Genomic DNA, 55,164 nt, shown 5'->3' with positions numbered 1-55,164 from the left:
CTTCGGCCTCGCATGCTGTGCCGTGGAAATGATGCACGCCGGCGCCGCGCGCTACGACATCGACCGCTTCGGCATGCTGTTCCGCCCGAGTCCGCGCCAGTCCGATCTGATGATCGTGGCGGGCACGCTGTGCAACAAGATGGCGCCCGCGCTGCGCAAGGTCTACGACCAGATGCCCGAGCCGCGCTGGGTGCTGTCGATGGGCTCGTGCGCCAACGGCGGCGGCTACTACCACTACAGCTATTCGGTCGTGCGCGGCTGCGACCGCATCGTGCCGGTCGACGTCTACGTGCCGGGCTGCCCGCCGACCGCCGAGGCGCTGCTGTACGGAATCATCCAGCTGCAGCAGAAGATCCGACGCACCAACACGATCGCGCGTGCCTGAACCAAGCGAGAGACGATGACCGACTTTGCCATTGCTCCCGAGGCACTGAAGACCCAGATCACCGAAACGCTCGGCGCCAAAGCCAGGAGCGTCACCCTGCGCCTCGGCGAGGTGACGGTGGTGGTCGGCGCGGCCGACTACATCGAGGCCGCGACTCTGCTGCGCGATGCGCCGGGCTGCCGCTTCGAGCAGCTGATCGATCTCTGCGGCCTCGACTATTCCGACTACCGCGAAGGCACCTGGGAAGGCGAGCGCTTCTGCGTCGTCACGCACCTGCTGTCGGTCAGCCTCAACCAGCGCGTGCGCCTCAAGGTGTTCGTGCCCAACGAAGATCTGCCGGTGATCGATTCGCTGACCGGCATCTGGAACGCCGCAGGCTGGTTCGAGCGCGAAGCCTTCGACCTCTACGGCATCGTGTTCGAGGGTCATGACGACCTGCGCCGCATCCTCACGGATTACGGCTTCATCGGCCATCCGTTCCGCAAGGACTTCCCCGTTTCCGGGCATGTCGAGATGCGCTACGACGCGGACCAGAAGCGCGTGATCTATCAGCCGGTGTCGATCGAGCCGCGCGAGATCACGCCGCGCGTGATCCGCGAAGACAACTACGGCGGATTGCACTGACATGGCGGAAATCAAGAACTACACGCTGAACTTCGGTCCCCAGCATCCGGCAGCGCACGGCGTGCTGCGCCTGGTGCTCGAACTGGACGGCGAAGTGATCCAGCGCGCCGACCCGCACATCGGCCTCTTGCATCGCGCGACCGAAAAGCTCGCCGAAACGCGCACGTACATTCAGTCGCTGCCCTACATGGACCGGCTCGACTACGTCTCGATGATGAGCAACGAGCACGCGTACTGCCTCGCCATCGAGCGCCTGATGGGCCTCGAGGTGCCGGAGCGTGCGCAGTACATCCGCGTCATGTTCGCCGAGATCACGCGCTTGCTGAACCACCTGCTGTGGCTCGGTGCGCACGGCCTGGACTGCGGTGCGATGAACATGCTCATCTACTGCTTCCGCGAGCGCGAGGACCTGTTCGACATGTACGAGGCCGTGTCCGGCGCGCGCATGCATGCGGCCTATTTCCGTCCGGGCGGCGTCTACCGCGACCTGCCGGACGCGATGCCGCAGTACAAGGTCAGCAAGATCAAGAACGCGAAGGCGATCGAGCGCCTCAACCAGAACCGCCAGGGCTCGCTGCTCGATTTCATCGACGACTTCTGCCGGCGATTTCCGAAGATGGTCGACGAGTACGAGACGCTGCTCACCGACAACCGCATCTGGAAGCAGCGCACGGTCGGCATCGGCGTCGTCACGCCGGAGCGCGCGCTCAACCTCGGCTTCACCGGCCCGATGCTGCGCGGCTCGGGCGTCGAATGGGACTTGCGCAAGAAGCAGCCCTACGACGTCTACGACCGCATGGACTTCGACATCGCCGTCGGCAAGACCGGCGACTGCTACGACCGCTACCTCGTGCGCGTCGAAGAGATGCGCCAGGCCAACCGGATCATCCAGCAGTGCTCGGCCTGGCTGCGCAAGAATGCGGGCCCGGTGATCACTGACAACCACAAGGTCGCGGCACCGGCGCGCGAATCGATGAAGGCCAACATGGAGGAGCTGATCCACCATTTCAAGCTCTTCACCGAAGGCTTCCACGTGCCCGAAGGCGAGGCCTACGCCGCGGTCGAGCATCCCAAGGGCGAGTTCGGCATCTACCTCGTGAGCGACGGCGCCAACAAGCCCTACCGGCTGAAGATCCGTGCGCCGGGCTTTCCGCACCTCGCCGCGCTCGACGAGATGTCGCGCGGCCACATGATCGCCGACGCCGTCGCCGTGATCGGCACCATGGACATCGTGTTCGGCGAAATCGACAGGTGAACGCGCCAATGACCTCTGCCACTTCCCACGACACACCCACCGGCGCCTCGGCGCCGCTGTCGGCGGCGACGCTCGATCTCTTCGCGCGCGAAGTCGCCAAGTACCCGCCGGCAGGCAAGCAGTCGGCCGTGATGGCCTGCCTGACCATCGTCCAGAAGGACGAAGGCTTCGTGAGCATGCAGCGCGAGCGCGAGATCGCCGCCTACCTCGGCATCGCGCCGATCGCCGTGCACGAGGTCACGACCTTCTACAACATGTACAACCAGCGGCCGGTGGGCAAGTACAAGCTCAACGTCTGCACCAACCTGCCATGCCAGTTGCGCGACGGCGCGGTGGCGCTCGTGCATTGCGAGAAGAAGCTCGGCATCCGCATGGGCGAGACCACGCCCGACGGCATGTTCACACTGCAGCAGAGCGAATGCCTGGGCGCCTGCGCCGATTCGCCGGTGATGCTGGTCAACGACCGCACCATGTGCAGCTTCATGAGCAACGAGAAGATCGACCAGATGATCGACGGCCTGCGCAACGCGGCGACGGAGGGCGCGCCATGACGACCTCCGAGCAAGTGCTCTCGCAGTTCCAGGCCACCGGCGTCCAGACCTGCTTCCACGACCGCCACATCACGCCGCAGATCTATGCCGGCCTGAACGGCACCAACTGGCGCCTGGCCGACTACGAGGCGCGCGGCGGCTACCAGGCGCTGCGCAAGATCCTCGCCGAAGGGCTGACGCCCGACCAGGTGATCGCCGAAGTCAAGGCTTCGGGCCTGCGCGGCCGCGGCGGCGCGGGCTTCCCGACCGGCCTCAAGTGGAGCTTCATGCCGCGCCAGTTCCCGGGACAGAAGTACCTGGTCTGCAATTCGGACGAGGGCGAGCCCGGCACCTGCAAGGACCGCGACCTGCTGCAGTACAACCCGCACATCGTGATCGAGGGCATGGCCATCGCCGCCTATGCGATGGGCATCAGCGTCGGCTACAACTACATCCACGGCGAGATCTTCACGACCTACGAGCGTTTCGAGGAAGCGCTCGAAGAGGCCCGTGCCGCCGGCTATCTCGGCGACGGCATCCTGGGCAGCAGCTTCAACTTCCAGCTGCACGCGACGCACGGCTTCGGCGCCTACATCTGCGGCGAGGAGACCGCGCTGCTCGAATCGCTCGAAGGCAAGAAGGGCCAGCCGCGCTTCAAGCCGCCGTTCCCCGCCAGCTTCGGCCTCTACGGCAAGCCGACGACGATCAACAACACCGAGACCTTCGCGGCCGTGCCGTGGATCATCGTCAACGGCGGCCCGGCGTACCTCGAATGCGGCAAGCCGAACAACGGCGGCACCAAGATCTTCTCGGTCAGCGGCGACGTCGAGCTGCCCGGCAACTACGAGATCCCGATGGGCACGCCGTTCTCCAAGCTGCTCGAACTCGCGGGCGGCGTGCGCCGTGGCCGACAGCTCAAGGCCGTGATTCCCGGCGGCTCCTCGGCGCCGGTGCTGCCGGCGTCGATCATGATGGACTGCACGATGGACTACGACGCCATTGCCAAGGCCGGCTCGATGCTCGGCTCGGGCGCGGTGATCGTGATGGACGACAGCCGCTCGATGGTCGAATCGCTCAAGCGGCTTTCGTATTTCTACATGCATGAGTCCTGCGGCCAATGCACGCCCTGCCGCGAAGGCACGGGCTGGCTCTGGCGCGTGGTGGACCGCATCCACAACGGGCAGGGCAAGGCCTCCGACATGGACCTGCTCAACTCGGTGGCCGACAACATCCAGGGCCGCACGATCTGCGCGCTCGGCGATGCCGCCGCAATGCCGGTGCGGGCCATGATCAAGCACTTCCGCCACGAGTTCGAGGCGCTGATTCCAGGCTACGTCCCCAAGACGACGGCCAAGGCCTGAGCAAGACACACATATGGTTGAAATCGAACTCGACGGCAAGAAGGTCGACATCGTCGAAGGCAGCATGATCATGCATGCGGCCGACAAGGCGGGCACCTACATTCCGCACTTCTGCTATCACAAGAAGCTCAGCATCGCGGCCAATTGCCGCATGTGCCTGGTCGATGTCGAGAAGGCGCCCAAGCCGATGCCGGCCTGCGCCACGCCGGTCACGCAGGGCATGATCGTTCGCACCAAGAGCGACAAGGCCATCAAGGCCCAGCAGTCGGTCATGGAGTTCCTGCTGATCAACCATCCGCTCGATTGCCCGATCTGCGATCAGGGCGGCGAATGCCAGCTGCAGGATCTGGCGGTGGGCTACGGCGGTTCGTCCTCGCGCTACGAGGAAGAAAAGCGCGTCGTGTTCCACAAGGACGTCGGCCCGCTCATCAGCATGGAAGAGATGAGCCGCTGCATCCATTGCACGCGCTGCGTGCGCTTCGGCCAGGAAGTGGCCGGCGTGATGGAGCTCGGCATGTCGCACCGTGGCGAGCATTCCGAGATCGAGACCTTCCTCGGCGATTCGGTCGACTCCGAACTCTCCGGCAACATGATCGACATCTGTCCGGTCGGCGCGCTCACCAGCAAGCCCTTCCGCTACAGCGCCCGCACCTGGGAGCTGTCGCGCCGCAAGTCGATCAGCCCGCACGATTCGACCGGTGCCAACCTGATCGTCCAGGTCAAGAACAACAAGGTCATGCGCGTCGTTCCTCTCGAGAACGAGGACGTGAACGAATGCTGGATCGCCGACCGCGACCGCTTCTCGTACGAAGCGTTGAACAGCCCCGAGCGCCTGACGCAGCCGATGCTCAAGCAGGGTGGCCAGTGGCAGCAGGTCGACTGGCAGACCGCGCTCGAATACGTGGCCAACGGCCTGAAGCAGATCAAGGCCGACCACGGTGCGCAAAGCATCGGCACGCTGGCGAGCCCGCACAGCACGCTCGAAGAGCTGCACCTGGCCAAGCTGCTGATGCACGGCCTGGGCAGCGGCAACATCGACCACCGTCTGCGCAACGCCGATTTCTCCGCGTCCGAGGGCGTGCGCTGGCTTGGCACCTCGATCGCTTCGCTGTCGCAGCTGCAACGCGTGCTCGTGGTCGGCAGCAACCTGCGCAAGGACCATCCGCTGTTCGCGCAGCGCATCCGCCAGGCGGTGCGCAGGGGCGGCGTGCTGAGCGCAGTGACCTCGCCCGAACTGTTCGCCGATGCCGATGCCTGGGCGATGCCCGTGGCGAACGCCGTGCGCGTGCCGGCGCATGACTGGTTCGATGCGCTGGCCGAGATCGCCGGCGCGATCGCCGAAAGCATGGGCGCCGCGGCGCCGGTGAGCCGCACGGCCGCCGCCGGCGACGCCGCGAAGGCGCTGGCCGCTTCGCTGCTCGGCGGCGAACGCAAGGCGATCCTGCTCGGCAACGCGGCCGCGCACCATGCCGAGGCCGGCAGCCTGCTCGCGCTGGCCCAGTGGATCGGCGCGCAGACCGGCGCCAGCGTCGGCTATCTCACCGAGGCCGCGAACACGGTCGGCGCGCAGCTCGTCGGCGCCTTGCCGAAGGAGGGCGGCCTGCACGCAGGCGCCATGCTCGGCGGCGCGCTCAAGGCGGTGCTACTGCTCAACAACGAGCCGGTGTTCGATTCGGCCGCGGGCGTCTCCGCGGTCGATGCGCTCGCACACGCCCAGATGGTCGTGACGCTGAGCCCCTTCAAGGCCAACCTCGAATTCAGCGACGTGCTGCTGCCGATCGCGCCGTTCACCGAGACGCCCGGCACCTTCGTCAATGCCGAAGGCCGTGCGCAGAGCTTCCATGCGGTCGTCAAGCCGCTGGGCGAAGCGCGTCCGGCGTGGAAGGTGCTGCGCGTGCTGGCCAATCTGCTGGGTCTTTCCGGCTTCTCCTTCGAATCGACGGCCGATGTGCTGGCCGATGCCGGCTTCGCCGCGCCGGGGCCGGTGCCGGCCGATCGGCTGAACAATGCCACGACGGCCGCGATCGCCGGCGGCGGCGCTTCGCATGCGGCGCCTGCGGTCGCCGGCATCTACCAGCTCGATTCGATCGTCCGCCGCGCCACCTCGCTGCAGCTGACGGCCGATGCGCGCCACGCGCATGCCGCCAGGCAGGAGGTGTCGGCATGATCGACGCGATCTACGGCTTCGGCCTCGGGCTGGCCCATGCCGGCTGGTGGACCGGCTTCTGGTGGCCGATCATCTGGACGCTGATCAAGATCGTGGTCGTGGTGATCCCGCTGATGTTGGCCGTGGCCTACCTGACGCTGTGGGAACGCAAGGCGATCGGCTTCACGCAGATCCGCATCGGCCCCAACCGCATTGGGCCGCTGGGCCTGCTGCAGCCCATCGCCGATGCACTCAAGCTGCTGACCAAGGAAATCATCCTGCCGACGGTCGCCAACAAAGGGCTGTTCCTGCTCGGGCCGATCATGACCATCATGCCGGCGCTGGCCGCGTGGGTGGTCATTCCGTTCGGGCCCGACGTCGCACTGGCCAACATCAATGCCGGGCTGCTGTTCGTCATGGCCATCACCTCGCTCGAGGTCTACGGCGTAATCATCGCGGGCTGGGCCTCCAACTCCAAGTACGCCTTCCTCGGCGCGCTGCGCGCCTCGGCGCAGATGGTCAGCTACGAGATCGCGATGGGCTTCTGCTTCGTCGTCGTGCTGATGGTGTCGGCCAGCCTCAACATGAGCGACATCGTGGCGGGGCAGGGCAGGGGCCACTTCGCGGCCATGGGCGTCGGCTTCCTGTCGTGGAACTGGCTGTCGCTGCTGCCGATCTTCTTCGTCTACTTCATCTCCGGCCTGGCCGAGACCAACCGCCACCCCTTCGACGTGGTGGAAGGCGAATCGGAAATCGTCGCGGGCCACATGATCGAGTACTCGGGCATGAGCTTCGCCATGTTCTTCCTGGCCGAGTACGCCAACATGTGGCTGGTCTCGATCCTGACCGTCATCCTGTTCCTCGGCGGCTGGCTGCCGCCCTTCGAATTCCTCAGCTTCATTCCGGGCTGGATCTGGCTGGGCATCAAGACCTTCTGCGTGGTCACCATGTTCCTCTGGGTCCGCTCGACCTTCCCGCGCTTTCGCTATGACCAGATCATGCGGCTGGGCTGGAAGATCTTCATTCCGGTCACGCTCGTGTGGCTGGTGGTGGTCGGCGCCTGGATGCAGACCCCGTTCAACATCTGGAATTGACTGGAATCGCCATGTCTGCGCACACCGCCACGTCGAGCGCGCCCTCGTTCTCGCTCAAGGACTTTCTGTCCAGCTTCATGCTGTTCGAATTGTTCAAGGGCCTGGCCCTCACCGGCAAGTACGCGTTCAGCCGCAAGATCACCGTGCAGTTCCCTGAGGAAAAGACGCCGCTGTCGCCGCGCTTTCGCGGCCTGCACGCGCTGCGCCGCTACGAGAACGGCGAGGAGCGCTGCATCGCCTGCAAGCTGTGCGAAGCCGTGTGCCCGGCGCTGGCGATCACCATCGAATCCGACGTGCGCGACGACGGCTCGCGCCGCACCACGCGCTACGACATCGACCTGACCAAGTGCATCTTCTGCGGCTTCTGCGAGGAAAGTTGCCCGGTCGACTCGATCGTCGAGACCCACATCTTCGAATACCACGGCGAGAAGCGCGGCGACCTGTACTTCACCAAGGACATGCTGCTGGCCGTCGGTGACCGCTACGAAAAAGAGATCGCCGCCAACAAGGCAGCGGACGCCAAGTACCGCTAAGAAAACCAAGTCGATCCATGGACGTCAAGACCGGTCTGTTCTATCTGTTTGCCGCGGTGCTGTTGTTCGCGGCCTTCCGCGTCATCACCGCGCGCAACCCCGTGTATGCGGCGCTCTACCTGGTGCTCGCCTTCTTCCAGGCCGCGGCCATCTGGCTGCTGCTGCGCGCCGAGTTCCTCGCGATCGTGCTGGTGCTCGTCTACGTGGGCGCGGTGATGGTGCTGTTCCTGTTCGTCGTGATGATGCTCGACATCAACGTCGATGGGTTGCGACAGGGGTTCTGGAAGCACTTTCCGCTCGCGGCCGGGGTCGGTGCGCTGATCGCGCTCGAGATGGCCGGCGTGCTGATGGGCGGCTTCCGTCTGGCCGCGCCGAGGAGCGCGATGGTCGGCGGCCCCGACAGCTCGAACACGCTCGAGCTCGGCAAGCTGCTCTACACCGGCTATCTCTATCCGCTGGAGATCGCGGCCGTCATCCTGCTCGTGGCCATCGTTGCGGCCATCGCGCTCACGCTGCGCGCGCGCAAGGACAGCAAATACCAGAACCCGTCCGACCAGGTCCGCGTGAAGGCGCGCGACCGCGTGCGCATCGTGCAGATGCCGGTCACGCGTGCGGCGCAACCTGTCGCCGAGCAACCCCAGGCTTCCGCGGAGACCAAGGCATGACGCTCACGCTCGGACACTTTCTCTCGCTCGGCGCGATGCTTTTCGCGTTGTCGGTCATCGGGATCTTCCTCAACCGCAAGAACCTGATCGTGCTGCTGATGTGCATCGAGCTGATGCTGCTCGCGGTCAACATCAACTTCGTCGCCTTCTCGTACTACCTGGGCGACATGCACGGGCAGATCTTCGTGTTCTTCATCCTGACCGTGGCCGCCGCGGAGTCGGCGATCGGACTGGCCCTGCTGGTCTTGCTGTTCCGCAACAAGTCGAACATCAACATCGACGAGCTCAACGCATTAAAAGGATGACCCCCAGTCTTCGCGCACTTCGTGTCGCTTCGCCAACCCCCTTCAGGGGGCGCAGCCAGCGGCCCGGCCAAGCCGGTTCCGCGGCAGCTCCCGAATGGGTGAGAGCCGTGATGCCTTGCGATCATTGAAAAGAAGAATCCCATGAGCGCAACACTTTCCGCATCCACGCTGCTGGCCGTTCCGCTGGCGCCCCTGGTCGGCGCCATCGTGCCCGGGCTGTTCGCCACCAAGTTCGGCGGCGACCACATCGGCCGGCGTTTCACGCATTCGCTGACCATCCTCGGCGTGTTCATCGCCTTCGTGATCTCGGCGATGACGCTCAAGAGCGTGGTCTACGACGGCGCGCACTTCAACGCGACCATCTACGAATGGATGACGGTCGGCGGCATCAAGATGGAGATCGGCTTCCTGGTCGACGGCCTCACCGCGATGATGATGTGCGTGGTGACCTTCGTGTCGCTGATGGTGCACATCTACACCATCGGCTACATGGAGGAGGACGAGGGCTACAACCGCTTCTTCTCGTACATCTCGCTGTTCACCTTCTCGATGCTGATGCTCGTGATGAGCAACAACATGCTCCAGCTGTTCTTCGGCTGGGAGGCGGTGGGCCTGGTGTCCTATCTGCTGATCGGCTTCTGGTTCAACAAGCCGAGTGCGATCTTCGCGAACCTGAAAGCCTTCCTGGTCAACCGCGTGGGCGACTTCGGCTTCATCCTCGGCATCGGCCTGATCGCAGCCTATGCCGGCACGCTGAACTACGGCGAGGTCTTCGCCAAGGCCGACGGGCTGGCGCAGATCGGCTTCCCGGGCACCGGCTGGATGCTGATCACCGTGGTCTGCATCTGCCTCTTCATCGGTGCGATGGGCAAGAGCGCGCAGTTCCCGCTGCACGTGTGGCTGCCCGATTCGATGGAAGGCCCGACGCCGATCTCGGCGCTGATCCACGCCGCGACCATGGTCACGGCGGGCATCTTCATGGTGGCGCGCATGTCGCCGCTGTTCGAGCTGAGCGACACGGCCTTGAGCTTCGTGCTCGTGATCGGCGCCATCACCGCGCTGTTCATGGGTTTCCTCGGCATCATCCAGAACGACATCAAGCGCGTGGTCGCGTATTCGACGCTCTCGCAACTCGGCTACATGACGGTGGCGCTCGGCGCCTCGGCCTATTCGGTCGCGGTGTTCCACCTGATGACGCACGCCTTCTTCAAGGCACTGCTGTTCCTCGGCGCCGGCTCGGTGATCATCGGCGTGCACCACAACCAGGACATCCGCTGGATGGGCGGGCTGCGCAAGTACATGCCGATCACCTGGATCACCTCGCTGGTCGGTTCGCTGGCGCTGATCGGCACGCCTTTCTTCGCCGGCTTCTACTCCAAGGACAGCATCATCGAGGCGGTGCACGAGAGCCACCTGTGGGGCTCTGACTTCGCCTACTTCTCGGTGCTGGCCGGCGTGTTCGTCACCGCCTTCTACTCGTTTCGCATGTACTTCCTCGTGTTCCACGGCGAGGAGCGCTACGACCAGAATCCCGATGCGCACCATGCCCACCCTTCGGACGAGGAACCGGACCATGGCCACGGCCATCACGACGCTCATGCGAAGCCGCATGAATCGCCCTGGGTGATCTGGGTGCCGCTGGTGCTGCTCGCCATTCCGTCCGCCGTGATCGGCTTCATGACGATCGAGCCGATGCTCTTCGGCGACTTCTTCAAGGGCGCGATCGCCGTCAACGAGGGCGCGCATCCGGCGATGAAGGAACTGGCCGAGGCCTTCCACGGTCCGGTGGCGATGGCGCTGCACGGCCTGGCCGGCGCGCCGTTCTGGCTCGCGCTCGCGGGCGTGGTGCTGTCCTGGTACATGTACATCATCAATCCGGCGCTGCCGGCCGCGATCAAGCGCGGCTTCGGCCCGGTCTATCGCCTGCTCGACAACAAGTACTACATGGACTGGTTCAACGAGAACGTGATCGCCCGCGGCACCCGCGCGCTGGGCATGGGCCTGTGGAAGGGGGGCGACCAGGGCGTGATCGACGGCGCCATCGTCAACGGCTCGTGGAAGCTGGTCGGCCGCGTGGCCGGTGTCGTGCGCTGGATGCAGTCGGGCTACATCTACCACTACGCGTTCGCGATGCTGCTGGGCATCTTCGTCCTCATGACGTACTTCGTCTGGTTCAAACGGTAAGCGGCTCTCGCTGGAGAAAAACAAAAATGGGTTTGCTGAGCCTTGCCATCTGGATGCCGATCGCGTTCGGCGTCGTGCTGCTGGCCTTCGGGCGCGACGAGCATGCGAACGGCGTGCGCTGGATCGCGCTCGTCGGTTCGATCGCGAGCTTCCTGGTCACCGTGCCGCTCTTCCTGCGTTTCCAGAACGGGACGGCCGCGATGCAGTTCGTCGAGAAGACGGGCTGGATCGAGCGCTTCAACATCAACTACCACGTCGGCCTGGATGGCATCTCGCTGTGGCTGGTGCTGCTCACCGCCTTCATCACGGTCATCGTGGTGATCTCGGCATGGGAAGTCATCACCGAGCGCGTGAACCAGTACATGGGCGCGTTCCTGATCCTCTCGGGCCTGATGATCGGCACCTTCTCGGCGCTCGACGGCATCCTGTTCTACGTGTTCTTCGAAGCCACGCTGATTCCGATGTACCTGATCATCGGCATCTGGGGCGGCCCGAACAAGATCTACGCCGCCTTCAAGTTCTTCATCTACACGCTGCTCGGCTCGCTCCTGATGCTGGTCGCGCTGATCTACCTGTACAACAAGTCGGGCGGCAGCTTCGACATCCTGACCTGGCACAAGCTGCCGCTGGCCGCGAGTGCGCAGACCTTCCTGTTCTTCGCCTTCTTCGCGGCCTTCGCGGTCAAGGTGCCGATGTGGCCGGTCCACACGTGGCTGCCGGACGTGCACGTCGAGGCACCGACCGGCGGCTCCGCCGTGCTGGCCGCGATCATGCTGAAGCTGGGCGCCTACGGCTTCCTGCGCTTCTCGATGCCGATCGCGCCGGATGCCTCGCACGAGTGGGCCTGGCTCATGATCGCGCTGTCGCTGATCGCGGTGATCTACGTCGGCCTGGTCGCGCTGGTGCAGCAGGACATGAAGAAGCTGGTGGCCTATTCGTCGGTGGCCCACATGGGCTTCGTCACGCTCGGCTTCTTCATCTTCAGCGAACTCGGCGTGGCAGGCGGCATCGTGCAGATGATCGCGCACGGCTTCGTGTCGGGCGCGATGTTCCTGTGCATCGGCGTGCTGTACGACCGCGTGCATTCGCGCCAGATCGCCGACTACGGCGGTGTGGTCAACACCATGCCCAAGTTCGCGGCCTTCGTGCTGCTGTTCGCGATGGCCAATTGCGGCTTGCCGGGCACTGCCGGTTTCGTCGGCGAATGGATGGTGATCCTCGGCGCGGTCAAGGCCAATTTCTGGATCGGCCTGGCCGCCGCCTCGGCGCTGATCTGGGGCGCGGCCTACACGCTGTGGATGTACAAGCGCGTCTACCTCGGCCCGGTGGGCAACGACCACGTCAAGGAACTGAGCGACATCGATGCGCGCGAATTCCTCATGCTGGCGCTGCTCGCGATCGCCGTGCTGTGGATGGGGCTCTATCCGAAGCCTTTCACCGACGCGATGAACGCCTCGGTGACCGAGCTGCTGCACCATGTGGCGATCTCCAAGATCCCCAGTCCCTGAGTCCGCGCTGAACAAGAGAACGAGATGATTGACAAACTCAGCTGGATGACGATCTACCCCGAGACGCTGCTGCTGGCCATGGCCTGCATCATCGCACTGGTCGACCTGTCGACGACCAGCGCACGCCGCACCGGCACCTATGTGGTGACACTGCTCACGCTCGGGGTCATTGCGGTCCTGACCGGGCTCAGTGCGGCCGACGGCCAGACCCTCTACGGCTTCGGCGGCATGGTGGTGAGCGACCCGATGGGCAACTGGCTCAAGTGCTTCGCCAGCGTCGCGCTGATGGTCACGCTGGTCTACGGCCGCCCGTATGCGGGCGATCGCGGCATGCTCGCCGGCGGCGAGATCTTCACCCTCAGCATGTTCGCGCTGGTCGGCATGTTCGTGATGATCTCGGGCAGCAATTTCCTGGTGATCTACCTCGGGCTCGAACTGCTCACGCTGTCGAGCTACGCGCTGGTCGCGCTCAGGCGCGACAACGCGGTGGCCAGCGAGGCCGCCATGAAGTATTTCGTTCTTGGCGCGCTGGCCAGCGGCTTCCTGCTCTATGGTCTTTCCATGATGTACGGCGCGACCGGCTCGCTCGACATCAACGAGGTCTTCAAGGCCATCGCGAGCCGCAAGGTCAATCACCAGGTGCTGGTGTTCGGCCTGGTGTTCATCGTCGCGGGGCTCGCCTTCAAGGTGGGCGCGGCGCCGTTCCACATGTGGGTGCCCGACGTCTACCACGGCGCGCCAACCGCGGTCACGCTGCTGATCGGCGCGGCGCCCGAGCTGGCGGCCTTCGCGATCATCATCCGGCTGCTGGTGGAAGGGTTGCTGCCGCTGGCCTTCGACTGGCAGCAGATGCTTGCCCTGCTCGCGATCGCATCGCTCCTGGTCGGCAACCTCGCGGCCATCGCGCAGACCAACCTCAAACGCATGCTGGCCTATTCGACCATCGGGCAGATGGGCTTCATGCTGCTCGGCCTGGTGGCGGGCGTGGTCAACGGCAACACCTACAACGCGCAGTTCGCGTACAGCGCCTCGATGTTCTACATCGTGACCTACGTGCTGACCACGCTGGCGAGCTTCGGCATCATCCTGCTGTTGGCGCGCGAGGGTTTCGAGAGCGAGGAGATCACCGACCTCGCCGGCCTCAACCAGCGCAGCCCGCTCTATGCAGGCGTGATGGCGGTGGCGATGTTCTCGCTCGCGGGCGTGCCGCCGCTGGTCGGCTTCTACGCCAAGCTGGCGGTGCTGCAGGCGCTGATCGCTTCGGGCCAGGCGATCTACATCGGGCTGGCGGTATTCGCGGTCTTGATGTCGCTGATCGGCGCGTTCTACTACCTGCGCGTGGTCAAGGTCATGTACTTCGACGCGCCGGTCACGGCGAGCACCGTGTCGGCGCCGCGCGACGTGCGCACCGTGCTGACGCTCAACGGCGCGCTGATCCTGATCCTCGGCATCCTGCCGGGTGGCCTCATGACGCTGTGTGCCAAGGCGATCGTGGCCACGCTGGCCACCTGATCGCCCACGTGTCGCAGAACGCCTCGGTCTGGGTGGTGCTGCTGGTCGCGCTGGCAGCCGCCAACCTGCCGTTCCTCAACGAGCGGCTGTTCGGGCTGGTGCCGCTGCCGGGCGGCGTCAAGCTGCTGGCGGTGCGCGTGGGCGAGCTCGTCGTTCTCTATTTCGTGTCCGGCGGCATCGGCTTGCTGTTCGAAAGCCGCGCGGGCCAGATCGCGCCGCAGGGATGGGAGTTCTACGCCGTCACCGCCGCGCTGTTCGTGGTGCTCGCGTTCCCGGGCTTCACCTGGCGTTACCTGCTCAAACACCGGAGCCACGCAGCCCATGGATGATGCACACCTGAAGGAAGAGGGCACGGCCAGCGAGCTGCTGCTGCAGGGCAATTTCCTGCGCGCGATGCGCGACACCGTGCGCCTGCCCGATGGCCACACGGCGACGCGCGAGTACGTGGTCCATCCGGGTGCCGTGGTGATCGTGCCGCTGCTCGACGACGGCCGCCTGGTGCTGGAGCGGCAATACCGCTATCCGATCGGGCGCGTGATGACCGAATTCCCGGCCGGCAAGCTCGATGCCGGTGAAGATCCGCTCGTCTGCGGCCAGCGCGAGCTGCTCGAGGAAACCGGCTATACGGCGCGCGAGTGGGCGCATGCGGGCGCGATGCATCTCGCGGTCGCCTATTCGACCGAGATCATCCACATCTATTTCGCGCGCGGTCTGTCGCTCGGGGATCGCCAGCTCGATCACGGCGAATTCCTCGACGTGATCAGCGCCACGCCGCAAGAGCTGTTCGGCTGGTGCCGCGACGGCACGGTGACGGATGCCAAGACGCAGACCTGCACGCTCTGGCTGCAGAACGTCCTGTCGGGCGCATGGACGCTTCAGTGGGACGCGCACGTTCCGGGCGGCGCCGGCCGATAATCGGCGCATGAAGGTCCTCAACCTCCAATGCGCGCACGGCCACGGCTTCGAGGGCTGGTTCGCGTCCAATGAAGCGTTCGATACCCAGCTTGCGAGTGGGCTGGTGGAATGCCCGATCTGCGGCGACACCGTCATCACCAAGCTGCTGACCGCGCCGCGCCTGAATCTCGGCAATCCGAAGCCGCCCGCCGAGACCGCACCGGCCGCGCCTGCGAACGACACGTCCGAGGCGCGCCTGCTGCGTGCGGTGCGCGAGGTGCTGGCCCAGACCGAAGACGTGGGCGAGCGTTTCGCCGACGAGGCGCGCCGGATGCACTACGGCGAGATCGAGGAGCGCGGCATCCGCGGCCAGGCCTCGCGCGAGCAGGCGCAGTCCTTGCGCGACGAAGGCATCCCGGTGTTCTCCCTGCCGGTTCCCCCCGCACTCAAGGAAACGCTGCAGTAGGCGCCCCTCGCGGGCTCAGGACGTGAACTGCAGCGCGGCCAGCCGCGCGTAGACGCCGCCCTCCGCGACCAGTGTCGCGTGCGTTCCCTGTTCCACGATGCCGCCATGGTCGAGCACCACGATGCGGTCGGCTTTCTGCACGGTCGCGAGGCGGTGCGCGATGACCAGGGTCGTGCGTCCCACCATCGCCGATTCGAGCGCGGCCTGCACCATGCGCTCGCTCTCGGCATCGAGCGCGCTGGTGGCTTCGTCGAGCAGCAGCAGCGGCGGGTTCTTGAGCATGGCGCGCGCGATGGCGATGCGCTGGCGCTGGCCGCCTGAAAGCCGCACGCCGCGCTCGCCGAGGAAGGTGTCGTAGCCCTCGGGCAGGGCGCGCAGGAAGCCGTCGGCGAAGGCCGCCCTGGCGGCTTCGTGGACTTCCTCGACGCTGGCATCGGGCCGGCCGTAGCGGATGTTCTCGAGCGCGCTGGTCGAGAAGATCACGGCGTCCTGCGGCACCAGGCCGATGCGCGTGCGCAGTTCGTCGAGCGACATCGCCGCGAGCGGCGTGCCGTCGAGTTCGATGCGGCCCGACTGCGGGTCGTAGTAGCGCAGCAGCAGCTGGAACACGGTGCTCTTGCCGGCCCCGCTGGAGCCGACCAGCGCCACGGTTTCGCCGGGCGCCACCGACAGGCTGAAGTCGCGCAGGGCAGGCACGCCCGGTCGCGAAGGATAGTGGAAGCGCACGCCTTCGAGGCGCAGGTTGCTGCCGGCGGTGGGGACGGCCGCCCTGGCCGGTTGCGCCGGCGACACGATGGCGGGCTCGGCATGCAGCAGCTCCATCAGGCGTTCGGTCGCGCCGGCGGCGCGCAGCAGGTCGCCGTAGACCTCGCCCAGCACGGCCGCCGAGCTCGCCAGGATGATCACGTAGACCACGGTCTGTCCCAGATGGCCGGCCGTGATCTCGCCGTGCAGCACCGCCTGCGTGCCCTGGTACAGGCCCCAGAGCAGCGCCGCCGAGGTCGCGATGATGATGAAGGCCACCAGCACCGAGCGCGCCTTGGCGCGGCGCACGGCGGTGCGGAAGGCGTTGTCGGTGGAGGCGTCGAAGCGGGCCGATTCCCGCGCCTCGGCGGTGTAGCTCTGGACCACGGGAATCGCGTTCAGCACCTCGGCCGCGATCGCGCTCGAATCGGCCACGCGGTCCTGGCTGGCCCGCGAGAGCTTGCGCACGCGGCGGCCGAACCACATGCTCGGCAGCACCACCAGCACGAGGATGCCGAGCACCTGGACCATCACGTAGGGATTGGTCCACACCAGGATGCCGAGCGCGCCGATGCCCATCACGGCATTGCGCAGCCCCATGCTGAGCGAGGAGCCGACCACCGTCTGCACCAGGGTCGTGTCGGCCGTCAGGCGCGACAGCACTTCGCCGGTCTGCGTGGTCTCGAAGAAGGCCGGGCTCTGGTGCAGCACGTGGGCGTAGACGGCATTGCGCAGGTTCGCCGTCACCCGTTCGCCGAGCCAGCTCACGGTGTAGAAGCGCGCCGCGGAGAACAGCCCGAGCGCCACGGCCACCCCGAACAGGGCGACGAAGTGGTCGCGCAGCGCCATCGTCTGCGCCCCCTTGTCGCTCGATACCAGGCCGCCGTCGATCAGGCTGCGCAGCGCCAGCGGAAACACCAGCGTCGTCGCGGCGGCGAGCACCAGGAACAGGCCGGCGAGTGCGATCTGGGCGCGGTAGGGCCGCAGAAACGGCGCCAGTCCCGACAGCGACTTGGGTGAGCCTTTGGCAAGCGGGGAGGAAGCAGCGGAGGAGGCCATGTCCTGATTCTAGCCAACGCTTGCCAGCTCAAAGGTCGCCTTGACAGTAACTGTCATGGCAGCTATTATCAGGGTATGCCCGAAGCCAGGACTCCCAGTCGAAAAGCTGTCCCGTCGGCGTGCCCCGACCAGGTATCGGCCGTCCAGCCTTTCTACAAGGCCGAGACCTACCGGGCCGAGGAAAGCATCGGCTACCTCATGCGCCGCATCATGACGGCGGTCGGGCAATCGGTCGAGCACCAGATGTGCGAGCCCGGCAGTCCGACCTACCCGCAATGGGTGCCGCTGCACAAGCTGCACATGGGGCAGGCCACCACGGTGGCCGAACTGGCGCGCGAGTGCCAGCTCGACACCGGCGCGATGACCCGCCTGCTCGACCGCCTCGAAGCCAAGGGCCTGTGCCGCCGCGTGCGTTCCGTCGCCGATCGCCGGGTGGTCAATATCGAACTCACCGACGAAGGCCGCGCGGCCGCGGAGGAGGTGCCGCACGTGCTCAGCCGCGTGCAGAACGAGCACCTCGCCGGTTTTTCCCGCGAAGAGTGGGAACAGCTCAAGAGCTACCTGCGCCGCATTCTCGACAACGCCCAGGCCCTTTCGGCCCGTGGAGAAAAAGATGATTCAACTTCTTCCTGAGTCGGCCCTGCGCAAGGTCACGGCCGTCGCCGCGGCCGCCATGGTGCTCGCACTCGCCGGCTGCGCCGACATGGCCGGCATCGATTCGCATGCCAAGCTGCGCGACGCCGATTCGCTCGGTCTTTCACAGGCGCAGCCCGCCGCGGCGGCTGCGGTGCCCGCCATCCCCGCAGTCGAGAGCCAATGGTGGCTCGCGTTCGGCGATGCGCAACTCGATGCGCTGGTGAATCAGGCGATCGAGGGCAACCCCAATCTGCAGGTGGCGCGCGCCCGGCTCGCGCGCGCGCAGGCCTCGGCCATGATCGCCGAGTCCGCCCTGAAGCCGCAGCTCAACGGATCGCTCGATCTCACCCGCCAGAAGTTCAGCGATACCTACATCTATCCGGCGCCGCTCGGCGGGTCGGTCCAGGAGACCGGCACGCTGCAGCTCAATGGCAGCTGGGAACTCGATTTCTTCGGCAAGAACCGCTCCGCGCTGGACACCGCCATCGGTGCCGCCAACGCCGCTGCGGCGGACCAGGAGGCCGCCCGCGTGCTGCTGGCCAGCAACGTCGCGCGCAGCTACTTCCAGTGGGCGCGGCTGTCGGGCCAGCTCGCGGTGGCGCAGCGCACGCTGGCCCAGCGCCAGGAAACGCTCGCGCTGGTGCGCGACCGCGTCTCCGCCGGCCTCGACACCCGCCTCGAACTGCGCCAGAGCGAAGGCGGCCTGCCGCAGGCGCGCCAGCAGATCGAGGCACTGAACGAGCAGGTCGAGATCACGCGCCACGCACTCGAAGCATGGGTCGCGCACCCGAACGCGACGCAGTCGCTGACGGCGCCGGCGCTCGCCGACATCAAGCCCATCGCGCTGCAGCCCACCATCCCGGCCGACCTGCTCGGCCGCCGGGCCGACATCGCCGCGGCGCGCTGGCGCGTCGAAGCCGCGACGCGCGACGTCGCCAATGCGAGGACGCAGTTCTATCCCAACATCAACCTGGTGGCCTTCGCCGGCTTCCAGAGCATCGGCTTCAGCAACCTGATGAAGTCGGACAGCCAGCAGTGGGGCGTGGGCCCGGCCATCCGTCTGCCGATCTTCGAGGCCGGCAAGCTGCGGGCCAATCTGCGCGGCAAGGCCGCCGATCTCGATGCCGCGATCGAAAGCTACAACGCGACGGTGCTCGATGCCGTGCGCGACGTGGCCGACCAGGTCGCCAGCGCACAATCGATCGGCCGGCAGCAGGTCGAGCAGCGCGACGCCCAGGCGGCCGCCGAGTCTGCCTACGACATCGCCGTGCAGCGCTACCGCGCGGGTCTCGGCAACTACCTGAACGTGCTGACGGCGGAGACCACCGTTCTGGCGCAGCGCGCCCAGGCCGTCGATCTGGCCGCGCGCGCGCTCGACACGCAGGTCGCCCTGGCGCGCGCGCTCGGTGGCGGCTACCAGCCTTCCGTCGAGACCGCCGCGCTGTCCTCCGCCAGCACGCACCCCTGAACACCGAGCGAATCCCGAAAGACACTCATGGACAACACCAGCACCAACCCCGACGTCCCGGTCGAATCAGCCGCCGGCACGCCGGCCCCCAACAGCAAGCGCCGCCGCGCATTGACCGGCCTCGCCGTGGTCGTGGTCCTGGCCGGTGCCGGCTGGGGCCTGTACGAATGGCTGGTCGCGAGCCATTACGAATCGACCGACAACGCCTACGTGCAGGGCAACGTGATCCAGATCACGCCGCAGATCAGCGGCACGGTGACGGCCGTCATGGCCGACGACACCGACCTCGTGAAGGCCGGCCAGCCGCTGGTGCAGCTCGATCCGGCCGACGCCAGGGTCGCGCTCGACCAGGCCGAAGCCGCGCTCGCGCAGGCCGTGCGCCAGGTCCGCACCCTGTATGCCAACAACGGCTCGCTGGCCGCGCAGGTCACGCTGCGCCAGTCGGACATCGTCAAGGCGCAGAGCGACATCGCGCGTGCGCAGGACGACCTGAAGCGCCGTCAGGCGCTCTCCGGCAACGGCGCGGTGTCCAAGGAAGAACTCGACCATTCCGAGACCGCGCTGGCCAATGCGAAGAGCGCGCTGGCAGCGGCGCAGGCCGGCGTGGTCTCCGCGCGCGAACAGCTCGCCAGCAACCAGTCGCTGACCGAAGGCACGAGCGTCGCCGAGCACCCCAGCGTGCTGGCCGCCGCGGCCAAGGTGCGCGAGGCCTACCTTGCCACGCAGCGCGTCGCGATGCCGGCGCCGGTCGACGGCTACGTCGCCAAGCGTACCGTGCAGCTCGGTCAGCGCGTGGCCGCGGGCACGCCGATGATGTCGATCGTGCCGCTCAACCAGGTCTGGGTCGATGCCAACTTCAAGGAAGTGCAGCTGCGCAACATCCGCATCGACCAGCCCGTGAAGCTCACGGCCGACCTGTACGGCAAGAAGGTCGAGTACGACGGCCGCGTGGCCGGCCTCGGTGTCGGCACCGGTGCGGCCTTCGCGCTGCTGCCGGCGCAGAACGCCACCGGCAACTGGATCAAGGTGGTGCAGCGCGTGCCCGTGCGGATCGCACTCGACGCCGAGCAGATCAAGGCCAATCCGCTGCGGGTCGGCCTCTCGATGGATGCCGAGATCGATGTCCGGCAGCAGGACGGCAAGATGCTGGCCGATGCGCCGCGCACCACGCCGGCCAGTCAGACGCAGGTCTACAGTCAGCTCGATCACGGCGCCGACGCCGAGGTCCAGCGCATCGTCGCCGCCAACATCGGTCGTGATGCGCCGCCGGTGGCGAGCGCCGCCAGGCCGAAGGCTGCCGTGCCGGCGAGCGCCGTCGCCTCGCAGGCCAGCCCGAGCTGACACGGTCCGCGCGCGAGATGGCCACCGCTTCGCCCGCCGCCGCACCGCTGCCCCCGCTCGAGGGCTCGGCCCGCATCTGGGGCACGATCGCGCTGTCGGCCGCGACCTTCATGAACGTGCTCGACACGTCGATCGCCAACGTCTCGCTGCCGGCGATCGCCGGCGACCTCGGCGTCAGCTCGACGCAGGGCACCTGGGTCATCACGAGCTTCGCGGTGTCGAACGCCATCGCGGTCCCGCTCACCGGCTGGCTGACGCAGCGCTTCGGCCCGGTGCGCCTGTTCCTGACCAGCGTGCTGCTGTTCATCATCAGCTCGTGGCTGTGCGGCCTCGCGCCCAACATGACGATGCTGATCGCGTTCCGCGCGCTGCAGGGCTTCGTCGCGGGACCGATGATCCCTCTGTCGCAGACGCTGCTGCTGTCGAGCTATCCGCGCGCCAAGGCGGGCCTCGCGATGGCCATGTGGTCGATCACCACGCTGGTGGCGCCGGTCATGGGGCCGCTGCTGGGCGGCTGGATCACGGACAACATCTCGTGGCCGTGGATCTTCTACATCAACATTCCGGTCGGCCTGCTGTCCGCAGCCATCACCTATGGCATCTACCGCAAGCGCGAAAGCGCGACGCGCAAGGTGCCGATCGACGGCGTCGGCCTGGCGCTGCTCGTGATCTGGGTCGGCTGCACGCAGCTGATGCTGGACAAGGGCAAGGAGCTCGACTGGTTCCACTCGTCCGTCATCCTGACGCTGGCGATCATCGCCGTGGTCGGCTTCTGCTTCTTCCTGATCTGGGAGCTGACCGACAAGCATCCGGTGGTCGATCTTTCACTGTTCAAGCGGCGCAATTTCTGGTCGGGCGCGTTCGCGACGGCGGTGGCCTACGGCCTGTTCTTCGGCAACGTCGTGATCCTGCCGCTGTGGCTGCAGCAATGGATGGGCTACACGGCGACACAGGCCGGCATGATCATGGCGCCCGTCGGGCTGCTGGCGATCTTCTTCTCGCCGATCGTCGGGCTCACGGTGGGCAAGATCGATCCGCGGCGCTACGCGACCTTCTCGTTCCTGGTCTTCGCGCTGGTGTTGTGGATGCGCTCCAACTTCAACACCTCGGCCGACTTCGGGACCATCATGATCCCGACCATCATCCAGGGCGTCGCGATGGCCTTCTTCTTCATCCCGCTGGTGACGATCACGCTCTCGGGCCTCGAACCCGACCGCATCGCGGCGGCGTCGGGCCTGTCGAATTTCCTGCGCATCACCGCGGGCGCCGTCGGCACGTCGATCGCCACCACCGTGTGGGAGAACCGGGCCGCGCTGCACCACGCCCAGTTGGTCGAGTCGGTCAACCAGGGCAGCGCGGCAGCGAACAGCGCGATGGCCGGGCTCGCCAGCGGCGGCTTCAGCGCCGAGCAGGTGCTGGGCCAGATCAATCGGCTGGTCGACCAGCAGTCCTTCATGCTGGCCGCGAACGACCTGTTCTATGGTTCGGCGGTGCTGTTCCTGGTGCTGATCCCGCTGGTCTGGCTCGCCAAGCCATCGCGCGGCGCGGGTGCTTCGGATGCAGCCGCGGGCGCGCACTAGCGTTTTGCCAAAGGCGCGCTGCGCACGGCCGCCCGAAGCGGCCGCGCCGCCCCCGGCAGGGGGTTGGCGAAGCGACACGAAGTGCGCGCAGCCTGGGGGCGAGCGACATGTAGGCATTTGCCCCAGTAGGCAATCCTCGCCGGCGCTGCAAACAATGCGGTCCGCACAACCATGATGGTGTGCACACATGGACCGCATGAACGACCTTTCCTGCCAGCACCCGGGCGACCGCGCGAGATGAGCGACATCATTCTCGAGACGCGCCAGCTCACCAAGGAATTCAAGGGCTTCACTGCGGTCAGCAAGGTCGATCTGTCGGTCGTGCGCGGCACGATCCACGCGCTGATCGGCCCCAACGGCGCCGGCAAGACGACCTGCTTCAACCTGCTGACCAAGTTCCTCGAGCCGACCTCGGGCACCATCCTGTTCAACGGCCAGGACATCACGAACGAGCGCCCGGCGCAGATCGCGCGGCGCGGCATCATCCGTTCGTTCCAGATCTCCGCGGTGTTCCCGCATCTGACCCTGCTCGAGAACGTGCGTCTGGGTCTGCAACGTGCGTTGGGAACGTCATTCCACTTCTGGAAGAGCGAACGGTCTCTCGAGCCGCTCGATGCGCGCGCGCGCGAATTGCTGGGCGAGGTCGGACTTGCAGACCTGGCCGGCGAAATGACGGTGAACCTGCCCTACGGCCGCAAGCGCGCGCTCGAGATCGCCACCACGCTGGCGATGGAGCCCGAGCTGATGCTGCTCGACGAACCCACGCAGGGCATGGGCCACGAGGACGTGCACCGCGTGGCCGAGCTCATTCAGCGCGTATCGGCCGGTCGCACCATCCTGATGGTCGAGCACAACATGAGCGTGGTCTCGACCATCGCCGACACCATCACTGTGCTGCAGCGCGGCGCCGTGCTGGCCGAAGGCCCGTATGCCGAAGTCTCGAAGAACCCGCAGGTGATGGAAGCCTACATGGGTACGACGGACGGCCAACTGCAGGGCGCGCATTGAGATGACCGCTGCGCTCGAGATCAGTGGCTTGCAGGCCTGGTACGGCGAATCGCACGTGCTGCATGGCGTCGACATGGTGGTGCAGCCCGGCGAAGTGGTCACGCTGCTGGGCCGCAACGGGGCAGGGCGCACCACCACGATGCGTGCCGTGCTGGGCCTCACCGGCGCGCGCAAGGGCAGCATCAAGGTCAACGGCACCGAGACCATCGGCATGCCCACGCACCGCATCGCGCACTGCGGCATCGGCTACTGCCCGGAGGAGCGCGGCATCTTCGCGAGCCTTTCGTGCGAGGAGAACCTGCTGCTGCCACCCGTGCTCAAGGGCGCGGGGCAGGGCATGTCGGTCGACGAGATCTACACCATGTTTCCCAACCTCGCCGAGCGCCGCCACAGCCAGGGCACGCGACTGTCGGGCGGAGAGCAGCAGATGCTGGCCGTGGCCCGCATCCTGCGCACGGGTGCCAGGCTGCTTTTGCTCGACGAGATCTCCGAAGGCCTGGCGCCGGTGATCGTGCAGGCGCTGGCGCGCATGATCCAGATGCTGCGCGCCAAGGGCTACACGGTCGTGATGGTCGAGCAGAACTTCCACTTCGCGGCGCCGCTGGCCGACCGCTTCTACGTGATGGAACACGGCCGCATCGTCGAAAGATTCGGAGCCTCCGAACTCGAGGCCAAGATGCCGGTGCTCAACGAACTGCTGGGCGTCTGAACGCACGCCACCATTTTCTTCCTCTTCACCACCTCAGGAGACACCATGAAAGCGAAACTGAAGATCGTTGCCCTCATGCTCGGCGTTGCGGGCCTCGCTACGCATGCCGCGCAGGCGCAGGAGAAAGTCAAGATCGGTTTCATCACCGACATGTCGAGTCTCTATGCGGACATCGAAGGCAAGAACGGCGCCGTCGCGATCCAGATGGCGATCGACGACTTCGGCGGCAAGGTGCTCGGCCAGCCGATCGAACTGATGACGGCTGACCACCAGAACAAGGCCGACATCGCCGCCTCCAAGGCACGCGAATGGATCGACACGCAGGGCGCGACGATGATCTTCGGCGGCACCAATTCGGGCACCGCGCTCGCCACCGCGAAGGTGGCGCAGGAGAAGAAGCGCGTCTACATCAACAACGGCGCCGGCAGCTCCGCGCTCACCAACGAAGCCTGCAGTCCCTACACCGTCCACTATGCGTACGACACGGTCGCGCTGGCCAAGGGCACGGGCGCCGCGGTGGTGGCCAAGGGCGGCAAGAGCTGGTTCTTCCTGACGGCCGACTACGCCTTCGGCCAGGCACTGCAGGACGACACCGCCAAGATCGTGAAGGAGAAGGGCGGCACGGTGGTCGGCTCGGTCAAGCACCCGCTCAATGCGTCCGACTTCTCGTCCTTCCTGCTGCAGGCGCAGAACTCCAAGGCGCAGGTGCTGGGCCTGGCCAATGCGGGCGGCGACACCATCAACAGCATCAAGGCGGCCAAGGAATTCGGCATCAACAAGACGATGAAGATCGCCGGCCTGCTGGTGTTCCTCACCGACATCCACAGCCTGGGCCTGAAGAACACCGAAGGCCTGCTGATGACGACCAGCTGGTACTGGGACCTGAACGACGCCACGCGCAAGTGGTCGGCGCGCTACTTCGAGAAGACCAAGAGCATGCCGACCGACGTCCAAGCGGCCGACTACTCCGCGACGATGGCCTACCTCAAGGCCGTGCAGGCCGCCAAGACCACCGATTCGGACAAGGTGATGGCCGAGCTCAAGAAGATGAAGATCGACGACTTCTACGGCAAGGGCCAGATCCGCGCCGACGGCAGCTTCATCCACGACATGTACCTGGTCGAAGCCAAGGCGCCGTCCGAATCGAAGAAGCCCTGGGACTATCTCAAGGTGATCTCGACGCTGCCGGGCGATCAGGTCTTCACGACCAAGGCCGAAAGCAAATGCGCATTGTGGAAATAACCCCCAGTCTGCGCGCACTTCGTGTCGCTTCGCCAACCCCCTTTCAGGGGGCGGGCCGGCCGCTTCGGGCGGCCGGGCGCGGCGGCCCCCTGGCCTTGAGAAAACCAAGGCCCGCTTGATTCGCCTATGAACATCACCGTCTCCGGATTGCTCAGCCAGCTCCTGCTGGGGCTGGTCAACGGATCGTTCTATGCGATCCTGAGCCTCGGGCTGGCGGTGATCTTCGGGCTGCTCAACGTCATCAATTTCGCGCACGGCGCGCTGTTCATGCTCGGCGCGGTGCTGAGCTGGATGGCGATGAACTACTTCAACATCGACTACTGGGTGATGCTGGTGGTCGCGCCGATCATCGTCGGGCTGTTCGGCGTCGTGGTCGAGCGGCTGCTGCTGCGCTGGATCTACAAGCTCGACCATCTCTACGGCCTCCTGCTCACGCTCGGCCTGACGCTGCTGATCGAAGGCGTGTTCCGCTCCGTCTACGGCGTCTCGGGCCTGGCCTACGATCCGCCCGACGCGCTCGCCAGCGCGACCAATCTCGGCTTCATGATCCTGCCCAACTACCGGGCCTGGGTCGTGCTGGCCTCGCTCACCGTGTGCTTCGCGACCTGGTTCGTGATCGAGAAGACCCGCCTGGGCGCCTACCTGCGCGCGGGCACCGAGAACCCGCGGCTGGTCGAGGCCTTCGGCGTCAACGTGCCCTTGATGATCACGCTGACCTACGCCTTCGGCGCCGCACTGGCCGCCTTCGCCGGCGTGCTCGCCGCACCTGTGATCCAGGTCTCGCCGCTCATGGGGCAGAACCTCATCATCGTGGTGTTCGCGGTGGTCGTGATCGGCGGCATGGGCTCGATCATGGGGGCCATCCTCACCGGGCTCGGGCTCGGCGTGATCGAGGGCTTCACGCGGGTGTTCTATCCCGAGGGCTCGTCGACCGTGGTGTTCGTGATCATGGTCATCGTGCTGCTCATCCGTCCCGCGGGCCTGTTCGGAAAAGAAAAATGAGCCGGCCCGCATGATCAAGAAGAACGCCACCGTCCTCTACGGCCTGCTGCTGCTCGCGCTCATCCTGGCGCCCTTCCTCGGCGCCTATCCGGTGTTCGTGATGAAGCTCATGTGCTTCGCGCTGTTCGCCTCGGCCTTCAACCTGCTGCTGGGCTACACCGGCCTGCTGTCCTTCGGCCATGCGGCCTTCCTCGGCGGCTCGGCCTATGTGGCGGGTTATGCGATGAAGGTCTGGGGCCTGACGCCCGAGCTCGGCCTCGTCGCCGGCACGCTCACGGGCGCGCTGCTCGGCTGGCTGTTCGGCATGCTGGCGATCCGCCGCCAGGGCATCTACTTCGCGATGATCACGCTGGCGCTGGCGCAGATGGTGTTCTTCGCCGCGCTGCAACTGCCGTTCACCCATGGCGAGGATGGGCTGCAGGGCGTGCCGCGCGGCAAGCTGTTCGGCCTCATCGATCTGCAGAACGACCTCACCATGTACTACGTGGCGCTGGTGATCGTGGTGGCTGCCTTCCTGCTGATCGTGCGCACCATCCATTCGCCCTTCGGCCAGGTGCTCAAGGGCATCAAGGAGAACGAGCCGCGCGCGCTCTCGCTGGGCTACGACGTGAGCCGCTTCAAGCTGCTGGCCTTCGTGATCTCGGCGGCGCTGTCGGGCCTGGCGGGCTCGCTCAAGACGCTGGTGCTGGGCTTCGCCACGTTGTCCGACGTGCACTGGAGCACCTCGGGCGAGGTCATCCTGATGACGCTGGTGGGCGGCCTCGGCACGCTCTCGGGTCCGCTGGTCGGCTCGGCGGTGGTGGGGCTGCTGGAGAGCAAGGTCGGAGAGTTCGGGCAACTGCTCGCACGCATCACGAGCGTGGATTGGTTCAACACGCTCGGGGAGTCGGTGACCATGGTGACGGGGCTGATCTTCGTGGTGTGCGTGCTGGCGTTCCGGCGCGGGATCATGGGCGAGGTCATTGCTTATTTCGACAGGCGTGGGGGCAAGGCTCACTGACTGACTTGCTCCCTCTCCCTCTGGGAGAGGGTGGGGGTGAGGGCGCTGGGCCTCTGAGACGGTTGCATGTTTTATTGAGGCCGGAGCCGGGAATTCGCCCCGGCGGGCGAGTCACTTTCTTTGTCTCGCCAAAGAAAGTAACCAAAGAAAGGCGACCCCACTGTGCGCGACCCCTGCGCTTCGCTACGGGGCAACCTGCGGTGCTCGCTTTTCGCGGGGTCTCGCTCAAACTCGCTTCGCTCAGACAGTCGCGAGCCCTGATCCGCGAAAAGCTGCGCTCCTCGGCGCGCACAGAGGGGCTTGGGGTCAACGCGCCATGGCGCGTATATGTGTTTTTCGGGCCTTCGCTTCGCTCGGCTGTGGAACAGTCAGCGGCATCGAGTACTCTTGCTAATTGCTAATTGCTAATTGAAGTCCATCGGTATTCAACGGCCTATGAGCACATCCACCGGGCCCATTCACGCGATCGTCGCACCGCACCGCCCCACACAAGGACGCGCCAAGGCGCGTTGACCCCAATCCCCTCTGTGCGTGCCGAGGAGCGCAGCTTCAGGCGGATAAGGGCTCGCGACTGTCTGAGCGAAGCGAGTTTGAGCGAGACCCCGCCTGAAGCGAGCACCGCAGGTTGCCCGCAGCGAAGCGGAGGGACACGCACAGTGGGGTCGCCTTTTCTTGCTTACTTCTTTTGGCGAGACAAAAGAAGTGAGTCGCCCGCCGGGGCGAATTCCCGGCCAACGGCCTAACCAACGCTGACAACAGTTCAAAGGCCCGGAAGCCCCCACCCCAACCCTCCCCCAGAGGGGGAGGGAGCAGAGACCTCAAAGCCGCAGCGGTTGCGCGTAGCCCGTCAGTTCGAGATAGCCGCGCCCCACGACCTTGTCCTCTGCGTCCCGCAATTCGCTCAGCCCTTCCCAATAGACCGCATCCGTCGAGCCGCGGCTGTCGAGCTCTTGGTCATCCAGCAAGGCGCGCACGACGAAGCTGCCGCCCGGGGTACGCACGCGCCATCGGATCGGATAGACCGCCCGCGTGCGCGGACTGGTCCATCGGTCTTGCGCCTCGAAGTGCAGATCGTCCGGGCCGAACACGCGCAGCCGCCCGTCCGCGCTGCGCATCGATCCACCCGCCCACAGGACCGAGCCATCGCGCCGCCGCATCTGGAAGGCCATCAGCGCGCTGCCATCGAAGAGGTTCATGCCGATCCAGTCCCAGCCGACCGCCTCGGCATTCAGATAGGCCTCGCTCCACTCGTGGTCCAGCCATGCGGTGCCCTGCACGTCGAAGCTGCGGCCCTGCAGGCTCAGGCGTCCCTGCGTCGCCAGTTGCGGTTCGCTGTAGTAGCAGCTGGCATCCTCGCTGCCCGGTCCCTTGCGCGAGAGGCCGGCGTCACCCTGCAGCAGCACCGGCTGCGTCGACGCGAAACGCAGGTCGAGCGCGAAGCCCTCGGCCGGCAGGCGCGCCGCGTAGCCCTTGCCGTCGCGCTTCAATGTCCAGTCGCGCAGCCGCACATCGGTATCGTCTTCGGCGGCCGACGCGACGCCGAAGCCCGCACGCGCGATGCGCTGGTCATGCCAGAGCTTGCGGCCTTCGAGGTCCGTGATCGCCGCGTGCGCAAAGATCAGCTGCCGGGCCGCGAACGCGGAGCGCATGCCTTGCGTGGCATCGACGCGCGAGCGAAAGAAGGTGAGTTGAAAGCCGAACGTGCGCGCACCCGCAGCCGCATGGCCCGTGATGTACCACCACTCGGTGCGCAGATCGGGATGGCTGCCGAAATCGCGCGGGAAGCGCAGCGCGCGCTGCGGCAGCGCCCACGCGGCGGGCGCTGCGATCGCCGCGAGCAGCACGGCGCGCCGGGACCATCCCAGCGTCCTCATGCGCATCAGGCCGCGAGCGCGGCGTCGACGCGCCGCTGCGCTTCGTCCACGTCGCCGAAGGCCTGCGCGACCCACGCGGCATCGTGGTAGCTCGGCAGGTAGCGTTCGCCCGCATCGCACAGCAGCGAGAGGATCGAGCCCTGCTCGCCGGCCTGCCGCATCTCGTGCGCGATCCGCAGCATGCCGATGAAGTTGGTGCCGGTCGACGGGCCCACCTTGCGGCCGAGCAGCGCCGACAGCGCGCGCATCGCGGCGATCGAATCGAGGTTCGGCACCTCGATCATGCGGTCGACCAGCGTGCGCACGAAGCTCGGTTCCACGCGCGGCCGGCCGATGCCCTCGATGCGCGAGCCCGGCGCGGTCAGCGCCGCGTCGCCGCTCGCGTGGTAGGCCGCGAACACCGAGCCCTCGGGATCGACCACGCACACGCGCGTGTCGTGGCACCGAAAGCGCACATAGCGGCCGATGGTCGCGCTGGTGCCGCCGGTGCCCGCGCCGACCACGATCCACTTCGGCACCGGATGCCGTTCGCGCGCCATCTGCTGGAACATGCTCTCGGCGATGTTGTTGTTGCCGCGCCAGTCGGTGGCGCGCTCGGCGTAGGTGAACTGGTCCATGTAGTGGCCGCCGCTGTGTTCGGCCAGTGCGCGCGCCGCCTCGTAGACCTGGCCCGCCTGTTCCACGAAGTGGCAGCTGCCGCCGTGGAAGGCGATCTGCGCCACCTTCTCGGGCGAGGTGCTGCGCGGCATCACGGCGATGAAGGGCAGGCCGAGCAGGCGTGCGAAGTAGGCTTCGCTCACCGCGGTCGAGCCGCTCGAGGCCTCGACGATGGTCGTGCCTTCGCCGATCCAGCCGTTGCACAGCGCGTACAGGAAGAGCGAGCGCGCCAGCCGGTGCTTGAGGCTGCCGGTCGGATGCGTCGATTCGTCCTTCAGGTAGAAATCGATGCCGGCCGCCGCGAAGGCCGGCAGCTGCAGCGGGATGAGGTGGGTGTCGGCACTGCGCAGGTAGTCGGCCTCGATGCGCAGGATCGCGTCGCCGAGCCATTTGCTGGTGCTGCTGCCGCGGGAGTCGGAGGAGGTCATGCTTGCATTCTCACCAATCTTCCTTGACTGCCAGCACGGCATCGGATCCGGCGGCGGCGCGGCCGGCGAGCCATGCCGTCGCGGTGCCGGCCGCGACCACGGCCGCGCACAGCGCGGCGAGCCGCCACCACGGCACCAGCAGGTCCATGGTCCAGTGGAAGCTCTGCGGATTCACCACGTGCACCAGCACCACCGACACCGCCAGGCCGAGCGCCAGGCCGGCGATGGCACCGATCGCGGTCCAGGCCGCGCCTTCGCCGGCCACCACCGCGAGCACCTGGGCGCGCGTGAAGCCCAGGTGCGCCAGCAGCCCGAACTCCTTGCGCCGCGCCAGCACCTGCGCGCTGAAGCTCGCGGCGATGCCGAACAGGCCGATCGCGATCGCCACTGCCTGCAGCCAGTAGGTGACCGCGAAGCTGCGGTCGAAGACGCGCAGCGAGGTCGCGCGGATCTGGCCGACCGAGGCGATCTCGATCGGTTCGTCCACTGCCAGCGCGCGCACGGCCTGCTGCACCGGGCCTTCGGGCGTGCCGGGCGCGAGCCACAGGGCGATGTCGCTCACGCTGCGGTCGCCCGTCAGGCGCTCGAAGTCGTGTGCGTTCATCGTGATCGCGCCGAACTGGCGCACATAGTCGCGCCAGACGCCGGCGACGAAGAAGACCGGTGCCGTCGCGCCACTGGCGAAGGCCTTCGACAGCGGCACGAAGTCGCTGCCGGGCTTCGCGCCGTAGAGCTCGACCATCGCCTCGCTCACATAGATGCCGATCCGCCCCGCCGGCACCGGCACGGCCGCGCCCACCAGCGGCAGCGAGCGCGCCGCATCCTCATCCAGGCTGCGCGAGATCAGCGTCACTGGCGGCCGCGACGGATCGAGCAGCAGCGCGCGCGTGCGCAGCGTGCCGGTGCGCGCCACGCCGGGCACGTGGGCCAGCACCTGCACGAAGGCCGGCGTGAACGCGGCCCGGTCGCCGCTGCTGCCGCCCGTGCCACCGGTGCCAGACGCGGTCGCGCTGCGCACATACAGATCGGCCGGCAGCACCACGTCGAGCCAGCGCGTGACTGAATCGCGAAAGCTCGCCACCATCACCGTCAGCGCGACGGCAAGGCTCAGGCTCGCGACCACGCCGCTCACGGCGACGGCGGCCGTGCCGCGCATGCGCCGCGCGCGCTCGATGGCCAGCAGTGGCAACAGCCGGTGCGCGAGGCGCGGCGCCAGCCGGTCGTAGAACAGCGCGATCAGCCATGGCAGCGCTGCGATCCCGCCGACCAGCAGGAAGCCGACCGAGAGGTAGGCTGCGATCGGAATGCCGAACACCGCAGGGGCCGTGGCCAGAGCCGCGCCGGCGGCCATCAGCAGCAGCGCCAGCTGGTGCGCACCGCCTTGCGCGGGCGCCGCGCCCAGGCCCTTGAGCGTCTGTGCTTCGGGCAGCGCCTGCGCGGCCCGCGCCGGCCACCAGCCGCCGACCAGCGCCGCCAGCACGCCGAGTCCGCCATAGAGCAGCGCTGCACCCGAACTCCAGCGCAGCGTCGGCGCTACGCCCTCGAAGTAGCCGCCGCCCAGGTCGCCGCCGAGCACCTGCAGCGCGAACTCGGCCAGCGCGGCGCCGAGCGCGATACCCGCCGCACTGCCGATGATGCCGAGCACCAGCGACTCGGCCAGCACCAGCTGGAGCCGTTCGCGCGGCGTGAGACCCAGCACGCCGAGCAGCGCGAACTGCTGCGCGCGCTTGGCGACGCTGAGTGCCAGCACCGAGAACACCAGGAAGGCGCCAGTGAACAGCGCGACCAGCGCCAACACCGTGAGGTTCACGCGGTAGGCGCGCGAGAGGTTGCTGACGCGTTCTGCCGCATCGCCGGGCTCCGCGACTTCGATGCCCGGCGGCCAGCCCGGCAATGCCTTCAGCGAGCGCACGAAGGCCGCGCGGTCGGTGCCGGGCGCGAGCCGCAGGTCGATGCGCGTGAGTTGCCCGCCTTGCCGGAACAGATCCTGTGCCGCGCCGATGTCCATCACCGCGAGCGCGGCGCCGCCGGCCGCCACCTGCCCGGCCACGCGCAGCGTGTGCCATTGCGTGTCGACGCGCAGCTGCACGCGCGTGGCTGCCTCGCCCAGCGCGCTGCGTGCGGCGGCATTGAGGAAGACGGTGTCCGGCGCGAAGAGATCGAAGCGCGCACTGCCGGCCGCGGGCTGCGGCATCAGCGCCGGTGCGATCGAGGACAGCACCAGCGCATCGACGCCGACCACGCGCATCGGCACGCGGCGCTCGCCGATCAGCGCGACGCTCTGCACTTCGAGCACCGGGCTGGCCAGCGCCACCTGTGGATGCCGCGCCACCTGCGCGAACACGGCTTCGTCGAAGCGGCCCTGTGCCGCGCGCAGTTCGAGGTCGGGCTGGCCGTTGACCGAGCGCACGGCGCTGGAGAACTCATCGAGCGCCGAGGCATTGATGAGCTGCACCGAGAAGGCCAGCGCGACGCCCAGCATCACGGCGATGACGGCGGCCGCGTTGCGCCAGGGGTGGTGGCGCAGTTCCTGCCAGGAGAAGGTCTTGAGCAATGCGCGCATGGCTGTCGATTCTGCGCGCTTGGCGCGGGCTCAGAGCCGCGCTGCTGCGGCTGCGAGATACGCGCGGACGGCCAGGCTGCTGCTCAGGCCGGCCGCGCGCGCATAGGCTTCGCGCGCGATCGCCGGCGCGCCGGTGGCGCCGAGAAAATGGGCGCGCGCGGCCCAGTAGGGCTGGTAGCTGGCGACCTCCGCAGCCGCGATCGCATCGAGTGCCTGGAGTCCCGCGGCCGGCCCCTCGGCGGTCGCCACCGCGCAGGCGCGGCTCACGCGTGCGCCGATGCTCGGGCGCAGCGCAATGAGGCCATCGTAGAGCGCGACCAGCGCATCGGCCGGCACCTGCGCGCCGAGCCGCCTGGCGCAGTGCGCCGACTGGATGGCCGCCTCCATCTGGTAGGCGCCGAGCGCATCGAGGCCGGCCGCGTGCCGCAGCAGCTGCTCGGCCTGTTCGCGCAGCGCGTGGTTCCAGCGCGCGGTGTTCTGCACGTCGAGCGGCACGTAGCCGCCATCGGCGCCGCGCCGCGCCGCGGCGCGGCTTTCGCAGAACAGCATCAGCGCCAGCAGGCCCTGCGGCTCGGGCTCGCGCGGCATCAGCCCGCACAGGATGCGGCACAGGTCGATCGCTTCGGCGGTCAGGCCGCGCTGCGCGGTGTCGGCGCCGTCGACGTCCTCCCAGCCGGTGCCGTAGGCGGCGTAGATGCCGTCGAGCACGTCCTGCAGGCGCTGCGCCAGATCGCGCGCCCGCGGGTATTCGAAGGGAATGCCGGCGGCGCGGATGCGCGCCTTGGCCCGCACGAGGCGCTGCCCGAGCGTGGCCGGCGCGATCAGGAAGGCGCCGGCCATGCGCGCGGCGTCGAGCCCGAGCACGGTCTGCAGCATCAGCGGCGCGCGCGCCGCCGCATCGATGGCCGGGTGCGCGCAGACGAAAAGCAGGCGCAGGCGTTCGTCCGGCACGGCCTGGCCGTCGGGCGCATCGGCGCCGATCTCGTCGGCCAGCAGCAGCAGGGTCTGGGCCGCATCGTCCTGCACTTGGCTGTGGCGCCAGGCGTCGAGCGTGCGGTTGCGCGCCACGCTCAGCAGCCAGGCCTCGGGCTGGTCGGGGACGCCGTCCACCGGCCAGCGCTCGAGTGCGCGCGCGAAGGCGTCGGCCAGCGCATCTTCCGAGGCCGCGATGTCGCGCGTGCGCGCCGACAGGATCGCGACCAGCCGGCCATAGGACTGGCGCGCGGCGCGCTCGGCCGCCGCGTGCGCGTCGGCCGCCGGCGCCATGCTCACGCGCCGTTGGGTGTCATGAACACCGGCCGCACCTCCACGCCGCCGGTGGTGGCGCAGGGGGCGCGCGCAGCCCATTCGAGCGCGGTGTCGAGATCGGGCACGTCGATCACGAAGTAGCCGCCCAGTTGTTCCTTGGTGTCGGCGAAGGGGCCGTCCTGCACCTGGCGCTTGTCGCCGCGCACGCGCAGCGTGGTGCCGGTCATCGGCGGCTGCAGGCCGTAGCCGGTCTTCGAGATGCCGGATTGCCGGACCGCGGTGACGTACGACATCCAGCCGGCCATGTAGGCCTCGGCTTCGGCCTTGCCGCGCTGTGCGAAGTCGGAGGGGGGTTGGTAGAACATCAGCATGTATTCCATGGGACACCTCGATCATGAAAAAGGACGCAGAGCAGGATCGCTCATTCCAATGACGGCTGGCAAGCCATGATTTCGACAGGCGCTAAGCTGTGGGGCATGAATTCTCTTCCCACCTACGACGACGTGATCGCCGCGGCCGCGCGGATCGAAGGCCATGCCCATCGCACGCCGGTGCTGCGCTCGCGCACCGCGGACGCGCGATGGGGGGCGCAGTTCTTCTTCAAGTGCGAGAACTTCCAGCGCATGGGCGCCTTCAAGTTCCGCGGTGCGTTCAATGCGCTGTCGCGCTTCGACGCGGCGCAGCGCAAGGGCGGCGCGATCGCGTTCTCGTCCGGCAACCATGCGCAGGCGGTGGCGCTGTCGGCCAGCCTGCTCGGCATGCCGGCCGTGATCGTGATGCCGACCGACGCGCCGGCCGCCAAGCTGGCCGCCACGCGCGGCTACGGCGCCGAGGTCGTGATGTACGACCGCTTCACCGAAGACCGCGAGGCGCTCGCGCGCCGGCTCGCGGCCGAGCGCGGCATGACGCTGATCCCGCCCTACGACCATCACGACGTGATCGCGGGGCAGGGCACGGCGGCCAAGGAACTGATCGAGGACGCGGGCCCGCTCGATGCGCTCTACATCTGCCTCGGCGGCGGCGGCCTGACCAGCGGCTCGGCGCTGTCGGCGCGCGCGCTGGCACCTGGTTGCAAGGTCTACGGCGTCGAGCCCGAGGCGGGCAACGACGGCCAGCAATCGCTGCGCGCGGGCCGCATCGTGCACATCGACACGCCCAAGACCATCGCCGACGGCGCGCAGACACAGCACCTGGGCGACTACACCTTCGGCATCATCCGGCGCGACGTGGACGACATCCTCACGGTGAGCGACGCGCAGCTGGTCGAGAGCATGCGCTTCTTCGCCGAGCGCATGAAGATGGTCGTCGAGCCCACCGGCTGCCTCGCTTTCGCGGCCGCCTGCGCGGCCGGCGAAGCGATCCGCGGGGCGCGCGTCGGCATCCTCGTGAGCGGCGGCAATGTCGACCTGGCCCGCTTCGCCGCGCTGGTGAGCGGCCGCTGAGGCGACCTCAGGCCGCGGGCGGCACGCGCGTCACCGCGAGCTGACGCACCAGGCCCAGCACCGCATCGATGAAGGGCGTGCCGATGCCGAGCAGGTCGCCGATCTCCGCGACCGCGCCGACGATGGCGTCGATCTCGGGCGCGCGGCCGGCTTCGAGATCCTGCAGCATCGAGGTCTTGACCGGGCCCAGCACGTCGAGTTCGGCGAGGCGCTCTTCGGTGCTCATCGGCAGCGCGATGCCGAGGCCTTCGGCGAGGATGCGCGCTTCTTCCATCATGCGGGCCGCGAGCTGGCGCGTCGCGGGGTCGCCCACCAGCCGGTCGACGGCGGCGCCCGTCAGCGCGCTGAGCGGATTCATCGTCAGGTTGCCCCAGAGCTTGAGCCAGACCTCGCGCCGGATGTCCGCCGAACGATGGATGTCGAAGCCGGCGCGTTCCAGCAGCGAGGCCACGCGCTCCAGCCTGTCGGGCGCCGCGCCGGCCGCCGTGTCGCCGATCACCAGGCGGCGCCTCGCGCCGGGACGGATCACGCCTTCGGCATCGACCCAGGAGGCGATGTACACCACGCAGCCCAGGCATTGGCGCGATGGCAGGAAGCGCTCGATGTCGCCCGCCGGATCCACCGTGCGCAGGCGCCGGCCCTGAAGGTCGCCGCCGAAGCCTTCGAAGAACCACCAGGGGATGCCGTTGAGCGCCGGCACGATGACAGTCTCGGGGCCGATCAGTGGCGCGAAGCTCTCGGCGGCGGTGAGCAGCGAATGCCCCTTGGCGCACACCAGGACCAGGTCCTGCACGCCCAGCGCGCGCGCATCGTCGGTGATGCGCGGATGATCGACATGCAGCGTGCCGTTGTCGACCAGGCGCAGGCCATGCTCGCGGATCGCCCGCGCGCTGCGCGGCGTGGCGAGCAGGTTGACTTCAGTGCCGCTGCGCTGCAACTGCGAGGCGATCACGCCCCCGATGGCACCGGGGCCGATGACGGTGATGCGCTTCATGGCGATGCGGCAGCCGGGACGTTCGTCCGCGGCGAACTCGGTTCTCTCACGGGTGCGACGCCGTTCCACGTACTGGCGATACAGGTTGATGAATCTTGCGCAGCAGGAAGGTCGAGGCATCCTCGCCGCCGCGCAGACGCGCCAGCAATTCGTCGGGGTCGTACTCGACACCGATCGGGTTTTCGGCGAAGTGCGGGCCTCTCATGAAGGCGTTCGCCTCGTCGTTGGAGGCGTAGCTGTCGACCTGGAACTCCATCTGATTGCCGTCGGGGTCGGCGTAGTACATCGACACCGTCACGCCGTGATGGATGCACCAGTAGGGCGTGATGCCCAGCTCCTTGAGCTGCGCATAGTTCTCGCAAAGGTCGCGCAGCGTCGCGTAGGTGTACGCGACGTGGTCGACACCGATCACGCCGGTGCGGTCGATCTGATCGCCCGCGGGGTCCAGGGCCGCCATGTTGATGAAGGCGAAGCGATGGTGTTCGTCGTCGTAGGTCAGAAAAGCCAGAACCGGGTCCTGATGCTGGACGCGGGCATCGAAGACGGTGGCATACCAGCGCAGCATCGCGTCGAACCGGCGCGTGCGATAGACCACATGAACGAACTTCTCGGGGCGAACGCGTGACATGGCGACTCCTGATCACTGTGCGCAAGCGTGGGTGAGGTGAAGCTCTGCATCGTAGTCGAATCCCCGCGGTCAGGACAACAACGCGTCGCGCTCCAACAGCGCCGCGCGCAGCGCCTGCACGTCGACCGCACGCACGTCGGCGCCGCCGCTGCGCGACGTGGTCGTCATCGCCGCCATCGCCGCGGCCGTGCCCGCGGCCTGGCCGACCGCCATCGAGATCGTCATCACGCGGATCGCCGCGAGCGCCTCGTGCGTGGCCGAGATGCCGCGGCCGACCACCAGCGCGTTGTCGAAAGCGGTGGGGATCAGGCTGCGGTAGGGGATCTGGTAGGCATGGTCGTCGCCCATCGGCAAGTAGTGCAGCGCGCCGCCCTGGGCCGGGTGGATGTCGATCGGGTAGGCGCCTGCCGCGATGGCGTCGGCGAACTGCACCGGCTGCGCCAGCTCCTGCGCGGTCAGCACGTGATCGCCTTCGACACGGCGCGTCTCGCGCACGCCGACCTGGGCCGCGAAGGCACGCAGCTGGCCGTCCTCGCAGCCCGGCACCGCGTCGTGCAGGAAGTGCGCGGCCTTCCAGGCCTGGCGGCGGCCTTCGATCTCCGCGGCGCCGAGCGCCATCGGGTCGGTGGCATCGATGCCCAGGCGGCCGATGTTGAACCAGGCATCGGTCGAATACGGATCGCGGCTCGCATGCAGCGCGGCGCGCGCCAGTCGGCCTTCGGCAAAGCCACGCTGGGCGAGGGCGGCGATCTCCGCGCCCGACAGCGCCCCGAAGCGCGCGAAGTCGATCGGCCCGAAGCGGAACATCAGCGTGGCCGGCTGCAGCGCCGCGCCGTCGTCGAGTTCGAGAAAGCGCGCGCCCGCGCGCTTCAGCGCATCGATGTCGCCCGAGCCGTCGATCAGCACGCGCGGGCGCAGCGTCAGCACGCCGCCCTTGGTCAGCACGCGCAGCGCGGCGATGCGCCGGCCGTCGGTCTCGACGTCGAGCAGGTTCGCATGCAGCAGCGGCCGCACGCCGGCTTCGGCGACCATGTCGTCGAGCGCGAGCTTCAGCAGCTCGGGCGAGTATTCGACGCGGTCCATGCGATGGCCGGTCGACATCACGAAGCTGTCGTGCGGCCGCGCGCCGCCATAGGCCGTGAGGCGCCGCACCACTTCGTCGGCCAGGCCGGCCACCACCTTGCGCCCGTTGGCGGTCTGCCAGCTGTTGAATTGCGCCACCGCGCCGGCGGTCGCGTTGCCGCCCAGGAAGCCATAGCGCTCCACCAGGATCACCGTGGCGCCCTGGCGCGCGGCGGCCACCGCGGCCATGGTGCCGGCGACGCCGCCCCCGCACACCACCACGTCGGCGCCGAACATGCTCGCGTCCATCAGTTCTCCGGCTGGATGCCGCGCGTCTTGATCACCTGGCGCCAGCGTTCGCCTTCGGCCTTGAGGTACTGCGCCGTGGCCTCGCGGTCCTTCACGAAGGGCGCCACGCCCAGGCCGGTGAATCGCTTCTTCACGATGTCGGAGGCGAGCGCGGCCTGGAGCAGCTTGTCCAGCTTCATCAGGCCTTCGGGCGGAATCGTGCCCTTGGGCGCCAGCAGCGCGGCCCAGCCCTCGACCTCGAGGCTTTCGAGCTTGAGGCTGCGGAAGGTCGGCACGTTCGGCAGTTCCGGCACCGGCTGCGCGGACGACACGGCCAGTGCGCGCAGCCGTCCGGAGCGGATGTGCACGAGCACGCTCGGCAGGTTGAGAAAACCCAGCGACACCAGGCCCGAGATCAGGTCCGGCATCAGCGCGCTCTCGCCTTTGTAGGGCACGGCGACCAGTGAGGTGCCGGTCTGGATCGAGAACAGCTCGGAGGTCAGGTGCGCGAGCGTGCCGGTGCCGCTGTTGCCTGCGCTCAGCTTGCCCGGATTCGCCTTGGCCTTGGCGACCAGGTCGGCGACCGAGCGGATGTCCGAGCCGGCCGGCACCACCAGCACCAGCGGCTGCGCCGACACCATGCCGATGGCGTCGAAGTCGCGCGCGACGTCGTAGGTGATCTTCGGATTCAGCTCGGGATTGATCACCATGCTGTTGCTGCCCATGAGCAGCGTGTGGCCGTCCTTGCTCTGCGCGGCGGCCATGACACCGATCGCGCTGCCGGCGCCCGGTCGGTTCTCGACGATGACCGACTGGCCGAGCTGCGGCCCCAGCACTTCGGCCAGCACGCGGGCCGAGCCATCGGCACCGCCGCCCGGCGCGAAGGGAACGATGATGCGCAGCGTGTGGCTGGGCCACGCGTCGGCAGCCAGCGCGCCACTGCTCGCGCCGGCGGTGATCGCGAGCGCGAATGCGGACAGCGCGGTGCGCCGCGTGACGCCCGGCACGGGCCGCCGGCTGAAGGTCGAAGGAAGGGTCATCTTGCTTGTCTGCCTTTGTGATTGCTGCGGCCGATGGTAGACAGCGCGGGCCACACCCTCCAATACCAAGGATGCGGCATCCCATAACATCGCGTTATCCAGCCCTACGCGGGCCCGAAGGAGAACGCGCATGAATCTGCGGCAGATCGAAGTGTTCCGCGCGGTCATGCTGGCCGGCTCGGTGACCGACGCGGCGCGGCTGCTGCACGTGTCGCAGCCCGGCATCAGCCGCATGCTGGCCCATGTGGAATTGCAGCTCGGCCTCAGCCTCTTCGAGCGCCGCAAGGGCAAGCTGCTCGCCACGCCCGAGGCGCAGGCGCTGTTCGCCGAAGTCGAACAGGTCTACCGCGGCGTCGCGCGCATCGACGAGTGCGCATTGGCGCTGAAGTCGGGCAAGCTCCTGACGCTGCGCGTGCTCGCCAGTCCGAGCACCGGCCTGGAGATGGTGCCGCGCGCGATCGCGGCGCTGACGCAGCAGTTTCCCGCGGCGCGCATCTACCTGGAGATCCTGGCGGCGCGCGAGATGGTCAAGCGCCTTGTCGCGCACGAGGCCGACGTGGCGATCTCGACGCTGCCGATCGACGATGCGCTCCTGACGTCGAAGCCGATCGGCCGCTGGACACTGGCCTGCGTGTTCCCCAAGGGCCATCCCTTCGAGCAACGTCGTTCGCTGAGTCCGCGCGACATCCTCCGGGAGCGCCTGATCGCCTTCAGCGCCGACACGCCGCAGGGCCGCATCATTGCCGACTGGTGCGCACGGCACCGCTGCGAACCCGATGCGCCGATCGAGGTCCGCGCCGGCCAGGCCGCGTGCGCGATGGCGGCTTGCGGTGCCGGCGTCGCCATCGTCGACGACCTGACGGCGCGCGGCTGCATGACCGACCGGCTCGGCTTCCGGCCGATCGCGAAGGCGCCCTCGTTCGACGTGTTCGCGGTCACCAACGAGAGCTTCGCGGGCTCGCTGCTGGCACGCCGGTTCGTGGGCCATGCCGAGGCTGCGTTGCAGCGGCTGCGGCGTGCCGGCGCGGGAGGCTGATCGGCGCATCGGCAGCCGCCCATTGTTTCCGGGGTGCGAACGCTGCGGTTCTTTTTTCAAGGGTTTTCCCGAGGTATTTCGGCTCACACTTCATCTCACCGATCAACCCTTGTGAAGGAACTGAAATGAAGACCTCGAAGATCCTCGCCGCTGCTGCGTTCTCCGTGCTGGCCGTTGCCGGTGCTCATGCAGAAACCTATGAGGGCGTGCATGCGCTGACCTCGTCGGCCAATCGTGCCGATGTCGCGGCCGAAGCGGTCGTTGCAGCGCACAGCGCCAATCCCTATGCCGAAGGCGCCAACTCCGGTGTCGTGGCCGTCGCTTCCAGCGCCGACCGCGCGACGGTCCGCGCCCAGGCCGTGGCGACCGCGCACAACCCGCTGCAAAGCCTCGACCGCCGCGCGTTCTACCGCGACCAGGTGCCGGCGGCCTACTACAAGCCGAAGGTTTCGCTGACCCGTCAGGCTGCGCTGTAAGCACGCCTCGGCAGCAGAGACGAACGGGCCCTTGGGGCCCGTTTTTCATGGCGTCAGCGCAACCCGGGGCAGCTTGCCGATGGGAATCGCGCGCTGCGCAGTGCGCGATTCAGCACGCGACCATCACGCTGCAATGCGCGTGATCGATCACGCGCTTGGCGACCGACGCCTCGGCCAGCCGGCTCAGCAGAGAGCGTCTGCGGTGGCCGATGACGAGCAGGTCGGCGCCGAGCCGGTCCGCGGCCGCGACGATCTGTGTGGGGCAGTCGCCCTCGAGGACCTCCACATCGACAGGAACCTGCGCATCGGCACCCCTGCGGCGCAGCAGCTGCAGGGACTCCCAGCATCGCGCGCGGGCCAGGTCGAGCGAAGCGTGTGTCTCCACCTCCGCGGACCATGCGACCGCCACGACGTGCAGAGGCGCGTGGGCTTCCTGTGCCAGCGCCAATGCGCGCTCGAAGGCCAGATCCGAGGCCTCGGTTGCGTCGTACGCCAGAAGAATATGGTTGAACATGGCGCGACTCCTTTCAAGTTTCGCTCGCAGGCTTTCGGCACGCACCACCACACCACCGCGCCGCCGATGGCATCCACGACCAAGTATGAATATTGCCCCTGATCGATCAGCTTGGCTCGCCTCCGACGACCCCCATCTCCAGCGGCACCCTGATGTAGAAGAGCTTGAGCTTCTCGCTGTCCAGATGGGCGAGAAAGGCTTGCGCCTCCTGCTCGCTCAGCGCGAAACCGACCTCCACCGACAGATCGCCCGCGAGCTCGAAGAAATGCTCCTCGTGCAGCCTGCCATGGCGGCCATAGCCGGCGATGGCGCGAAAGGCCGAACCGCCATGGATGCCGAACTTCCTGGCTTCCTCGAGCAGCCATTCATAGGCGAGGATGCCGTGGTGGCGGCGGCTTTCCTGGACGTAGAACTTGAGATAGATGCCTTGCATGGCGGCCTCCTTCGGCGCGGTCGATTCGAATCGATTCGATGGGGTCAGGTCCTGACGAAGAGCGCATTGGCGATCAGGATGCCGATGCCGGTGAGGATCAGCGAGCCGACGAGATGCACGCTCGCCGCACCCAATGCCCACCAGTGCTCCTGCCGTCCGATCAGTGTGACGACCTCGACCGAGAAGGTGGAGAAGGTCGTCAATCCACCCATGAAGCCCGTGATGATCAGGAGCCGCCATTCGGGCGCGAGGCCGGCGTTGTGCGTGAAGAAGGCGCTGGCGATGCCGACGAGCAGACCACCGATCAGGTTGGCGGCCAGCGTGCCCAGCGGAATGGTCGGAAAGATCGGGTTGAGCCATCCGCCGAGCCACCAGCGCAGCAATGCGCCCAGGCCGGCGCCGCCGAAGACCGCAATCATGGAAAAGCCGCTCATGTCGTTCCTTTGTCGAGGGGCCGGAACGACCGGTGCGGCAAAGGCGCGCGATGTGCGCTGCAGCAATGCCTACGCCGGTCCGCCCGGACCTGGGTAGGCATCATCAGCCCGAGTGGGCGGTTCACGGAGGAATGCCATCTCCGATGCGGGCCAGTATATCGGCCGTGCCGTGCTGCGGCAATCCGGTGGCGGGCGATGAAGTCCGGCGCCGATGACCTGCTAGGAGCGATCGCCGATCGCGTGCCTGTAGCCCACGCGATGCGTCGGCGTCAGCGCGCCGAAGTGCGGCCAGGCCAGCAGCACGCCCTGTTTTTCCAGCACGCGCTGGAAATCCGCGAGCAAGGCGGCGTCGGCACGCACGGCGCGCGGCGGCTGCCCGCGTGCCAGCGCGAACGCCGCCAGACTGCCGCTGGCTTCTCCGATGCTCCACTCCGTCGCGTGCTCGCGATAGGCACCGTTCGTGATGCGCGTCGTGCCCAGGTTCTTGCAGGCAGGCAGCAGGTTGTCGACGCGCACCGGCAGCAGCGCGCCGAGCGGAATCTGGAACGGGAACGCATCGATGTCGACCGTGTTGCGCCCGCGCGTGCTCGGATGCAGGTCGATGCGGTAGGCGCCGATGCCCACGCTGTCGAGGAAGCGCTCGGCGCCGTCACGGCTCGGGCGCGCCTTCACGCCGATGTGCTGCTCCAGCACGGTGAACTCGGCCTGGATGCGGCGGCCTTCGCGGTAGTAGGCCTGCTTGGCGAGGCCATCAGGCGTGCCGAGCACGTCGCCGCGCAGGCGCAAGCCTGGGTAGCCCTGGCCGCCATCGTGGCGCGGCGCCTCGGTCTGCATCCAGTGGAAGAAGGCCAGGCTGAACTGCCGCGCCTGTTCGAGCGCCTCGGCCTGCGCCGCGGGCGAGACGCCGACGATCGGCTTCTCCCAATAGTCCATCTGCGGCCAGTTGGCCAGCGTGATGTCGCTCGCATAGCGGCCGGGCTCGAAGTTCTTGCGCCACGCAATGCGCCGCGCGTGCCAGAGATCGTAGAGCGATTCGGCATCGGTGTCGCCGACGAACAGCGGCCGCTCGCGCGGCTGGTGCGTGACGAAGTCGCTCAGCGTCCAGCTGAACTGCGGGCCGGGCCAGCAGGCGAGCTGCAGCGTGCGCAAGCGTTCGTAGTCGGCAGGCTTGTCGATCGTGTGGTCTTCGCCGGGCAGGTAGTCGCAGGCCAGGCACCACGTGATCGCCTGCTGGTCGAAGGGATCGGCCTCGGCCAGCGCATGCAGCTCCTGCGTCTGGGCCTGCGATTCGGCGCCGAAGACGTGTTCGACCTTCGCCATCTCGAGCAGGTCGCCGATCTCGGTCGCGTCGATGAACATCGGTGCGCTGAGCACCCGCATGCGGTCCGATCCCAGGTCGTGCACGCGCACGGCGCGCAGCCGGTCGCCGTCCGCTTGTGCGTCGAGCAGACGATGCGCGCGCAGCACGGTGACGCGGCCCGCAGCCACGTGCGGCGCGAGCAGTTCGTCGATCACCTTCACCGCGACCCAGGGCTCATGGCACAGCGTGCTCACGTTGCCTTGGCCGGGGTTCAGGCGCGGATTGGCACGCGCCGATTCGGTGAGCGGAAGATGCCTGCGGTAGTGATCGCGGATGCCGTGCCGCAAGTCGGCATAGCTTTGCGACGCACTCACGGATTCGATCCACGGGTACTCGTCGGGCGGCACGGCCTGCGCGGTGAGCTGGCCGCCGAGCCAGTCGAGCGCTTCGACCAGGATCACCGTGCGGCCCAGCCGCGCAGCCGCCAGCGTGGCGGAGACGCCGCCGAGGCCGCCGCCGATCACGACCATGTCGGCCGCCAGTTCTGCGGCCATGGCGGAGCCATGCGCTGTCACGCAGTGGCCCTTATTCCGGCTTCAGGCCAAGGCGCCGGATCGCATCGCCGTAGCGTTTCGTCTCGCTCTCGATCAGCCGGCCGAAATCGGCCGGAATGCCGCCGCCCGGCTCGACGCCGAGCCTGGCGAGCCGTTCCCTGACCTCGGGCTGGGCCAGCACCGCATTCACGTCCTTGTTCAACCGTGCGACGACCGGTGCGGGCGTGCCCGCCGGCGCGAGGATGCCGAACCATCCGGTCACCTCGAAGTCCGGCACCGCGAGTTCCGCAACAGTCGGTACGGCAGGCAGCACCGGCGAGCGCTTCTTCGTCGTCACGGCGAGCGCGCGCAGCTTGCCGGACTCGATCTGGGGCAGCGCGCTCGAAGGAATGTCGAAGCCGAGGTCGACCTCGCCGCCCAGCAGTGCCGTCAACGCGGGACCGGAGCCCTTGTAGGGGACCATCTGCATGTCGATCTTCGCGTCGCTCTTCAGGAACTCGGCGGCCAGGCTGGTGGTGGTCGCACCGCCGCCGCCCGCTGCGTAGTTGAGCTTGCCGGGCGTCTTGCGGGCCGCGTCGATCACGTCGCCCAGGCTGCGAAACGGCGAGGCCGCGGGCACCACCACCACGACCGGCGAAGCGCCGACCTTGGCCACCGGCGCGAAGCTCTTCACCGTGTCGTAGCGCAGTTTCGGATAGAGCGCCGTGCTGCCGGGAAAGCCACTGGTCACGAACAGCAGCGTGTAGCCGTCCGCGGGCGCGGCAGCGACCAGCGAGGTCGCGATGGTGGCGCCGGCGCCGGGCCGGTTGTCGACGATCACCGGCTGGCCGAGCGCGACCGCGAGCTTCTGCGCGACCAGCCGCGCGAGGATGTCGCCGGAGCCGCCGGGCGCGAAGCCGACGACCAGCGACACGGGCTTGGTCGGATAGGTCTGCGCCTGCGCCGCAGCAAAGGCGAGCAGGGCGGTGGCGGCGACGAGTCCGCGGATCAGTCGGTGTGCGATGTGTCTCATGGTCCCGGATGCTAGGAAGATGCAAGCCATCCATCCAATACCAATCGCGCCCGTGCGAATAACATGATGTTCTTGCCTCGGGTTATCCCTGGCCTTCCTGCTTTGGAGACATCGCCATGAACCTGCGCCAGATCGAGGTCTTCCGCGCAGTGATGACCACCGGCTCGACCACCAACGCGGCCCGCCTGCTGCATGTCTCGCAGCCCGGCGTGAGCCGGCTCATCCGGCATTTCGAACTTCAGCTCGGCGTGGCGCTGTTCGAGCGGCGCAACGGTCGTCTGGTCGCCACGCCCGAGGCGCATACGCTGCATGCCGAGGTCGAGAAGGTCTACCGCGGCATGCACCACGTGCAGGACGTCGCGGCGCATCTGCGCTTTGGCGACCATGCCACGCTGCGCGTGCTGGCCAGCGCGAATGCCGCGCTGCAGCTGGTGCCGCGCACCACGGCCCGGCTGCTCGAACGCTTCGCGCAATCGAAGGTCTTCTTCGAGACCTTGCCGACGCGCGAGATCGTCAAGCTGCTGGTGGCCGAGGAGGCCGACGTGGCCATCTCCAGCGCACCACTGGACCATCCGGTGCTCGACGTGCGCGAGATCGGCCGCTGGCGCGTGCTGTGCGCAATGCCGAAGCAGCATCCACTGGCGGCGTCGCAACCCCTTGATCTGGCCGCGGCGTTGCGGCAGCGGCTGGTGGTCTACAGCCCGGAGGCACCGCAGAGCCGCCTCATCGACCACTGGCTGGATCAGCACGGCATCGCGCGCCAGGTCGGCGTCGAAGTGCGCTCGGGCTACGCGGCCTGCGCGATGGCGGCGACGGGTGCCGGGATCGCGTTCGTCGATGACCTGTCGGCGCGCGCCCATCGGTCGGAGGAGCTGGCCCTGGTCGAGGTGCCCGGTGCGCCGACGTTCGCGATCTACAGCGTCAGCAACGTCAATCGGCCGTTGTCGCAGCTGGGCCAGAATTTTCTATCGCTCGCGGTCGAGGAACTGGCCGTACTGCAGGCGCCGCAACTCACGGGAGCGGCCGTCGATTGAATGCAGTCAGGCGCGGATGCCCTCGGCGCCCAGATGCAGCACGCGGTCCGCGCGCGCGGCCGCCGCTTCCGAATGGGTGACCAGCACCAGCGAGGCGCCGTGCTCGCGCGTCTGCGCCAGCAGCACGTCCATCACGCGCGCCGCGGTGCCCGGATCGAGGTTGCCAGTCGGCTCGTCGGCCAGCAGCAGCGCGGGCCGGTGCGCCAGCGCACGCGCGATCGCGACCCGCTGCAACTGGCCGCCGCTCAACTGCTGCGGCAGCCGCGCGCCGAGGCCGCCGAGTCCGGTCGCTTCGAGCATCTGCGCGACGCGTGCATCGCAGGCCGAGCCGCTCTGCCCGAGCAGCATCAGCGGCAGCGCGACGTTCTGCGCCACGTCCAGATGCGGCAGCACGTGGAAGGCCTGGAACACGAAGCCCACATGCCTGCGTCGCCACAGCGCACGCGCCTCGGCATCGAGCGCGCCGATGTCGGTGCCGTCGTGCACGACATGGCCCGCATCCCAGCTGTCGAGGCCGGCCATGCAGTTGAGCAGCGTCGACTTGCCGACGCCCGATTCGCCGACGATGGCGATGAACTCGCCCGCGGCGACCTCGATCGACACGTGCTCGAACACGGGCACGTCGCCGTAGTGCTTGGCGAGGTCGGCGATGCGCAGGCTCATCGAAAGCCCCGTGCCGCGCTCATGTGATCCCGCCCACCTGCTGCACGGCGCGCGCGATCGCGTCCAGTGCCTCGGCGGCGATCACGCGCCGCTGCGGCATGCTGCGCAGCCAGGTGATCTGCCGCTTGGCGAGCTGGCGTGTGGCGGCAATGCCGCGCTCGCGCAGTTCGGCGATGGGCCATGCGCCATCGAGCGCTTCCCAGGTCTGCCGATAGCCGACGCAGCGCATCGAGGGCAGGTCCGGCGACAGGTCGCCGCGCGCGCGCAGGCGCTGGACCTCGGCCACCAGGCCGTCCGCGAGCATGGTGTCGAAACGCGCCTCGATGCGTGCGTGCAGCCATGCGCGCTCGGTCGGCTCGAGCGACAGAAGCGCCGCGGCGGGCATGCCGGTCGCGCCGGTGTCCGCATGAAAACTCGACAGCGGCCGGCCGCTCGCATGCCAGACCTCGAGCGCACGCTGGATGCGCTGGCTGTCGTTGGGCGCCAGCCGTGCGGCGCTGGCCGCATCGACCTGTGCGAGCCGCGCATGCATCGCCGGCCAGCCGAGCGCCGCGGCTTCGGCGTCGAGCTGCCGGCGCACGGCCGGGTCGGCCGCCGGCATGGCGTCGATGCCGGCGGCCAGCGCCTTGAAGTAGAGCATCGTGCCGCCGACCAACAGCGGCAGCTTGCCGCGCGCGTTGATCTCGCGGATCAGGCGCGTCGCGTCCTGCACGAACGCGGCCGCGCTGTAGGCATCGCGCGGATCGCGGATGTCGATCAGGTGGTGCGGCACTTCGGCGCGCTCGGCCGGAGTCGGCTTGGCGGTGCCGATGTCCATGCCGCGATAGACCAGCGCCGAATCGACGCTGACGATCTCGACCGGCCGCGTGCGCGCGATTGCCAGGGCGGCCGCGGTCTTGCCGGAGGCGGTGGGGCCGGCCAGCGCCACGTAGCGAAGGAGGGGGCCGTGTTCGGCGCGAGGGCCGATGGGGCGATGAGGCGGCATGCGCCCAAGGGTAACAAAGCCCGTGGCGCGTTCCGCGCCGTCGTTGCTCAGATGGGTTGCGGCGCGGACGGACGGGCCGCCGTGCGGCTGGGCGCGGGCAGCGAGGACGCGGCAGGCGGTTCGCTGGCGGCCGTCGCGTCGGGCGGCTCCTTCATGCGGAACAGCTGCGACAGCGCCGCGCGGTACTGCGCCTGGCCGATCGAGTTGGCGTCGTAGTGCGAGCCGCCCTGCACCAGCACGAACATCTTGGGCACCGTGGCCGCGTCGTAGAGCTTGCGCCCGAGCGTGGGGTTGATGAGGGCATCGGCCGTGCCATGCACCACCAGCAGCGGCGCGCCGATGTCCTTCACCTTGTCGATGGCGTCGAAACGCTGTGTGATGAAGGGGCGAAAGGGCAGCCAGCCCCACTTGAAGCTGCTCACCACGTCGGCGATCGAGGTGAAGGTGCTCTCGACGATGGTGCCGCTTTCGTCGTTGACGCGCGAGGCGAGGTCGATGCCGATGGCGCCGCCGAGCGAATGGCCGAAGATGTAACGCCGCTGTTGCGGATGGCGCGCCGCCAGCCAGGTCCAGGCGGCGAGCGCGTCCTCGCGCGCCGAATCTTCCGAAGGCAGCGTCTTGGTGCTCTTGCCGAAGCCGCGGTAGTCGATGGCCAGCACCGAGAAACCGAGCTCATGCATGCGACGCATGCGCGGCGCGGAGCCGGCCACGTTGTATTTGGCGCCGTGCAGGAACAGCAGCACCGGCGTGTCCGCGGATTCGGGCTTGTCGCCGAGCCAGAGGCCATGCAGGCGCACGGGCTCGCCGGTGAGCGAGGACTTGAAATCGATCCACTCGTCCTGCATGCCCTCGGCCATGGCCTTCGAATTGCCCCAGCTGCGGTCGCTGGGCTGGAAGATCCACTCGCGCTGGTGCTCGTCGAGGCTCGCGCAACCGCCGGCCAGCAGGGTGACCAGCGTGATGGCAGAGGCGAAGAGGGACCAGGACTTCATGACGATCGCTGAGAGACAGGGAGGCTATCCGAAAGTTCAACTCGTGACGACATGCAACGTGTGTGCCCGGACGGTCGATGACCCCTGAAAACCCTCGCTTTTCGCGGCGGACGGCCCGAGCGTGCGGAATTTGGCAGGCCCTGGCGCGCGCCCCGCGCCTCAGCGGCCGCGCATGAACAGTGCGTCGAGTTCGCGCAGCGACACCTGGCGCCAGGTCGGCCGGCCATGGTTGCATTGGTCCGAGCGCTCGGTGGCTTCCATCTGGCGCAGCAGCGCGTTCATCTCGTCGATGGTCAGCTTGCGGTTGGCGCGCACCGCGCCGTGGCAGGCCATGGTCGACAGCAATTCGTTCTGGGCGCGCTGCACCACCGTGCTCGCATCGTGGTTCGCGAGCTCGGCCAGCACGCTGCGCGCGAGCTCGACCGGATCGCCATCGGCCAGCGTGCTGGGCACGGCGCGCACCGCCAGCGTGCGCGGCGAGAAGGGCGTGATCTCCAGGCCGAGCGAAGGCAGCACCGCGGCGCAGGCCTCGGCCGTCGCGACTTCCTGCGGCGTGGCGGCGAAGGTGGCCGGGATCAGGAGCGGCTGGCTGCCGATCGCGGCGCCGTCGAGCTGTGTCTTCAGACGCTCGTAGACGATGCGCTCGTGCGCGGCATGCATGTCGACGATCACCATGCCCTGGCTGTTCTCGGCCAGGATGTAGATGCCTTGCAGCTGGGCCAGTGCGCGGCCGAGCGGCCATGCGTCGGCTTTGTCAGTCGCATGCGATGCAGGTGTCGCGAGCGCGTCGCCGGACGCTTGCGCGTGCGTGACCGTGCCAGTGGTCGCAGGCGTGATCTGCGCCGGTGCCACGGGCGTCTCGCGGCGGTCGACGGGCCACATCGCCGCGGCATCGCCCAGGCCGCGTTCGGCCGCGAAATGCATCGAAGGCTGCGTCCATGCCGGCATCGACGCGGGCTCTCGCGGCTTGAAGAACGGCGCGGGCGGCGTGGTGGCGGCGTCGCCCGCACGCGGCGCGGCCAGTGCATTCTCGATCGCATGGCGCACCGCCTGGTGCACCTCGCGCCCATCGCGAAAGCGCACCTCGATCTTGGTCGGATGCACGTTGACATCGACCCGCGCCGGATCGATCTGCAGGTACAGCGCATAGACCGGCTGGCGCTGGCCGTGCAGCACGTCCTCGTAGGCGCTGCGCACGGCATGGGCCAGCACCTTGTCGCGCACGAAACGGCCGTTGACGTAGAAGAACTGCTGGTCGCCGCGCGCGCGTGCCGCATCGGGAATGCCGGCACGGCCGCTCACGCGCACCGGGCCGCTGTCGTGGTCGACCGCGACGCTCTGCGCCACGAAGTCGTCGCCCAGCGCATCGGCCAGGCGCCGGTCGCGCTCACCGGCCGCGCGCCATTGCTCGACGAGCCGGCCTTCGTGCCAGACCGCGAAGCTGACATCGGGCCGCGCCAGTGCATGGCGGCGCACGGCCTCGATGCAATGCGCGAGTTCGGTGGCATCGGTCTTCAGGAACTTGCGCCGCGCGGGCGTCGCGAAGAAGAGCTCGCGCACCTCGACTGTGGTGCCGGTCGCCCGTGCCACCGGCTGCAGCTCGCCGGTGCGGCCGTCGAGCGCGAAGGCCGAATCGGCGCCCTCGAAGCGCGACAGCAGGCTGAGCTCGGCGATGGCATTGATGGCAGCCAGCGCCTCGCCGCGAAAGCCCATCGTGCCGACGGTCTCGAGATCGCCGAGGCTCGCGATCTTGCTGGTCGCATGGCGGCGCAGCGCGAGCGGCAATTCGTCGCGCGGCAAGCCGGCGCCGTCGTCTTCCACCGAGATCAGCCGCACGCCGCCGGCCGACAGGCGCACCGTGATCTGGCGCGCGCCGGCATCGAGTGCGTTGTCGAGCAGTTCGCGTACCACCGACGCGGGCCGCTCGACGACCTCGCCGGCTGCGATCTGGCTGATCAGTTCGTCGGGCAGGTCGCGGATCGGGCGGCGGTTGGCTGCGGACGACAGGGAGGGGAGGGCGCTCACCGGTGCATTCTAAAAGGCGTCTTGCTCCCTCCCCTTTGGGGGAGGGTTGGGGTGGGGGCTTCCGGGCCTTTGAACTGTTGTCAGCGTTGGTGAGGCCGTTGGCCGGGAGTTCGCCCCGGCGGGCGAGTCACTTTCTTTGTCTCGCCAAAGAAAGTAACCAAAGAAAGGCGACCCCACTGTGCGCGACCCCTACGCTTCGCTACGGGGCAACCTGCGGTGCTCGCTTTTCGCGGGGTCTCGCTCAAACTCGCTTCGCTCAGACAGTCGCGAGCCCTGATCCGCGAAAAGCTGCGCTCCTCGGCGCGCACAGAGGGGCTTGGGGTCAACGCGCCATGGCGCGTATATGTGTTTCTCGGGCCATCGCTTCGCTCGGCTGCGCAAATGGCATCGAGTAACGCTGGCAGCTGCCAATTGCCAATGACTCGCCCGCCGGGGCGAATTCCCGGCCAACGGCCTCTGATCAAACGCAACGCACAAATCAAAGGCCCAGTGGGCCCTCACCCCAACCCTCTCCTAGAGGGAGAGGGAGCAAAGAAAAGAGCTCAGCCTTTCGTCGACGCCGTCCACTCGGGCATCAAGCCATTCGACGGCAGCGTCTCGTCCAGCAACTTGCGCCCCTGCTCCACCCCAGCCACCGGCAGAAGCTTCGCATCGAGCAAGCCCACCTGCACCAGCACGCTGGCCTGATCCCAGTAGATGTGCTCGTGGTAGAGCTTGTCGCCGCGGAACTTGATGACGGCCAGCAAGGGCACCTCGACTTTCTTGCCAGTCGGCTTGACGCCCGGCAGCATCCATGGAATCTCGGTGGTGTGGGTGAAGCTGAACAGCATCTCGTCGACCACCTGCGTGGCGCCGACGGTGCGCGAGATCGGCGTCAGCGCGGTGTCGGGCGGATTGCTGTTGACGAAGTGGTTCGTGTAGAAGCGATGCAGCGCCCTGTAGCCGACACCGCCGGTCATGGTCGGGATGTGGTTCACGTAGGGCTCGGCGACCATGGTGCTCATGGTGTCGTCGACGTTGCGGGTGCCGAACTCGTACTCGCAGTGCTTGTCCCACAGCGCCGAGAGGTCGTAGTGCGGACCCATCGCGGCCTTGAGCGCGCCGATGCTGCGCTCGTGCGCCATCAGCGCCGAGGGCTTGTGATAGTGCTCGCCGCCGACGCGCGCGAAGGCGTGATCCATGCCGGGGTAGACGTAGAGCGTGACGTGGTCGCGGCCCTGCAGCGTCTTCACGATCTTGTCGCGTGCCTCGGGCGGGCAGAACTTGTCGAGCTCGGCGATGTGCAGCACCAGCGGCTTCGTGATCTTGTCGGCTTCGCCGAGCGCGGCATCGATGCCTACGCCGTAGTAGCCCACCGAGACATCGGCATCGGTGCGGCAGGCCGCGAGATAGGCCAGCTTGCCGCCGAGGCAGAAGCCGAGCACGCCGACCTTGCCGTTGACCTCGGTGCGGCCGCGCAGCGTGGTGATCGCGGTCTGGATGTCCTCCATGCCCCTGGCCTCGTCGAAGCCCTGGAAGAAGCCGAAGGCGCGCTGCCAGTCGGCTTCGCTGTAGCCGAGTTCGACGTTGGGCTCCTGGCGCCAGAAGATGTCGGGCACCAGCACCACGTAGCCTTCCTCGGCGTAGTAGTCGGCCACGTCGCGCATGGTCTTGTTGATGCCGAAGATCTCTTGCGCCAGCACCAGGCCCGGTCCGCTGCCTGCGCTCGGCAAGGCGAGGTAGCCGCGAAAAGTGCCACTGCCGTCGCCGGCCTTCATGTCGATGTATTGACCTGCCATGGGGTATCTCCGGAGATGGGTTGGATGATCGCCTGCGCACCGGGCTGCCAGAACTTTGCGCTCGGATGGTTAAAGCGTAAAGTAGTTTTCGAGGACGTGGAAGCCGCTTGCCACGGCCCGTCGATCCACGCGGAATTCGACAGACATGCATCGCACGAAGACACCATGAAGATCCAGAACGCCATCGCCCTCGTCACCGGCGCCAACCGCGGCCTCGGCCGTGAACTCGTGCAGCAGCTGCTGGCCGCCGGCGCGCCCAAGGTGTATGCGTCGGCGCGCGACGTCGGTGCGCTCGCCGATCTCGCCAAGGCCCATCCGGGCCGAGTCGAGACGCTCACGCTCGACATCACGCGCGGCGACCAGATCGCGGCCGCCAAGGCGCGCTGCACCGACGTCAATCTGCTGGTCAACAACGCCGGCATCAACCGCAGCAAGGGGCTGCTCGCGGCCGATTCGCTCGAGCACGCACAGGCCGAGGTCGCCACCAACTACCTCGGCACGCTCGCGATGTGTCGCGCCTTCGCGCCGCAGCTCACGGGCGAGGGCGCGATCGTCAACGTGCTGTCGATCCTGGCCAAGGTGACGCTGCCGGCCATGGGCTCGCTGTGCGCGTCCAAGGCCGCGGGCCTGCGCCTGACCGAGGGCGTGCGCGCCGAGCTCGCCGCGCGCGGCACGCTGGTGGTGGCCGTGATGACGGGTCCGGTCGATACCGACATGAGCCGCGATTTCGCCGGCCCCAAGTCCTCGCCGGCAGAGGTCGCGAAGGCGGTGCTCGCGGGGCTGGAGCGCGGCGACGAGGAGGTCTACCTGGGTGACATGGCGGCCTGGATCAATGCCGCGATGGCGCAGGATCCGAAGGGCATCGAACGCGAGATGGCCAAGTACCTGCCGGGATGAGTCAGGCGCGGCAGGGATAATCCCTGCCATGGACATCATCCACTTTCTCGTCGACTTCATCCTGCATGTCGACAAACACCTCGAAGCCTTCGTCATTGCCTATGGCGTCTGGGTCTACGCGCTGCTGTTCCTGATCGTCTTCGTCGAGACCGGGCTGGTGGTGATGCCCTTCCTGCCGGGCGACTCGCTGCTGTTCATCGTCGGCGCGCTGTGCGGCGCCGGGTTGATGAGTTTCGGCATCGCGGTGCCGATCCTCATCGTGGCCGCGATCGCCGGCGACCAGTGCAACTTCAGCATCGGCCGCTACTTCGGGCCCAAGGTCTTCCAGTGGGAGAGTTCGCGCTTCTTCAACCGCCGCGCCTTCGACCAGGCGCATGCGTTCTACGAGCGCTATGGCGGCATCACCATCGTGCTGGCGCGCTTCATGCCATTCATCCGCACCTTCGCGCCCTTTGTCGCAGGCGTGGCCGACATGAGCCGCTCGAAGTTCAGCCTGTTCAACATCGCTGGCGCGTTGCTGTGGGTGGTGGGCATCTGCATCTCGGGCTATTTCTTCGGCAACCTGCCGCTGGTGCGCGAGCACCTGGACAAGATCATCTGGGCGCTGATCTTGATTCCGGGGCTGATCGCGATCTTCGGCGCCTGGCGCGCGCGCGGCGCGCCCTCGTCGGCGCGTTGAAGCTGCCACGCGCCTGAGCGCTCGCGCAGGAATTCGCTCGCGCCGAGTGATCGCCTGCGGCATCCGAGGCGCAAAAAAAGGCGCGCTCGAAAGCGCGCCCAGCTTGGAGAATCTGCCGGCGGCGCGTTCAGTAGCGCGGGCCGTTGTTCGGATAGTAACTATTGTTGGGCGAATAGCCGTTGTTGTTGTAGTAGTTGCGCTGGTCGGCATTGCGGCCCACCTCGTTGCCGATCAGGCCGCCGATGGCCGCGCCGCCCACGGTGGCCGCGGTGTTCTTGCCGATCGCATTGCCGATAATGGCGCCGCCGACGGCACCGCCCGCCGCGCCGAGTTGCTGGTTGGGCCCTGCGGCACAGCCGGCCAGGGTCAGGACGAAAGTCGAGGCGAGGGCCGAGATCCAGAGACGTGTCTTCATGGTGTCCACCTTTTCAGTGATTGGTGAAACCATTCTCTGCAATCCACCGTGCACGGCTGTAGGAGCCGACCCCGGCGGCTTGAGCGAAAGCACGATCGGCGCTTGCGCGACAAAGGGTCTGGCCATCGTCGTACGGGATATCCCTTGGCGCATCGAAGGGTTCTCCATCACGCTTCGCGCAGATCGCGACCCGCATCGGCGGCGCGATCACCGTGACGCTGGTGCTGATCATCCTGGCACGCACCGTCTAGTTTTCCGCTGGCAGCGCCCGGCGCCGCTGTTCAGCTGCGCGCAGTTGGCAGACCCGACGGCGCCCACGCAGGGCCGGGCAACGTGCGCGCGCTGCGCATCGCGGCCGACACATTTCGCAACGACGATTGACGAGAGCACACCTGCCGGCGTTCCGAACTGCGAACCCCGCTGGGGAATCCGAAGTCCAACAGACTCCTTCCCAACTGCTGG

At 67.7% G+C, this 55,164-nt stretch carries 53 protein-coding genes and 1 riboswitch (1 of these 54 only partly in view); of the genes, 31 read left to right on the top strand and 22 right to left on the bottom strand.

What is annotated here, in order from left to right:
- The 16 genes from WDLP6_RS16270 to WDLP6_RS16195 all read left to right on the top strand — a co-directional run.
- Positions 1-385 carry the 3' portion of a NuoB/complex I 20 kDa subunit family protein gene (locus tag WDLP6_RS16270; protein ID WP_021008163.1) on the top strand. The gene continues 95 nt to the left of window position 1, outside the view, so the window shows 385 of its 480 coding nt (coding positions 96-480); its start codon lies beyond the left edge, outside the window; it ends in the stop codon at positions 383-385.
- 15 nt (positions 386-400) lie between these two features.
- Positions 401-1,009, top strand: coding sequence for an NADH-quinone oxidoreductase subunit C (locus WDLP6_RS16265; RefSeq protein WP_162568156.1), 609 nt, complete (start codon positions 401-403; stop codon positions 1,007-1,009).
- 1 nt (position 1,010) lies between these two features.
- Positions 1,011-2,264 (top strand): NADH-quinone oxidoreductase subunit D, encoded by a 1,254-nt coding sequence (locus WDLP6_RS16260; RefSeq protein WP_162593177.1) that lies wholly within the window; start codon positions 1,011-1,013, stop codon positions 2,262-2,264.
- 8 nt (positions 2,265-2,272) lie between these two features.
- Positions 2,273-2,815, top strand: a complete 543-nt coding sequence (locus WDLP6_RS16255; protein ID WP_162568154.1) for an NADH-quinone oxidoreductase subunit NuoE family protein — start codon at positions 2,273-2,275, stop codon at positions 2,813-2,815.
- Positions 2,812-4,155 (top strand): NADH-quinone oxidoreductase subunit NuoF, encoded by a 1,344-nt coding sequence (nuoF, locus tag WDLP6_RS16250; RefSeq protein WP_162593176.1) that lies wholly within the window; start codon positions 2,812-2,814, stop codon positions 4,153-4,155. The genes WDLP6_RS16255 and nuoF overlap by 4 nt, the downstream gene beginning before the upstream one ends.
- Before the next feature lie 13 nt (positions 4,156-4,168).
- Entirely contained in the window at positions 4,169-6,322 is a 2,154-nt protein-coding gene (nuoG, locus tag WDLP6_RS16245; protein ID WP_162593175.1) for an NADH-quinone oxidoreductase subunit NuoG, read from the top strand.
- A complete protein-coding gene (gene nuoH / locus WDLP6_RS16240; protein WP_162568151.1) occupies positions 6,319-7,395 on the top strand; it encodes an NADH-quinone oxidoreductase subunit NuoH in 1,077 nt (358 codons plus the stop codon). The genes nuoG and nuoH overlap by 4 nt, the downstream gene beginning before the upstream one ends.
- Before the next feature lie 11 nt (positions 7,396-7,406).
- Positions 7,407-7,928, top strand: a complete 522-nt coding sequence (gene nuoI / locus WDLP6_RS16235; RefSeq protein ID WP_162568150.1) for an NADH-quinone oxidoreductase subunit NuoI — start codon at positions 7,407-7,409, stop codon at positions 7,926-7,928.
- A 17-nt stretch (positions 7,929-7,945) separates the two neighbouring features.
- Positions 7,946-8,593 carry an NADH-quinone oxidoreductase subunit J gene (locus WDLP6_RS16230; RefSeq protein WP_162593174.1) on the top strand — a complete coding sequence of 216 codons (648 nt, stop codon included), beginning with the start codon at positions 7,946-7,948 and terminating at the stop codon, positions 8,591-8,593.
- A complete protein-coding gene (nuoK, locus tag WDLP6_RS16225) occupies positions 8,590-8,898 on the top strand; it encodes an NADH-quinone oxidoreductase subunit NuoK (protein ID WP_162568148.1) in 309 nt (102 codons plus the stop codon). The genes WDLP6_RS16230 and nuoK overlap by 4 nt, the downstream gene beginning before the upstream one ends.
- 141 nt (positions 8,899-9,039) lie before the next feature.
- Positions 9,040-11,082, top strand: coding sequence for an NADH-quinone oxidoreductase subunit L (nuoL, locus tag WDLP6_RS16220; protein WP_162568147.1), 2,043 nt, complete (start codon positions 9,040-9,042; stop codon positions 11,080-11,082).
- A 26-nt stretch (positions 11,083-11,108) separates the two neighbouring features.
- A complete protein-coding gene (locus WDLP6_RS16215) occupies positions 11,109-12,590 on the top strand; it encodes an NADH-quinone oxidoreductase subunit M (protein ID WP_162593173.1) in 1,482 nt (493 codons plus the stop codon).
- 24 nt (positions 12,591-12,614) lie between these two features.
- Complete coding sequence (gene nuoN / locus WDLP6_RS16210; protein ID WP_162593172.1) at positions 12,615-14,102, top strand: NADH-quinone oxidoreductase subunit NuoN; 1,488 nt, start codon at positions 12,615-12,617, stop codon at positions 14,100-14,102.
- An 8-nt stretch (positions 14,103-14,110) separates the two neighbouring features.
- Positions 14,111-14,431: a DUF2818 family protein gene (locus tag WDLP6_RS16205; RefSeq protein WP_162593171.1), complete on the top strand. Its 321-nt coding sequence runs from the start codon at positions 14,111-14,113 to the stop codon at positions 14,429-14,431.
- Complete coding sequence (locus WDLP6_RS16200; RefSeq protein ID WP_162593170.1) at positions 14,424-15,017, top strand: NUDIX domain-containing protein; 594 nt, start codon at positions 14,424-14,426, stop codon at positions 15,015-15,017. The genes WDLP6_RS16205 and WDLP6_RS16200 overlap by 8 nt, the downstream gene beginning before the upstream one ends.
- 7 nt (positions 15,018-15,024) lie before the next feature.
- Positions 15,025-15,462, top strand: a complete 438-nt coding sequence (locus WDLP6_RS16195; RefSeq protein WP_162593169.1) for a DUF1178 family protein — start codon at positions 15,025-15,027, stop codon at positions 15,460-15,462.
- A 15-nt stretch (positions 15,463-15,477) separates the two neighbouring features.
- Here WDLP6_RS16195 and WDLP6_RS16190 read toward each other — a convergent pair whose 3' ends face one another.
- A complete protein-coding gene (locus tag WDLP6_RS16190; RefSeq protein WP_162593168.1) occupies positions 15,478-17,265 on the bottom strand; it encodes an ABC transporter transmembrane domain-containing protein in 1,788 nt (595 codons plus the stop codon).
- Between the two features lie 75 nt (positions 17,266-17,340).
- Here WDLP6_RS16190 and WDLP6_RS16185 point away from each other — a divergent pair, with 75 nt between their 5' ends.
- From WDLP6_RS16185 to WDLP6_RS16145, 9 genes are all read left to right on the top strand, one after another.
- Positions 17,341-17,898: a MarR family winged helix-turn-helix transcriptional regulator gene (locus WDLP6_RS16185; RefSeq protein WP_162570512.1), complete on the top strand. Its 558-nt coding sequence runs from the start codon at positions 17,341-17,343 to the stop codon at positions 17,896-17,898.
- On the top strand, positions 17,879-19,369 hold the full coding sequence (locus tag WDLP6_RS16180) for an efflux transporter outer membrane subunit (protein WP_162593167.1): 1,491 nt from the start codon (positions 17,879-17,881) through the stop codon (positions 19,367-19,369). The genes WDLP6_RS16185 and WDLP6_RS16180 overlap by 20 nt, the downstream gene beginning before the upstream one ends.
- Before the next feature lie 27 nt (positions 19,370-19,396).
- Positions 19,397-20,710, top strand: a complete 1,314-nt coding sequence (locus WDLP6_RS16175) for an efflux RND transporter periplasmic adaptor subunit (protein ID WP_162568139.1) — start codon at positions 19,397-19,399, stop codon at positions 20,708-20,710.
- A 17-nt stretch (positions 20,711-20,727) separates the two neighbouring features.
- Positions 20,728-22,290: a DHA2 family efflux MFS transporter permease subunit gene (locus WDLP6_RS16170; RefSeq protein WP_162593166.1), complete on the top strand. Its 1,563-nt coding sequence runs from the start codon at positions 20,728-20,730 to the stop codon at positions 22,288-22,290.
- A 237-nt stretch (positions 22,291-22,527) separates the two neighbouring features.
- The gene (locus tag WDLP6_RS16165) at positions 22,528-23,298 is read left to right on the top strand and encodes an ABC transporter ATP-binding protein (protein ID WP_162593165.1); all 771 of its coding nucleotides are present in this window, start codon (positions 22,528-22,530) and stop codon (positions 23,296-23,298) included.
- A 1-nt stretch (position 23,299) separates the two neighbouring features.
- The gene (locus WDLP6_RS16160; protein WP_162593164.1) at positions 23,300-24,007 is read left to right on the top strand and encodes an ABC transporter ATP-binding protein; all 708 of its coding nucleotides are present in this window, start codon (positions 23,300-23,302) and stop codon (positions 24,005-24,007) included.
- Between the two features lie 45 nt (positions 24,008-24,052).
- Entirely contained in the window at positions 24,053-25,249 is a 1,197-nt protein-coding gene (locus WDLP6_RS16155) for an ABC transporter substrate-binding protein (RefSeq protein ID WP_162593163.1), read from the top strand.
- 126 nt (positions 25,250-25,375) lie between these two features.
- On the top strand, positions 25,376-26,251 hold the full coding sequence (locus tag WDLP6_RS16150; RefSeq protein ID WP_162593162.1) for a branched-chain amino acid ABC transporter permease: 876 nt from the start codon (positions 25,376-25,378) through the stop codon (positions 26,249-26,251).
- Between the two features lie 10 nt (positions 26,252-26,261).
- Entirely contained in the window at positions 26,262-27,251 is a 990-nt protein-coding gene (locus tag WDLP6_RS16145) for a branched-chain amino acid ABC transporter permease (protein ID WP_174259877.1), read from the top strand.
- A gap of 818 nt (positions 27,252-28,069) precedes the next feature.
- On the opposite strand, the gene WDLP6_RS16140 is transcribed toward WDLP6_RS16145, so the two are convergent.
- Genes WDLP6_RS16140 through WDLP6_RS16120 form a run of 5 tightly spaced genes read right to left on the bottom strand, consistent with a single transcriptional unit; the run spans position 28,070 to position 34,401 of the window.
- Positions 28,070-29,125 (bottom strand): lipocalin-like domain-containing protein, encoded by a 1,056-nt coding sequence (locus WDLP6_RS16140; protein ID WP_232077083.1) that lies wholly within the window; start codon positions 29,123-29,125, stop codon positions 28,070-28,072.
- Between the two features lie 5 nt (positions 29,126-29,130).
- Positions 29,131-30,210 carry a PLP-dependent cysteine synthase family protein gene (locus WDLP6_RS16135; RefSeq protein ID WP_174259876.1) on the bottom strand — a complete coding sequence of 360 codons (1,080 nt, stop codon included), beginning with the start codon at positions 30,208-30,210 and terminating at the stop codon, positions 29,131-29,133.
- Between the two features lie 10 nt (positions 30,211-30,220).
- The gene (locus WDLP6_RS16130) at positions 30,221-32,773 is read right to left on the bottom strand and encodes an FtsX-like permease family protein (protein WP_162593159.1); all 2,553 of its coding nucleotides are present in this window, start codon (positions 32,771-32,773) and stop codon (positions 30,221-30,223) included.
- A 30-nt stretch (positions 32,774-32,803) separates the two neighbouring features.
- Entirely contained in the window at positions 32,804-34,039 is a 1,236-nt protein-coding gene (locus WDLP6_RS16125) for an RNA polymerase sigma factor (RefSeq protein ID WP_162595115.1), read from the bottom strand.
- 2 nt (positions 34,040-34,041) lie between these two features.
- Complete coding sequence (locus tag WDLP6_RS16120) at positions 34,042-34,401, bottom strand: YciI family protein (RefSeq protein ID WP_162568131.1); 360 nt, start codon at positions 34,399-34,401, stop codon at positions 34,042-34,044.
- Between the two features lie 96 nt (positions 34,402-34,497).
- Here WDLP6_RS16120 and WDLP6_RS16115 point away from each other — a divergent pair, with 96 nt between their 5' ends.
- Positions 34,498-35,463, top strand: a complete 966-nt coding sequence (locus tag WDLP6_RS16115) for a threo-3-hydroxy-L-aspartate ammonia-lyase (protein WP_162593158.1) — start codon at positions 34,498-34,500, stop codon at positions 35,461-35,463.
- A gap of 7 nt (positions 35,464-35,470) precedes the next feature.
- On the opposite strand, the gene WDLP6_RS16110 is transcribed toward WDLP6_RS16115, so the two are convergent.
- From WDLP6_RS16110 to WDLP6_RS16095, 4 genes are all read right to left on the bottom strand, one after another.
- Positions 35,471-36,457: a ketopantoate reductase family protein gene (locus tag WDLP6_RS16110; RefSeq protein ID WP_162593157.1), complete on the bottom strand. Its 987-nt coding sequence runs from the start codon at positions 36,455-36,457 to the stop codon at positions 35,471-35,473.
- Between the two features lie 46 nt (positions 36,458-36,503).
- Positions 36,504-37,085 carry a VOC family protein gene (locus WDLP6_RS16105; protein WP_162593156.1) on the bottom strand — a complete coding sequence of 194 codons (582 nt, stop codon included), beginning with the start codon at positions 37,083-37,085 and terminating at the stop codon, positions 36,504-36,506.
- Between the two features lie 69 nt (positions 37,086-37,154).
- Entirely contained in the window at positions 37,155-38,456 is a 1,302-nt protein-coding gene (locus WDLP6_RS16100) for an FAD-dependent oxidoreductase (RefSeq protein ID WP_162593155.1), read from the bottom strand.
- A complete protein-coding gene (locus tag WDLP6_RS16095) occupies positions 38,456-39,475 on the bottom strand; it encodes a Bug family tripartite tricarboxylate transporter substrate binding protein (protein ID WP_162593154.1) in 1,020 nt (339 codons plus the stop codon). Before WDLP6_RS16095 ends, WDLP6_RS16100 begins: the two co-directional genes overlap by 1 nt.
- 130 nt (positions 39,476-39,605) lie before the next feature.
- Here WDLP6_RS16095 and WDLP6_RS16090 point away from each other — a divergent pair, with 130 nt between their 5' ends.
- Both WDLP6_RS16090 and WDLP6_RS16085 read left to right on the top strand, forming a co-directional pair.
- Entirely contained in the window at positions 39,606-40,511 is a 906-nt protein-coding gene (locus tag WDLP6_RS16090; protein WP_162593153.1) for a LysR family transcriptional regulator, read from the top strand.
- Between the two features lie 125 nt (positions 40,512-40,636).
- On the top strand, positions 40,637-40,987 hold the full coding sequence (locus WDLP6_RS16085) for an alpha/beta hydrolase (protein ID WP_162568124.1): 351 nt from the start codon (positions 40,637-40,639) through the stop codon (positions 40,985-40,987).
- Between the two features lie 109 nt (positions 40,988-41,096).
- Here the strand turns inward: WDLP6_RS16085 and WDLP6_RS16080 are convergent, their stop codons facing one another.
- The 5 genes from WDLP6_RS16080 to WDLP6_RS16060 form a co-directional block, all read right to left on the bottom strand.
- Complete coding sequence (locus tag WDLP6_RS16080; RefSeq protein WP_162593152.1) at positions 41,097-41,501, bottom strand: universal stress protein; 405 nt, start codon at positions 41,499-41,501, stop codon at positions 41,097-41,099.
- Between the two features lie 106 nt (positions 41,502-41,607).
- A complete protein-coding gene (locus WDLP6_RS16075) occupies positions 41,608-41,934 on the bottom strand; it encodes a DUF190 domain-containing protein (protein WP_162568122.1) in 327 nt (108 codons plus the stop codon).
- A gap of 44 nt (positions 41,935-41,978) precedes the next feature.
- Positions 41,979-42,368: a fluoride efflux transporter CrcB gene (crcB, locus tag WDLP6_RS16070; RefSeq protein ID WP_162593151.1), complete on the bottom strand. Its 390-nt coding sequence runs from the start codon at positions 42,366-42,368 to the stop codon at positions 41,979-41,981.
- Positions 42,369-42,455: 87 nt separating this feature from the next.
- Positions 42,456-42,519: riboswitch (Fluoride riboswitch) on the bottom strand.
- 68 nt (positions 42,520-42,587) lie between these two features.
- Entirely contained in the window at positions 42,588-44,222 is a 1,635-nt protein-coding gene (locus tag WDLP6_RS16065; RefSeq protein ID WP_162593150.1) for an FAD-dependent oxidoreductase, read from the bottom strand.
- Between the two features lie 31 nt (positions 44,223-44,253).
- Positions 44,254-45,234 carry a tripartite tricarboxylate transporter substrate binding protein gene (locus tag WDLP6_RS16060; protein ID WP_162593149.1) on the bottom strand — a complete coding sequence of 327 codons (981 nt, stop codon included), beginning with the start codon at positions 45,232-45,234 and terminating at the stop codon, positions 44,254-44,256.
- Positions 45,235-45,350: 116 nt separating this feature from the next.
- On the opposite strand from WDLP6_RS16060, the gene WDLP6_RS16055 reads away from it, so the two are divergent.
- A complete protein-coding gene (locus WDLP6_RS16055) occupies positions 45,351-46,268 on the top strand; it encodes a LysR family transcriptional regulator (protein ID WP_162593148.1) in 918 nt (305 codons plus the stop codon).
- A gap of 6 nt (positions 46,269-46,274) precedes the next feature.
- Here the strand turns inward: WDLP6_RS16055 and WDLP6_RS16050 are convergent, their stop codons facing one another.
- The 5 genes from WDLP6_RS16050 to WDLP6_RS16030 all read right to left on the bottom strand — a co-directional run bounded on the left by WDLP6_RS16050 (position 46,275) and on the right by WDLP6_RS16030 (position 52,711).
- Complete coding sequence (locus WDLP6_RS16050; protein ID WP_162593147.1) at positions 46,275-46,931, bottom strand: ABC transporter ATP-binding protein; 657 nt, start codon at positions 46,929-46,931, stop codon at positions 46,275-46,277.
- Positions 46,932-46,950: 19 nt separating this feature from the next.
- Complete coding sequence (miaA, locus tag WDLP6_RS16045; protein WP_162593146.1) at positions 46,951-47,916, bottom strand: tRNA (adenosine(37)-N6)-dimethylallyltransferase MiaA; 966 nt, start codon at positions 47,914-47,916, stop codon at positions 46,951-46,953.
- Between the two features lie 47 nt (positions 47,917-47,963).
- Positions 47,964-48,908: an alpha/beta hydrolase gene (locus WDLP6_RS16040; RefSeq protein ID WP_162568115.1), complete on the bottom strand. Its 945-nt coding sequence runs from the start codon at positions 48,906-48,908 to the stop codon at positions 47,964-47,966.
- A gap of 159 nt (positions 48,909-49,067) precedes the next feature.
- On the bottom strand, positions 49,068-50,933 hold the full coding sequence (gene mutL, locus WDLP6_RS16035) for a DNA mismatch repair endonuclease MutL (protein WP_162593145.1): 1,866 nt from the start codon (positions 50,931-50,933) through the stop codon (positions 49,068-49,070).
- 542 nt (positions 50,934-51,475) lie between these two features.
- On the bottom strand, positions 51,476-52,711 hold the full coding sequence (locus WDLP6_RS16030) for a dienelactone hydrolase family protein (RefSeq protein ID WP_162593144.1): 1,236 nt from the start codon (positions 52,709-52,711) through the stop codon (positions 51,476-51,478).
- A 165-nt stretch (positions 52,712-52,876) separates the two neighbouring features.
- On the opposite strand from WDLP6_RS16030, the gene WDLP6_RS16025 reads away from it, so the two are divergent.
- Both WDLP6_RS16025 and WDLP6_RS16020 read left to right on the top strand, forming a co-directional pair.
- The gene (locus tag WDLP6_RS16025) at positions 52,877-53,608 is read left to right on the top strand and encodes an SDR family oxidoreductase (protein ID WP_162593143.1); all 732 of its coding nucleotides are present in this window, start codon (positions 52,877-52,879) and stop codon (positions 53,606-53,608) included.
- Positions 53,609-53,636: 28 nt separating this feature from the next.
- Entirely contained in the window at positions 53,637-54,287 is a 651-nt protein-coding gene (locus tag WDLP6_RS16020; RefSeq protein WP_162593142.1) for a DedA family protein, read from the top strand.
- Between the two features lie 127 nt (positions 54,288-54,414).
- Here WDLP6_RS16020 and WDLP6_RS16015 read toward each other — a convergent pair whose 3' ends face one another.
- Complete coding sequence (locus WDLP6_RS16015) at positions 54,415-54,702, bottom strand: glycine zipper domain-containing protein (protein ID WP_162568110.1); 288 nt, start codon at positions 54,700-54,702, stop codon at positions 54,415-54,417.
- 13 nt (positions 54,703-54,715) lie between these two features.
- Positions 54,716-54,934: a hypothetical protein gene (locus WDLP6_RS16010; protein ID WP_162593141.1), complete on the bottom strand. Its 219-nt coding sequence runs from the start codon at positions 54,932-54,934 to the stop codon at positions 54,716-54,718.
- Between the last annotated feature and the right edge of the window lie 230 nt (positions 54,935-55,164).

The organism is Variovorax sp. PBL-E5 (assembly GCF_901827185.1).
In the GTDB taxonomy this organism is placed as follows: domain Bacteria; phylum Pseudomonadota; class Gammaproteobacteria; order Burkholderiales; family Burkholderiaceae_C; genus Variovorax.
Note: the sequence above shows the minus strand (reverse complement) of the source record. Positions and strands in the feature narration are given on the sequence as shown.

Excerpts from the sequence above, each read along its gene's own strand:
- WDLP6_RS16160 (WP_162593164.1), top strand. The coding sequence starts at position 23,300 with ATGACCGCTGCGCTCGAGATCAGTGGCTTGCAGGCCTGGTACGGCGAA.
- WDLP6_RS16090 (WP_162593153.1), top strand. The coding sequence starts at position 39,606 with ATGAATCTGCGGCAGATCGAAGTGTTCCGCGCGGTCATGCTGGCCGGC.
- WDLP6_RS16150 (WP_162593162.1), top strand. The coding sequence starts at position 25,376 with ATGAACATCACCGTCTCCGGATTGCTCAGCCAGCTCCTGCTGGGGCTG.
- WDLP6_RS16175 (WP_162568139.1), top strand. The coding sequence starts at position 19,397 with ATGGACAACACCAGCACCAACCCCGACGTCCCGGTCGAATCAGCCGCC.
- nuoL (WP_162568147.1), top strand. The coding sequence starts at position 9,040 with ATGAGCGCAACACTTTCCGCATCCACGCTGCTGGCCGTTCCGCTGGCG.
- WDLP6_RS16115 (WP_162593158.1), top strand. The coding sequence starts at position 34,498 with ATGAATTCTCTTCCCACCTACGACGACGTGATCGCCGCGGCCGCGCGG.
- WDLP6_RS16255 (WP_162568154.1), top strand. The coding sequence starts at position 2,273 with ATGACCTCTGCCACTTCCCACGACACACCCACCGGCGCCTCGGCGCCG.
- miaA (WP_162593146.1), bottom strand. The coding sequence starts at position 47,916 with ATGCCGCCTCATCGCCCCATCGGCCCTCGCGCCGAACACGGCCCCCTC.
- WDLP6_RS16130 (WP_162593159.1), bottom strand. The coding sequence starts at position 32,773 with ATGCGCGCATTGCTCAAGACCTTCTCCTGGCAGGAACTGCGCCACCAC.
- WDLP6_RS16050 (WP_162593147.1), bottom strand. The coding sequence starts at position 46,931 with ATGAGCCTGCGCATCGCCGACCTCGCCAAGCACTACGGCGACGTGCCC.
- WDLP6_RS16120 (WP_162568131.1), bottom strand. The coding sequence starts at position 34,401 with ATGGAATACATGCTGATGTTCTACCAACCCCCCTCCGACTTCGCACAG.
- WDLP6_RS16190 (WP_162593168.1), bottom strand. The coding sequence starts at position 17,265 with ATGGCCTCCTCCGCTGCTTCCTCCCCGCTTGCCAAAGGCTCACCCAAG.
- WDLP6_RS16145 (WP_174259877.1), top strand. The coding sequence starts at position 26,262 with ATGATCAAGAAGAACGCCACCGTCCTCTACGGCCTGCTGCTGCTCGCG.
- WDLP6_RS16080 (WP_162593152.1), bottom strand. The coding sequence starts at position 41,501 with ATGTTCAACCATATTCTTCTGGCGTACGACGCAACCGAGGCCTCGGAT.
- nuoK (WP_162568148.1), top strand. The coding sequence starts at position 8,590 with ATGACGCTCACGCTCGGACACTTTCTCTCGCTCGGCGCGATGCTTTTC.
- WDLP6_RS16215 (WP_162593173.1), top strand. The coding sequence starts at position 11,109 with ATGGGTTTGCTGAGCCTTGCCATCTGGATGCCGATCGCGTTCGGCGTC.
- WDLP6_RS16230 (WP_162593174.1), top strand. The coding sequence starts at position 7,946 with ATGGACGTCAAGACCGGTCTGTTCTATCTGTTTGCCGCGGTGCTGTTG.
- WDLP6_RS16015 (WP_162568110.1), bottom strand. The coding sequence starts at position 54,702 with ATGAAGACACGTCTCTGGATCTCGGCCCTCGCCTCGACTTTCGTCCTG.
- WDLP6_RS16135 (WP_174259876.1), bottom strand. The coding sequence starts at position 30,210 with ATGACCTCCTCCGACTCCCGCGGCAGCAGCACCAGCAAATGGCTCGGC.
- WDLP6_RS16155 (WP_162593163.1), top strand. The coding sequence starts at position 24,053 with ATGAAAGCGAAACTGAAGATCGTTGCCCTCATGCTCGGCGTTGCGGGC.
- WDLP6_RS16030 (WP_162593144.1), bottom strand. The coding sequence starts at position 52,711 with ATGGCAGGTCAATACATCGACATGAAGGCCGGCGACGGCAGTGGCACT.
- WDLP6_RS16185 (WP_162570512.1), top strand. The coding sequence starts at position 17,341 with ATGCCCGAAGCCAGGACTCCCAGTCGAAAAGCTGTCCCGTCGGCGTGC.
- WDLP6_RS16110 (WP_162593157.1), bottom strand. The coding sequence starts at position 36,457 with ATGAAGCGCATCACCGTCATCGGCCCCGGTGCCATCGGGGGCGTGATC.
- WDLP6_RS16180 (WP_162593167.1), top strand. The coding sequence starts at position 17,879 with ATGATTCAACTTCTTCCTGAGTCGGCCCTGCGCAAGGTCACGGCCGTC.
- WDLP6_RS16195 (WP_162593169.1), top strand. The coding sequence starts at position 15,025 with ATGAAGGTCCTCAACCTCCAATGCGCGCACGGCCACGGCTTCGAGGGC.
- WDLP6_RS16040 (WP_162568115.1), bottom strand. The coding sequence starts at position 48,908 with ATGAAGTCCTGGTCCCTCTTCGCCTCTGCCATCACGCTGGTCACCCTG.
- nuoH (WP_162568151.1), top strand. The coding sequence starts at position 6,319 with ATGATCGACGCGATCTACGGCTTCGGCCTCGGGCTGGCCCATGCCGGC.
- WDLP6_RS16075 (WP_162568122.1), bottom strand. The coding sequence starts at position 41,934 with ATGCAAGGCATCTATCTCAAGTTCTACGTCCAGGAAAGCCGCCGCCAC.
- WDLP6_RS16265 (WP_162568156.1), top strand. The coding sequence starts at position 401 with ATGACCGACTTTGCCATTGCTCCCGAGGCACTGAAGACCCAGATCACC.
- WDLP6_RS16020 (WP_162593142.1), top strand. The coding sequence starts at position 53,637 with ATGGACATCATCCACTTTCTCGTCGACTTCATCCTGCATGTCGACAAA.
- WDLP6_RS16085 (WP_162568124.1), top strand. The coding sequence starts at position 40,637 with ATGAAGACCTCGAAGATCCTCGCCGCTGCTGCGTTCTCCGTGCTGGCC.
- WDLP6_RS16055 (WP_162593148.1), top strand. The coding sequence starts at position 45,351 with ATGAACCTGCGCCAGATCGAGGTCTTCCGCGCAGTGATGACCACCGGC.
- WDLP6_RS16010 (WP_162593141.1), bottom strand. The coding sequence starts at position 54,934 with ATGATCAGCACCAGCGTCACGGTGATCGCGCCGCCGATGCGGGTCGCG.
- nuoG (WP_162593175.1), top strand. The coding sequence starts at position 4,169 with ATGGTTGAAATCGAACTCGACGGCAAGAAGGTCGACATCGTCGAAGGC.
- WDLP6_RS16170 (WP_162593166.1), top strand. The coding sequence starts at position 20,728 with ATGGCCACCGCTTCGCCCGCCGCCGCACCGCTGCCCCCGCTCGAGGGC.
- WDLP6_RS16025 (WP_162593143.1), top strand. The coding sequence starts at position 52,877 with ATGAAGATCCAGAACGCCATCGCCCTCGTCACCGGCGCCAACCGCGGC.
- WDLP6_RS16165 (WP_162593165.1), top strand. The coding sequence starts at position 22,528 with ATGAGCGACATCATTCTCGAGACGCGCCAGCTCACCAAGGAATTCAAG.
- WDLP6_RS16260 (WP_162593177.1), top strand. The coding sequence starts at position 1,011 with ATGGCGGAAATCAAGAACTACACGCTGAACTTCGGTCCCCAGCATCCG.
- nuoI (WP_162568150.1), top strand. The coding sequence starts at position 7,407 with ATGTCTGCGCACACCGCCACGTCGAGCGCGCCCTCGTTCTCGCTCAAG.
- WDLP6_RS16140 (WP_232077083.1), bottom strand. The coding sequence starts at position 29,125 with ATGAGGACGCTGGGATGGTCCCGGCGCGCCGTGCTGCTCGCGGCGATC.
- WDLP6_RS16060 (WP_162593149.1), bottom strand. The coding sequence starts at position 45,234 with ATGAGACACATCGCACACCGACTGATCCGCGGACTCGTCGCCGCCACC.
- WDLP6_RS16125 (WP_162595115.1), bottom strand. The coding sequence starts at position 34,039 with ATGGCGCCGGCGGCCGACGCGCACGCGGCGGCCGAGCGCGCCGCGCGC.
- nuoF (WP_162593176.1), top strand. The coding sequence starts at position 2,812 with ATGACGACCTCCGAGCAAGTGCTCTCGCAGTTCCAGGCCACCGGCGTC.
- nuoN (WP_162593172.1), top strand. The coding sequence starts at position 12,615 with ATGATTGACAAACTCAGCTGGATGACGATCTACCCCGAGACGCTGCTG.
- WDLP6_RS16100 (WP_162593155.1), bottom strand. The coding sequence starts at position 38,456 with ATGGACGCGAGCATGTTCGGCGCCGACGTGGTGGTGTGCGGGGGCGGC.
- WDLP6_RS16065 (WP_162593150.1), bottom strand. The coding sequence starts at position 44,222 with ATGGCCGCAGAACTGGCGGCCGACATGGTCGTGATCGGCGGCGGCCTC.
- WDLP6_RS16200 (WP_162593170.1), top strand. The coding sequence starts at position 14,424 with ATGGATGATGCACACCTGAAGGAAGAGGGCACGGCCAGCGAGCTGCTG.
- WDLP6_RS16095 (WP_162593154.1), bottom strand. The coding sequence starts at position 39,475 with ATGACCCTTCCTTCGACCTTCAGCCGGCGGCCCGTGCCGGGCGTCACG.
- WDLP6_RS16105 (WP_162593156.1), bottom strand. The coding sequence starts at position 37,085 with ATGTCACGCGTTCGCCCCGAGAAGTTCGTTCATGTGGTCTATCGCACG.
- crcB (WP_162593151.1), bottom strand. The coding sequence starts at position 42,368 with ATGAGCGGCTTTTCCATGATTGCGGTCTTCGGCGGCGCCGGCCTGGGC.